We start from the raw sequence: 57,671 nt of genomic DNA, 5'->3' as shown, positions 1-57,671 counted from the left end.
ATCCAAGCGCATCTGGTTGAGGTAAGCGCGGCCATTGGCTTCATACACGCTGTGGAACAGCATGCCTTGCTGCATCGGTGACAGCGGGTAGATATCGGCGATCGCTCGAGCAGGCAGCGCCAATGCATCGAGCTGGGCCTGGTCAAGCTTGGCCAACGGTACATCGCTAGGCGTCAGGCCGGCGTGGGCGGGTGCCAGGCAATGTGCGATCAACGTCTCCAGGGCGTGTTGATAGGCTTGGGCCAGTCGCGTGATGGTCGCCTCGGTATACATCTGGCTGCTGTAGGTCCAGTTCAAGCTCAACTCGCCAGCAAACACCTGGCCATCGACGCTCAACCAATTGCCCAGCGGTGCCCGGGCATCTTGCCCGGCACCACGCCCTTCGTGGGCGGGCACCCAAAGCGCGCCCTCGGCGAAATCACCATCGAACTGCCCTAGGTAGTTGAAGGTGATGCGCGGCTGTGCCAAGGCTGCCAGGGCTGAACGCGCCTGCGCGCTGCCCAGGTGGCGCAGCAGGCCGTACCCCAGGCCTTTGTCCGGGGTAGCGCGCAGTTGTTCCTTGATGGCTTTGATGGACGCGGCAAGCTCGCCGGCCGGCGTCAGGCGCACCGGGAACATACTGGTGAACCACCCCAGCGTGCGCGACAGGTCGATATCGCTGAACAGGTCCTCGCGGCCGTGCCCTTCAAGCTGTACCAGCGCCGATGACTCGCCGCTCCAGGCACAGATCACCTGCGCCAAGGCTGTCAGCAGCAGGTCGTTGACCTGGGTACGGTACGCCGCGGGCGCTTCTTGCAGCAGTTGACGGGTACGGGTGGCGTCCAGGCGGGTAGTTATGCTGCGCGCATGCTGGTTGTCCATGGCGCCGTCGGGGTTGTCGCGCGGCAGATCCTGTGGCGCACCATCGAGCACACGCTGCCAGTAACTGAGCTGCTGGGCCATGGATTCGGAACGGGCATGTTGCCTCAGGCGTTCGCCCCAGGCCTTGTAAGCGGTGGTCTTGGCCGGTAATTGCAGCGCCTGCCCCGCTTGCAGTTGACGGTAGGCGGTTTGCAGATCCTCCAGCAGAATACGCCAGGAGACGCCATCGATAACCAAGTGGTGAACAGCCAGCAGCAGGCGCTGGGTACCGTCTGGCAGGGTCATCAATGCAAGGCGCAGCATCGGGCCTGCGGTCAGGTCCAGGCTGCGTTGCACCTCGGTGCAGTACGCCGTCAGATCATCAAGGCTGCGCAACTGGTGGGTCCAGATGAGCCCTTCGGCGCTCGCCTGTGGCTGATGGGTCTGTACCCAGGCTCCCTCGACCTGGCGATAACGCAGGCGCAGGGCATCATGGTGCAGCAGCAGTGCGGCCAGCGCAGCGGTCAACCGTTGGCTGTCCAGCGGCTCGGCCGGAGCCAGCAGTAATGACTGGTTCCAGTGCTGTCGGTTGGGTACTTCACTGGCGAAGAACGCTTGCTGGATCGGGAGTAACGGTGCATCACCAAGCACCGGGCCCTGGTCGATCTGCAAGGTTTCGCTCAACTGTGCAACTGTTGCCAGGCGGCGGATGCTCTGGTGCTGGAACAGGTCACGTGGGGCCAAGCGGATGCCGGCCTGGCGCGCCCGGCTGACGATCTGGATGGAAATGATCGAATCACCGCCCAGCTCGAAGAAATTGTCGTCGATACCTACCTGCTGCACACGCAGTACGTCCTGCCAGATAAAGGCCAGACGTTGCTCGAGGTCGTTTCCAGGCGCCTGGTATTCGGTGCGCGTTTGCGCAGGGTCCGGCTTAGGCAGCGCCTTGCGGTCGAGCTTGCCGTTGGGCGACAGCGGCATCTGCTCCAGCAGCATCCATTGCGCGGGGACCATGTAATCTGGCAACGCTTCCAGCAGCTGCGCCTTGACGCCTTGCAGGTACCCCCCCTGGATCTCAGCTTCAGCGCGTGCCAGCGAGGTTGGCTCCGGCACTACATAGGCCACCAGTTGCTTGCCGCTTGGGCCATCGGCGGCCACCACCACCGCTTCGCGCACGTCAGCCTGCTCTTGCAGGCGCGCTTCGATCTCGCCCAGTTCGATACGCAGGCCGCGGATCTTCACCTGGTGGTCGATACGCCCGGCGTATTCGATCACCCCGTTCTCCCGCTGGCGGGCCAGGTCGCCCGTGCGGTACAGCCGCTGGCCTGCGCCAAATGGGCTGGTGACGAAGCGCTCGGCGGTCAGCGACGGGCGCCGGTGGTAACCGCGTGCCAGGCCAACACCGCCCAGGTACAGCTCGCCGGTCACACCGGGGCTGACAGGGTTCAGCTCAGCGTCCAGCACGTAGGTCTGCAAGTTGGCGATGGGTTGCCCGATCGGCACGGCATCCTGGCCTTCTTCCACGCACGTCCAGTGGGTCACGTCGATGGCCGCTTCGGTCGGGCCATACAGGTTGTACAAACCGCTGTGCGGCAACAGCGCCAGGGTCTGGCGTTGCAGCTCCACCGGCAGGGCTTCGCCGGAGCAGATGATCCGTTGCAGCGAGGTGCAGCGGGCGGCGTTTTCATCGCCAACAAAGGCCTGCAGCATCGACGGCACGAAGTGCAGCGTGCTGATGCGCTCGCGGGTGATCAGCTCGGCCAGGCGCGCCGGGTCGCGGTGGTCACCGGGCAGCGCCATCACCAGGCGCGCGCCTTCGCTCAGCGGCCAGAAGAATTCCCACACCGACACATCGAAGCTGAACGGCGTTTTCTGCAACACGCTGTCTGCGGCTGACAGCTGATAAGCCTCCTGCATCCAGGCCAGGCGGTTGTGCAAGGCGACATGGCGGTTGCCGGCGCCTTTGGGTTTGCCCGTGGAGCCGGAGGTGTAGATGACGTAGGCGAGGTTTTCCGGGTGCAGCGCTACGTTCAGATTGCCGGCATCCAGGCCTTGCCAGGCCTCGGCCCGGTCCAGATCGAGCACGCTCAAGCCTTCGGGAATCGGCAGGCCTTCGCGCAGGTGCGACTGGGTCAACAGCAAGGCGATACCGCTGTCTTGGAACATATAGGCCAGGCGGTCCTGGGGGTATTCAGGGTCCAGCGGCACATAGGCGCCACCGGCCTTGAGCACCGCCAGCAGGCCGACCACCATTTCAATCGAACGCTCGGCGGCGATGCCCACCAGTACATCCGGGCCTACGCCCATGCCGCGCAGGTGCTGGGCCAGGCGGTTGGCTTGGGTGTTCAGTTCGGCATAGCTCAGGGTACGGTCGGCGAAGCTCAGTGCTGGGCCCTGCGGTTGACGAGCGACCTGCTGCTCAAACAACTGGTGCACATAGGGCGTGCCTGGGTAAGTGCGCGCCGTGGCGTTCCAACCGGTGATCGCAAGCGCTCGCTCGTCATCCTGCAGCATGGGCAAATCGCCCATACGTTGTGTTGGACTGGCGATGATTGCTCGCAATAGGTTCTGCCAGTGCACGCCCATGCGCTGGATGCGCGGGGCATCGAACAGGTCGGTCGAGTAGATCAGCGATGCACTGAGGCCTTGCGGGTGTTCAGTACAATCCAAGCTCAGATCGAACTGCGCGGTGGGCATGGCCCACTGCATCTGCGCCACTTCCAAACCCGGCAGTTTCAGGCCTTCATCGATAGCCCCATCGCTCACCTGATAGTTGAACATCACCTGGAACAGCGGGCTGTGACTCAGGCTGCGCTCTGGCTGCAAGGCTTCGACCAGTTGTTCGAACGGCAGGTCTTGATGGGCCTGTGCCTCCAAGGACGCCTGGCGCACTTGTTTGAGCAGGTCGAGGAAGCTCGCTTGGGCATCGATGTCCGCACGCAGTACTTGGGTGTTGACGAAGAAGCCCAATAGGCGCTCGGTTTCGGCGCGGTTGCGGTTGGCCGAAGGCACCCCAACACGGATGTCTTGCTGGCCACTGTAGCGGTGCAGCAATAGCTGGAAGGATGCCAGCAACACCATGAACGGTGTGCAGCCCTGGGCCTGGGCCAACTGCCGCACGCCTTGCAGCAACGGCGGATGCAATTGGAGAATCTCGCGGCTACCCTGGCTGCTGCGACGCGCAGGCCGCGGGCGGTCGAACGGCAACTCGAGCGGGCCTTGCTCGCCGACCAGCCGTTGCGTCCAATAGCTCAGTTGCCGCTCGCGCTCACCAGCGGCCAGCCATTGGCGCTGCCAGGCGGCGTAATCGGCATACTGAATCGGCAAGGGCGGCAGTTGAGCCGCATAGCCTTGGCAATGTGCCTGATAGAAGGTGATCAACTCGTCGACCATCAGCTGCATGGACCAGCCGTCAGAGACGATATGGTGCTGAGTCAACACCAAGACCCTGTCCGTCTCGCTCACCTCTAGCAGCGCTACCCGCAGCAAAGGGCCTGCCTCCAGATCGAACGGGCCGGTGGCCTCTGCCTCGATGGCAGCTAACAACGCCACCTCATCGGCGTGCAGCAAACTGCGCGTATCGACCGCCACCGCTCCAACGGGGTCGATGCATTGGCGGGGCTGGCCATCGCCATCGATGAAAATGCGCGTGCGCAGCGTCTGATGCCGTGCTGCAAGATCAGCGAAGGACTGGCGCAGGGCGTCAAGGTCAAGTGCCCCGCGCAAGCGCAACACGGTCACCATATTGTAGGCAGCGCCCTCCGGGTCCAGCTGCCAGAGCACCCACTGGCGTTGCTGGGCGTAAGAGAGACGGGGCATTTCGCCGTCGGCCAGCGGCACGATGGGCAGGCGGCCCAGATCGATACCCTTCTCCAACAGGCGCTTGAACAGCGCCACGCGCTTGTCATGGCCTAGCCCGCTGATCCGCTGGACCAGCTCATTGCCCTGTTGGGTCCCTTGCTTAAGCATCAAATGCCTCCAGTTCGTCCAAGGCGTCAAAAATCGCGTCGTAGTCTTGCTCTAACGGGCTTGCTTGGCCTGCAACCAAGGCCGTCATGGCGGCAAGGTTCTCGGCGAGGTAGGCGTGCTGGATCGGCAACTCGATGGACAACTCGCTCTTGATCCGGGAAACCAGGCGCACCATCAGCAGCGAATGCCCGCCCAGCTCGAAGAAGTTGTCGTTCAAGCCCACCCGCTCGACCTTCAACACGTCCTGCCAGATGCCGGCCAGGCGTTGCTCCAGTTCGCTTTGCGGCGCCTGGTATTCGCGTGAGGACTGGCCCAGCTGCGGTTTGGGCAAGGCCTCACGGTCGAGCTTGCCGTTGGGCGACAACGGCATGCGCTCGAGCAGCACCCACTGGCTTGGCACCATGTAGTCCGGCAGCACGGCGGCCAGGTGTGCCTTGATCGCCGCCAGGCTGTCAGGCTGTTCAGCGACCAGATACGCCACCAGCTGTCCTTCGGCGGCCACCACCACGGCTTCGCGCACGTCAGCCTGCTCTTGCAGGCGCGCTTCGATCTCGCCCAGTTCGATACGCAGGCCGCGGATCTTCACCTGGTGGTCGATACGCCCGGCGTATTCGATCACCCCGTCCTCCCGCTGGCGGGCCAGGTCGCCCGTGCGGTACAGCCGCTGGCCTGCGCCAAATGGGCTGGTGACGAAGCGCTCGGCGGTCAGCGACGGGCGCCGGTGGTAACCGCGTGCCAGGCCAACACCGCCCAGGTACAGCTCGCCGGTCACACCGGGGCTGACAGGGTTCAGCTCAGCGTCCAGCACGTAGGTCTGCAAGTTGGCGATGGGTTGCCCGATCGGCACGGCGTCCTTGCCTTCTTCCACGCACGTCCAGTGGGTCACGTCGATGGCCGCTTCGGTCGGGCCATACAGGTTGTACAAACCGCTGTGCGGCAACAGCGCCAGGGTCTGGCGTTGCAGCTCCACCGGCAGGGCTTCGCCGGAGCAGATGATCCGTTGCAGCGAGGTGCAGCGGGCGGCGTTTTCATCGCCGACAAAGGCCTGCAGCATCGACGGCACGAAGTGCAGCGTGCTGATGCGCTCGCGGGTGATCAGCTCGGCCAGGCGCGCCGGGTCGCGGTGGTCACCGGGCAGCGCCATCACCAGGCGCGCGCCTTCGCTCAGCGGCCAGAAGAACTCCCACACCGACACATCGAAGCTGAACGGCGTTTTCTGCAACACGCTGTCTGCGGCTGACAGCTGATAAGCCTCCTGCATCCAGGCCAGGCGGTTGTGCAAGGCGACATGGCGGTTGCCGGCGCCTTTGGGTTTGCCCGTGGAGCCGGAGGTGTAGATGACGTAGGCGAGGTTTTCCGGGTGCAGCGCTACGTTCAGATTGCCGGCATCCAGGCCTTGCCAGGCCTCGGCCCGGTCCAGATCGAGCACCCTCAAGCCTTCGGGAATCGGCAGGCCTTCGCGCAGGTGCGACTGGGTCAACAGCAAGGCGATACCGCTGTCTTGGAACATATAGGCCAGGCGGTCCTGGGGGTATTCAGGGTCCAGCGGCACATAGGCGCCACCGGCCTTGAGCACCGCCAGCAGGCCGACCACCATTTCAATCGAACGCTCGGCGGCGATGCCCACCAGTACATCCGGGCCTACGCCCATGCCGCGCAGGTGCTGGGCCAGGCGGTTGGCTTGGGTGTTCAGTTCGGCATAGCTCAGGGTACGGTCGGCGAAGCTCAGGGCTGGGGCCTGCGGTTGACGGGCGACCTGCTGCTCGAACAACTGGTGCACATAAGGCGTGCCTGGGTAATTGCGCGCCGTGGCGTTCCAGCCCTGCACGATGCGTGAGTAGTCCGCCGAATTCACCAGCCCGAAACTGCCTATCAACGCCTGCGGCGCAGTGGCAAAGCCTTCCAGCAGATGACGTAGCTCGGCTGCAATCTGCTGCACCTGCTCATCGACGAAGACCTGGCGCTGGAAAGCGAAGGTCAACTGCATCTGTTCGCGTGCTTCGGCAATCAGCGTCAACGGGTAACCGCTGTACTCCTGATAGTGCAGCCCCGAAAGGCGCAGCCCGGCACTGCTGTCCGACAGGCTCTGCGCCAATGGGTAGTTTTCGAACACCAGCAGGCTGTCGAACAATGCCTCGCCATTGCGCCCAGCCGCCGCCTGAATGGCATACAACGGCAGGAATTCGTACTCACGCAGGCGCAGGTTCAGCGCCTGTATCTCGCGCACCCAGTCAGCAACCGTCAGCTGCCCTCGCGGCTCGGCCGCCACCGGCAAAGTGTTGATGAACAGGCCCAACTGCTGCTCGATCCCAGGCAACTCGGCTGGGCGCCCGGACACCGTGGCACCGAAGCACGGCCGGCGCTGGCCGGTACGGCGCTGCAGCAGCAGCGCCCAGGCAGCCTGCAGCACGCTGTTGAGGGTTACCTGCTGAGCCTGTGCGAAGCGTTTGAGGCCCTGGCTCAGTGCCTGGCCCAGCTCGAGCACGACCGCGCCCTGCCCCGACTGGCTGGCAGCATGGCCGGTGCCGAGCAGCGATGGGCCGTCCAGATCCCGCAGTTGGGCTTTCCAGAATGCCTCGGCAGCTGCACGGTCCTGCTGCTGCAACCAACCGAGGTAGTCGCTGCGCGGTGCCTGCAAAGGCGCCGCAGGTTGCCCGCCGTATGCCTGCATCACGGCCGCGAACAGCAGCGAATTGCTCCAGCCGTCCATGAGAATGTGGTGGCTGGTGTAGATCAGGTGATGACGCTGTGGCCCTGTGCGCACCAGCACCAGGCGCAGCAGCGGCGTTTGGCCAAGGTCGAAAGCGCGCAGCGTTTCGGCTTGCGTCAGCGCTTGCAGGCGCGCTTCGATATCGGCCTCGCCAACCCAGTCGAAACGCTGCACCGGCAGCTCGACATGGCGCAATACCACTTGGCGTGGCGCTTCCAGGCCCTGCTCCCAGACAAACCCGGCGCGCAATGCCTCGTGCTGGTCCAGCGCCCGCTGCCAAGCCTGGATGAACCGTTCCGGCTCCAGGTCGTCGAGGTCCAGGCGCAGGCGGTTGACATAGCTGCTGGGCTGGCCGTCGTACAGGCTATGGAACAACATGCCTTCCTGCATCGGCGCCAACGGGTAGATCTGCTCGACCTGTCGCAGGTCGACCGGCAGGGCATCGAGCTGGGCCTGGCTCAAGCCTGCCAGTGGGAAGTCGGCCGGTGTGGCACCGCCAGCCTGCTCGTCCAGGCAATGGCTGACCAGGGCACTCAGTTCACGCGCATAGTCATCTGCCAGCGCACTGATCTCAGGTTCGTCGAACATCGCCTGGCTGAAGGTGAAGCCAAGCTCCAGTTCACCGCCCAGCACCTGGCCATTGACGCTCAGCCAGTTGCCCAGTGGGGCATCGGCTGCCTGGGTAGGGCCGACGCTTTCCAGCGCGGGTGCGAAAAGCCGCTCGTCACCGAAGGCCTGGTCGAACTGGCCGAGGTAGTTGAAAGTCACCCGCGCTTGCGGCAACGCTTGCAACGCCGCCTGCTGCGCCGGGCTGCCAAGGTAACGCAGCACGCCATAACCCATCCCGCGCTCAGGCACGGCGCGCAACTGCTCCTTGATGCTTTTGAGCGAGCCTGCCAGGTCATCGGTCGGGGTCAGTGCAACCGGGAACAACGTGGTGAACCAGCCTACGCAGCGGCTCAGGTCAACGTCGTCGAACAGGTCCTCGCGGCCATGGCCCTCCAACTGTACCAACGCACTAGGCTGCCCAGTCCACCGGCACAACACTCGCGCCAGCGCGGTGAGCAGCAGGTCGTTGACCTGCGTGCGATAGGCAGCCGGCGCCTGTTGCAGCAACTGCTCGGTGATGTGGGCCGGCAACCGGCAGTGCACGGTACGCGCGTCGCGCACTTGCAGCTTGGCGTCGCAACGGGCAGCAGGCAGTTCGCCACTTAGCCCGTCAAGGCTCGCTTGCCAGTAGGCCAGTGCTTGAGCAACGGCAGGCGCCTGGGCCCAGCTTGCCAGGCGCTCGGCCCAGGCCTTGAAGGCGCTGCCCTTTTCCGCCAGCGACGGTGCTCGCCCGGCCAGCAGGGCGTTGCAGACGTGCTCCAGGTCTTCCAGCAGCACCCGCCAGGAAACACCGTCCACAACCAGGTGATGGATGACCAGCAGCAGGCGCTGGCCCCCTTCCTCAAGGTCGCACAGCACGGCGCGCAGCAGTGGCCCTTGGGCCAGGTCGAGACTGCCCTGGGCTTGTTCGGCGATGGCCTGCAACTGCTCGGCATCGGCCACCTGGCGATGCCAAAGCAGCCCATCAGCCACGTGAGTTCGGTGTTCGGCGCGCCAACTGCCGTCCACATTGCTGAACGCCAGGCGCAGGGCATCATGCTGAGCGATCAGCAGCGCCAGCGCCTGCTCGACGATGTTCGCCGGCAACGCCTGGCGCGGTTGCAGCATGACGGCCTGGTTATAGTGCGCGGGCTGGCGCATAGACATTTCGAAGAAACGCGCCTGCACCGGCAGCAACGGCATGCGGCCGCTGACCTGTGCTGCAGCGGCTGGCTTGGCCACTGCTTCGACCAGCTTGGCAACCTGGGCCAATTCAACGATGGTCTGTTTTTCGAACAGCTGGCGCGGGCTGAGCTTGATGCCCTGACGCTTGGCCCGGGCGATGATCTGCAAGCTAAGGATGGAGTCGCCGCCGAGCTCGAAGAAGTTGTCTTCAACGCCGATATCGTCACGCTTGAGCACCGCTTGCCAGATGGCCAGTAGCTGCTCCTCCAGCGCGCTGCCAGGGGCAACCTGCCGTTTGAGCGGCGCCAGCGGCGGCGGCAGTGCGCGGCGGTCGAGCTTGCCATTGGCGGTCAGCGGCAGGCGCTCGAGCAACTGCAGATGGGCCGGCACCAGGTAGTCGGGCAGCAGTGCCTGCAACTGCTCGCGCAGGGTCTGGGCGCTCAGCGCAGGGTTGCTTGGCACGCACCAGGCAACCAACTGCAATTGCGTAGGTTCATCCCCTTGCGGCAGCGCCAGCACCACGGCGTCATGCACCCCGGCCAGGCCGCGCAGCACACGGGCGACCTCCCCCGGCTCCACACGATAGCCGCGGATCTTCACCTGGTCGTCAGCACGCCCGATGAAATGCAGCAAACCTGCATCATCACGCTGCACACGGTCGCCGCTGCGGTACAGGCGCGCGCCCGGTGCGCCGAATGGGTCAGGCACGAAACGTTCGGCGGTCAGTGCTGCCTGGCCGAGATAGCCATGGGCCAGGCTCTGGCCGCCAATGTACAGTTCACCGGCCACCCGCGCTGGCGACTCATTGAGCACATCGTCGAGCACCCACACGCTGGCACCGGGCAGCGCTGTGCCCAGGGGTACCGCTTGTTGAGCTTCACCGTGCAGCTCATGGGTCAGCACACCAACCGTGGTTTCGCTGGGGCCATAGTGGTTGATGAAGCGGCAATTGGGCTTGAGCGCCCGCACGTGCTGGTACAGCGCAGGTGAGCAGGCCTCGCCGCCCACGATAAGGGCATGCTCAGGTAGAACCTGCGCGGGGTTGGCGGCCTGCAGCAAGCCGTTCAGGTGGCTTGGAACGATCTTCAGCACGCCGATGCGCTGCTCAGCCATGTAGGCAGCGAAGGCATCAGGATCCAAGCCCAAGGCTTGCGGCAACACATGCAGGGTACGCCCGGAGCACAGGGCACCGAACAGCACCGTATGGCCAAGGTCGGCAGCAATGGTCGAGGCCAGCGCCATGCTGGCATCTGCCGCCAGGTCCAGCCGGTGCAACAGGCCATCGACGTAGCTGGCCAGCGCACCATGGCTGACCAGCACACCCTTGGGCTGGCCGGTGGAGCCCGAGGTATGGATTACATAGGCCGGTGCGGCTTCCAAGATATGGCTCGATGGCGCGTGATCCGGCAGCGAGGCCCAGCACTGTGGTGCGTAAACCTGCACCTGGCATCCTGCTTCGGCCAACACCTGCTGGCGGGCTTCATTCGCCTCGCACAGCAGCACCGCCGCCCGGCTGCGTTGCAGCATGCCCTGCAAGCGCTCGGTGGGCGCCTTGGTGTCGAGCGGCATGTACACGCCGCCTGCCTTTAGAGTCCCCAGCAGGCACACTAGCCAGTCCAGCGAGCGGTCCATCAACAAGGCGACCGGCGCACCGCTGACCACGCCCAGCCTGCGCAAGTGCTGCGCCAGGCGATTGGCCTGCTTGTCCAGTTCGCCATGGCTGAGCCGCTGCCCGGCACAAACTGCGGCCAGGCCGTTGGGCTGGCGGCGCACTTGCTCGTCCCAGCGTTGCAGCACCAAAGCCGGCTGCGCACCCTGGCTGATGAACTGGGCGACAGGCGCCTTGACCAAGCTGTGCAGCGGCGCATCTGGCGCGTCCAGCAGCGTCTGGAACAGCCCGCGCAACACCTCGATGAAACCCTCGATGCTGGCGCGTTGGTACAGGTCGCTGGCGTAGGTCATCTCGCCCTGTATCAGGCTACCGTCGTCGGTGATGTCCAACGCGAGGTCGAAGTGGGTGCCCTCTTTGCGCAGCGGGTACTCGCAGACGCTAAGCCCTGGCAACTGCAGCGCGGTCTGTTTCTGCACGCCGACGTTCTGGTTGAACTTGGCCTGGAACAAAGGGTTGTGGCCAAGGCTGCGCTGCGGCGCGAGCACTTCCACCAGTTGTTCGAACGGCAACTCCTGATTGGCCTGGGCGGCGAAGGTCGCTTCGCGCACCCGCACCAGCATTTCACTGAAAGACAGGCGCTCATCAACCACACAGCGCAGCACCTGGGTGTTGACGAAGAAACCGATCAGGCCTTCGACTTCTTCGCGCCCACGGTTGGCGTTGGGCACACCGATGCGAATATCGCGCTGGCCACTGTGACGCGACAGGAACAGCGCATAGCCGGTCAACATGAGCATGAACAGGGTCACGCCCTGGGCCCGGGCAGCATCGCGCAGACGTTGCGACAAAGGCTGGCCAAAATCGAACTTCAGCGTCTGCCCTTGCAGGCTCTGCACCGGTGGGCGCGGGAAATCGGCAGCCACATCCAGCAGCGGATGTTCATCACCCAATTGTTCGCACCAATGCTGCAACTGGCGCTCACCCTCACCGGCTTCCAACCAACGGCGCTGCCACACGGCGTAGTCGGCATACTGCAGCGGCAGGGCTGGCAGGTGCTGGGCGCCACCCTGGTAGCACTGCACGAACTCGCGGACCATCACATCCATCGACCAACCGTCACTGACGATGTGGTGCATGCACACCACTAGCACCTGTTCATCCGCGCTCAGGCGCAACAGGCTGGCCCGCAACAGCGGCCCATTGAGCAGATCGAATGGGCGAGCGACCTCGTCCTGCACCACGCGCGCCAGCTCCGTTTCGTCAGCGTTGCCAAGATCGACCCGGCGCAGCGCCAGCGGCGCTGGCGGCAAAACCCGTTGCAGCGGCTGCTCGCCATCGACCTGGAACACCGTGCGCAGCGATTCGTGGCGCTCGATCAGGGTGTCGAAAGCAGCTTGCAAGCGGCACTCGTCGAGCTCGCCGCGCAGGCGTAGGCCAGCGGCCATGTTATAGGCAGCGCTTTGCGGGTCGAGCTGCCAAAGGAACAGCAGGCGTTGCTGGGCATAGGACAGCGGTATCGCCTGCCGGCCATGGCGGCTGACTGGAATTGGCAGCAGGCCGAAGTCCTTGCCCTGCTGGCCAAGCTTGGTGAGGAACTGGCGGCGTTGTTCGAGCGGCATCGCGATAAACTTTTCAGCGATACGCAGCGTCGTGTTGCGGGTCATGCTCAAACCTCCTCCAGTGAATTGATGAACGCTTCCATTTCGGCCCAGTCCTCGTCGGCGGTGCCGCCCAGGGCCTTGAGCTCTTGCGCCAAAGCAGCCAAATGCGGGCGTTCGAACAGGCTGCGCATCGGTAGCGCGACACCCAGTTCGGACTTGATGCGAGCGATGACCTGGGCTGCCAGCAGCGAGTGCCCGCCTAAATCGAAGAAGCTGTCGTCCAGGCCCACGCGGGGGACCTGCAGCACGTCCATCCAGATCGCCGCCAGCTGTTGCTCCTGCTCACTGCTCGGCGCCCGGAAGCTGGCCTGCACATGGCTTGGGTCGGGTTCTGGCAGGGCTTTGCGGTCAAGCTTGCCGCTGGGTGTCAGGGGCAGCTTTGCCAGCAGCACCAGGTGCGATGGCACCATGTAGTCGGGTAACGTCGCGCGCAGGGCCTGGCGAATCGCCTGGCGCTGCGCGTCTGGGCCGATGCCATCGGCCTGGGTGGCCACATAGGCCACCAGTTGTCGCCCGCCCGCCATGTCCAAGGCCAGCACAGCCGCTTCGCGCACGCCTGCGCATTGCTGCAGGCGCATTTCGATTTCGCCCAGCTCGATCCGGAAGCCACGCACTTTGACTTGATGGTCGACACGGCCGATGTATTCGATGTCACCCTGCGCATTGAAACGGGCGCGATCACCCGTGCGGTACAAGCGCTCACCGGGCGATGCGGGGTCGGGCAAAAAGCGCTCGGCGCTGAGGCCGGCCTGGCCGTGATAGCCTCGCGCCAGGCCCGGCCCGCCGATGTACAGCTCACCGATGACACCAATCGGCACCGGCTGCAGCTCGCCATCGAGGATCACCAGACGGCGGCCGGCCAAGCCCTTGCCAATGGGGATACCCCGCCAGGACACATCCTGCGACATGAGATCTGTGCAGTCGCGAATGCTCGAAACCACCGTAGCCTCGGTCGGCCCGTAGGTGTTGAGCAGACGCACACCGCCGAGCCCGGCACGGCGCCACAACTCAAGGCCCTCGACCGACATGGCCTCGCCACCCACATGCACCTGACGCAGCGCAGCGAAGGCCTGCGGTGCGGTACGGGCGTAATCCTGCACCAGCATGTGCCAGTAGGCGGCGGGCAGGTCCGCCACGGTAATGCCGTGGGTTTGCACGGCTTGCAAGAAGCTGGCGCTGTCCCAGAGCTGGCTATCGCGCAGCACCACGCAGGCGCCGGCACACAGCGGCGGGTAGAACTGCTCTACGAAGCCGTCGAAGCTGCAGGTGGCAAACTGCAGTACGCGATCCTCGGCGCTCAGGCGCGAATAATCGCAGGCCAGTTCGCAGAACTCGGCCAGCGCACCGTGGCTGATGGCAACGCCTTTGGGGCGCCCAGTGGAGCCAGAGGTGTAAATCACATAGGCCAGGTTGCCAGGCTGCAGCGATAGCTCGGGGGCACAGGCAGGCTGCGTGCTGAGCTGGTGTTGAGCGTGATCCAGGCACAGTACTTCGATCCCCTCTGCCGGGGGCAACTGGCTGTAGAGGTTCGATTGAGTCAGCAATAGGCGCAGGCCGCTGTCGGCGAACACCTGGGCGATACGTTCGCTGGGCGCTTGCAGGTCCAGAGGCACATAGGCACCGCCTGCCTTGAGCACCGCCAGCAGGGCTACCCCCATATCCAGCGAGCGCTGCAGCGCAACACCAACCAGCACCTCAGGGCCGACACCCGATTGCACCAGGCGCTGAGCCAATTGATTGCTGCGCAGCTCAAGCTCGGCGTAACTCAGGCAGGCGCCCTGCCCTTGGCCAGCCAGCACCAGCGCCACAGCCTGCGGCGTGCGTGCCGCCTGCGCCTGAAAACGTTGGTGAGCCAGGGCCGACGCTTGCGGCGCAGGTGCGCGCAGTGCCCACTGCTGCAACTGGCGAGCCTCAGGCACAGCGAGCATTGGCAGCTGGCCGATACCGCTTTGCGGGTCGGCCAGCACGCCACGCAGCAGATTGCACCAGTGCCCGGCCATATGCTTGATGGTCGCTGCATCGAACAGATCGGTAGCGTAGGTGAACGCCGCCAGCAAGCGCTCGCCTTCCTCGCGGGTTTCCAGCATCAGATCGCTGGCTGCGGCATGGCTGCGGGCATCGGCCATGCTTTGCTCGGCCTGCAGGTGCGCAAGCTGCAAGCCGCAAGCCAAGCGCATCCCTTGGATATCGGTGACCATCGGCTGGTGGTTGTACATCACTTGGAACAAGGCGTTGTGGCTCTGGCTGCGATTGGCCGGCAGCGCTTCGAGCAGCGCATCGAATGGCAACTCCTGATGGGCCTGGGCGTCCAGCGTGGTCTGACGCAGCGCCTGCAACAACTGCGCGAAACTCTGGCGGCCATCGAGCTGGCTACGCAGCACTTGGGTATTGACGAAAAAACCGATCAACCCCTCCACTTCACCGCGGTTACGGTTGGCGATCAGGCCGCCGACGCGGATATCGCCCTGGCCGCTGTAGCGATACAACAGGGCCTTGAAGGCCGCCAACAGCACCACGAACAAGGTCACACCCTGGCGCTGGGCCAGTGCCTTGAGGCCATTGCGCAGTTCTTGATCGATAGCGAACTCCAGGCGCGCGCCTGCGTGGCTCGGCTGGGCTGGGCGCGGTCGATCGCTGGGCAACTCGAGCGGCTCATGCTCATCGCCCAATTGTGCCTGCCAATACTCGAGCTGACGCGCCTGCTCACCGGCCTCCATCCAGCTGCGTTGCCACAAGGCATAGTCGCGGTACTGCACGGCAAGCGCCGGTAACTGGGCTTGGTGGCCCGCACTGCGGGCATCCAGGCAGCGCATGAGCTCTTCGATGAGGATATTCATCGACCAACCGTCGGCGATGATGTGATGCAGGGTCAGCAGCAACACATGCTCATCGCCAGCCAGTTGCAGCAGCGCTATGCGCAGCAGCGGGCCCTGCTGCAGGTCGAACGGCTGGCCGGCTTCGCGAGCGACCTCTTCACGGGTGCGCTGCTGGCGAAGGTCCACGGTCAAGGCAGATAGATCGACATGGCGAAGCTTGATCTGGGCACCGTCACCGACACGCTGCCATGCCTGCCCGTCGACTGCCTCGAACGTGGTACGCAGGCACTCGTGGCGCTGAACCAGGTCAGCGAAAGCCAGCTCCAGTGCCTGACGATTCAGGTTACCCAACAGACGCACCGCCCCCGGCAAATTGTAAGCGGCGCTGTCTGGCTGCAATTGCCAGAGAAACCACATGCGCTGTTGGGCATAGGAAAGCTGGTCGCGGCTGGCAAGCGCGCTGCAGTCCGGGATCGGATATTGCGCGAAGTCGACCTGCTCATTGCGCAGGGCAGCGTAGAAGACACGGCGTTTGTCCAGCGGCAGTTCAATGAAGCGGCGCGCCAGCTTATGGGATTGATCGAGGGTGCTCATAGGTCGTCCGAACCGGTGAAGGGAGCCGCCCTGGGCTCCGCGATACCTGTTGAACGAATGATTCCGGCTCGCATTTAGGCACGGGCTGCAAAACCTGTCCGGCCTATCATTGTTGCGCGCCGGTACGCGGCAGGGCGTACCGGCGCTGGCTGCCAACGGCTTGCAGGTTCAGCCCGCGCCGTGGCCTTCGGCCATGGCCACGATGACCTTGCGGGTGCCGGTGAAGGTACTGCGCGCGTGTGCGGCCAGCATGTTGTCGAGCATCAGCACATCACCTTCCTGCCAAGCAAAGGCTACGGTGCATTCATCCAGCACACCGCGCACTTCGTCGAGGATCGAATCTTCGATGACAGTGCCATCGCCGTAATAGACATTGCGCGGCAGGTCTTGCTCGTCGACGATTTCCAGCAAGCTCTGGCGTACTTCAAAGGGCAGGTTCGACACATGGAACAGGTGCGCTTGGTTGAACCACACATCTTCACCGGTACGTGGGTGGCGGGCTACCGCCTGGCAGATCTGCCGGGTACGCAGCTCGCCGTCGTCCTTCCATTCGCAGCTGATTGCATGGCGCCGACAGTACGCCTCGACCACTGCCGGGTCATCACTGTTGAACACCTGCTCCCAGGGTACATCCAGGCCGTTACCAAAATTACGCACGTACATCAGCCCATGACGGTTGAAACGCTCGTGAATACGCGGGTCGATGCGCCGAAATACCTCGCGGCTGTCGGCGATCGGCGTTTCGCCTCCGCTCTGGGCGGCAACCATGCTGTAGAACCAGATCTTCATCGGCCATTCGCGGGTGTAGGCCTGCTCGTTGTGCAGCGGGATCTTCTGGTGCGGCGGGTATTCGGTGGAGGTGTACACGCCTTGCGTGACGTTGCTGCGCGGCGTAGAGCCAAACTCGTAGTTCAGCAGCGGGTGACCAAAGCCGGCGGCGAAGCTGCGAAAAGCCACGGCACCGCCCACCTGGAACCCTCGAAACAGGATGCCTCCGACATCGAGCAAGTGGCGGTCGACCAACTCGCGGATCGGCTCAAGCGCCTCGTTCAGGTCAAGGCCTGCATGGGGTGCTTCGACCAGCAGCGGCAGGCTGCGCTGGCCAGGCTGCAGTGGCCGAGCAATCAACTCGAGCAGCGCGCTCATGGCCTAACCCTCGCGCAGGAGGGCCGCAACGAACTGAGCGGTAGTGGATTGGCAACAGGCAGCAGCTGGCTGGCCTTTGAGCAGGTGGCGGCAAGCATCTTTCGACCCTCGATGAAATGACAGCAAGCGCCGATACGCGCGCAGCGTGCGTCGGCCTTGTGTAAAGAAAACGAGAGGCGAAGGTCGGGATTTAGCAGGCATGGGCAACCGAGCAGAGGGCTGACTTATAGAGCCCAAACTCGGCCTGGCAAGGGGGATATCGCCTACGGGATTTGTGGAGAGTCGGTGGGAGATGAAGCGAGTGCGCGGTGATTCGTCCCCTGCAGGAATCGAACCTGCACTTAGCCCTTAGGAGGGGCTCGTTCTATCCATTAAACTAAGGAGACATCGCGGGAGTAAGAACGAATGATTCTATAGAAAGGCTTCCGTTCGTTCAACCAGAGCCTGCGCACGACCGTGTAGCCGTAGCCAGACGGCCAGCATGTTAGCCAGTACGCTAACTTCTGTCATGCTGCAATCGCTCATCACCCTGTAAGGTTTTTCCCGGCCCGCTCAGGTATTAAATGTTCCCTACGTAGCAGCTCAAGTAAAGCCACGACTGCAGTCGACAGTTGGCCGGAGTTATCAATATGATGGACTCCCTGCCCTGCTTCTAGCTGCAGTTCGACACTGCGGGCCAAACGCTGATCGACCTGCTCCAAAGTTTCCCTGCCGCGTGATAACAAGCGCTCACGCAGCACGCTGGGCTGAACGTCAATGCATACTGCCAACAGGTTTGGGTACCGCTGGCGTGCTGATGGCAGATAGGCACGTGAACCATTGACCAGCACCGAGCACCCTTGCGCCAACCACTGACCCACCTCATTTGGAATACCGTACGACAGGCCATTGGCCCGCCAATGCATGGCAAACGCGCCCTCGTTGCGCAGTTGCGCAAATTGTTCCTCACTCACGCTTTGAGCAGCCTCACCACTGGCCTCGGCCGAGCGAGTAATGACTCGGCGAGCGACCTTGATACCCGCGTCGCTCAGTTGCATACGAGAAGCATTGATCAGTGAATCTTTTCCCGATCCTGAGGGTCCTATCAAATAGATCAGCCGCGCTGGTGCGCTCTTTATGACGCTTGCGTCATGTTGCATAGCCACTATGCTCTATGGAAGGAAACCTTCGTATTCTAGGGGTTTTCTTGATGTTTTGCCGCGTTTTACAGGTTTTTGACGGCAAAAGACTGACGGCGTAGCGGGCTGGTTAATGTGAAACTTTTCAAACCAGTGCTCATTTCTGATAATTGGTACTGGCAAAAAGCCTTCACCCGGCTCACTATTTGTCACAGAATTGACGCCAAGGAAACGGCGACCATGAGGCAAGATGACCATCCAAATTTACGTGCGGGTTGAACATTTTGTCGTCGCCACGGTCGTATCTCCCACTCCGTGCGGCCAATTTGAGAACCGCTTCCCCTGAACCAGTAAAATCCGGTCAATTTATATGCGCCCAATGAAACAGGCTATTTATTCGAGCCGCACCGCTGACAAGTTCGTCGTCCGCCTGCCAGACGGAATGCGTGAGCGCATTGCCGAGGTAGCGCGCAACCACCACCGCAGCATGAACTCCGAAATCATCGCGCGCCTGGAGCAGAGCCTTATCCAGGAAGGCGCGCTGGGCGATGAGCTGAGCATGCGCATGGATAGCCCAGAGCTGTCGCTTCACGAGCGGGAGCTGCTGCAACGCTTCCGCCAGCTGTCCCACCGACAGCAGAATGCGCTGGTAGCGCTGATCGCCCACGATGTGCAGATGGCCGCCGACGCCTCCTGAGTACTGACCAATATACGTGTGCCTGGCTAGCCAGGTAAAAGGCTCTGAAAAAAACGCCCGATGCTGCTGTCATCGGGCGTTTTACTTTGTGCATCGAATACACAAATACCGTCTCAAGGGCGCAAGCCCCCTGGAAGATTGCACGAGCAACCAAGCTTACTTTCAGGAGATATGACATGCTCAATTTGCAAAAATCATCTGCGATCCTGGCCAAGGAAGATGAAACGCTCGCGGCCTTGCAGCACTTGATCGGCACCCCTTACAGCACGCATCTGAAGCAAAGTATTGCCAGGCTTTCGGGCTTTTCTATGGATGACGTGGTGGGCCCGGAAGACAGCGGTGTGATGAGGTACCAGATTTATGTCAACGTAAACCAGAACTCCATCATTACCAGCTTTTCATTTACTCAATGACGCAAAAAAGCCCGCTTAAGCGGGCTTTTTAATGAAGTGTGGCAACCGGTCATAGCAGGAAAATCGTGGCCAACCCCAGGAAAATGAAGAAGCCACCGCTATCGGTCACAGCAGTGATCATGACGCTCGACCCCATGGCGGGGTCACGCCCCAGACGGGTGAGGGTCATAGGGATGAGCACGCCCATGAAGGCGGCCAACAATAGGTTCAGCGTCATCGCTGCGGTCATGACCACGCCTAACGACCAGCTGCCATAGAGCCAGAAGGCGACCGCGCCAATCACCCCACCCCAGATCAGGCCATTGAGTAGTCCCACCGCCAGTTCCTTGCGCATCAAACGGCTGGTATTGCCTGGCGATACTTGGTCCAGCGCCATGGCGCGGACGATCATGGTGATGGTCTGATTACCCGAATTGCCGCCAATACCGGCAACGATGGGCATCAGTGCAGCCAGTGCCACCAGCTTCTCGATCGAGCCTTCGAACAAGCCGATCACCCGGGAGGCGACGAAAGCGGTGATCAAGTTGATTGCCAGCCACGCCCAGCGGTTACGCAGGGAGCGCCAGACCGAGGCGAAAATGTCTTCCTCCTCACGCAGACCTGCCATGTTGAGGACTTCGCTTTCGCTCTCTTCGCGGATCAGGTCGACCATCTCGTCGATCGTCAGACGGCCGATCAGGCGATCGCTCTTGTCGACCACCGGGGCTGACACCAGGTCATATCGTTCGAAAGCTTGGGCGGCGTCGTAGGCGTCTTCGTCGGGATGGAAGGACACTGGATCGGTTGCCATGACCTCAGCGACTTTCTTTTCCGGGTCGTTCACCAGCAAACGCTTGATAGGCAACACGCCCTTGAGGATACCCTCGTAGTCGACCACGAACAGCTTGTCGGTGTGGTTTGGCAGCTCCTTGAGGCGGCGCAGATAACGCAGCACCACTTCGAGGCTGACGTCTTCGCGGATGGTAACCATCTCGAAGTCCATCAGCGCACCGACCTGCTCTTCGTCGTAGCTCAAGGCCGAGCGCACGCGCTCGCGCTGCTGAGCATCGAGGCTTTCCATCAGTTCGTGGACGACGTCACGCGGCAGTTCTGGCGCCAGGTCAGCCAGCTCGTCGGCATCCATTTCCTTGGCCGCAGCCAGGAGCTCGTGATCGTCCATGTCGGCGATCAGCGATTGACGAACAGCATCGGATACTTCGAGGAGAATGTCGCCATCGCGATCCGAGCGTACCAGCTGCCAGACCGTCAAGCGGTCCTGCAGCGGCAAGGCTTCGAGGATGTAGGCGATGTCTGCCGGGTGCAGGTCGTCGAGCTTGCGCTGCAATTCGACCAAGTTCTGGCGATGGACGAGGTTTTCTACCAGGTCGTTGTGCTGACCTTCCTGGCGATGGGTCAGGTCTTCGACAACACGCTGGCGCTGCAGCAGTTCTACCACCTGGGCCAGGCGGTCCTGCAAGCTCTCTTGCGCTTTCTTTACTTCTACTTCAGTCATAGGCGAACTCCACTCCCAGCAGCGGAGCACGCCGGGAGAATCAATCAGTCAGATCTAGCTGTAAGAATCTTGTTAAGGAGTAACTACTGGGTAAGTCCATGGTGGTTTTCCACAAGCCCCGGCGGGGCTGACGGGCGCAATCATACACTGCCTGAGCGGTCAGATCGCCTAAATTTTTGGCTAGAACAATCGTTTGCGTGGTAAAGCTAGGACAACGCTCGAAGCCATCAGTGCGACGGCAGGCGAACCACAAAAAACACATCTGCCGCGCAAATATCTTTTGCAGTGGTTTCTGTGCAGTTTAGCCAGCCAAGGTTGACAGAGTCGTGAAGAAGAAAGCAAAAAGCCCGCTCATTTGAGCGGGCTTTCTGATGATATGGCGGACTCAGCAGGATTCGAACCTGCGACCGCTCGGTTCGTAGCCGAGTACTCTATCCAGCTGAGCTATGAGTCCGTGGTGGCAGTTTTAAACCAGATACCGCTGGTGACTGAAGCAACTTTGCTAGCAAAGCCACTTCAAAAGTGGCGGACTCAGCAGGATTCGAACCTGCGACCGCTCGGTTCGTAGCCGAGTACTCTATCCAGCTGAGCTATGAGTCCGTGTTGGCAGTTTTAGACCAGATACCGCTGGTGAGTGAAGCGACTTTGCTAGCAAAGCCACTTCAAAAGTGGCGGACTCAGCAGGATTCGAACCTGCGACCGCTCGGTTCGTAGCCGAGTACTCTATCCAGCTGAGCTATGAGTCCGTCTTGGTAGTTTTAGACCAGATTACCACTGGTGGTTTGAAGCAGCCTTAAAAAGCAAAGCCACTTCAAAAGTGGCGGACTCAGCAGGATTCGAACCTGCGACCGCTCGGTTCGTAGCCGAGTACTCTATCCAGCTGAGCTATGAGTCCGTGTCTTGCCGCGCATGATAGTTCGCTGAAACATTTTTGCAAGAACTTTTTCGTTTAACTTCAACGACTTAGCGTTCCTACCGTTTACAGCGCCCTACGCAAATAATGGCGGTGAAGGGGGGATTCGAACCCCCGATACCCTTATGAGGTATACTCCCTTAGCAGGGGAGCGCCTTCGGCCACTCGGCCACCTCACCGCAACACGAGGCGAATATTAAACAGGCTCTTCCTCGTTTGCAACCCTTTTTTTGAAAAAAACTTCAAAAAAATTAAAGGCTTGGCTCCTCGTCCTTCTCTTTCTTGATCCGCAGGTAGATTTCTTCGCGGTGTACGGCCACTTCTTTAGGGGCGCTGACGCCGATACGCACCTGGTTGCCTTTGACGCCGAGCACCGTCACGGTGATCTCGCCGTCTCCAATGATCAGGCTCTCGGCGCACCGACGAGTCAGAATCAACATAGCTTTCTCCTTACGCAAAACATTCAGGGATACAGTCTTGGGATGTCAGGCCGTTTGCGGGGTTTACCCCATCGCGCCTGGTCGACCGCCCCGCCGGCAGGACAGGGCCTGCGTGGCGATCAGAAACGCGAAGGGCGCGGCTTGGCCGCGCCCTCCCGGCAACGCCTTACTCGCCCTGTCGGGCAGCAGCGTCGAGCTCGAACGCGGTGTGCAACGCACGCACGGCCAGTTCCAGGTACTTCTCTTCGATGACCACCGATACCTTGATCTCGGAAGTGGAGATCATCTGGATGTTGATGCTCTCCTTGGCCAACGCTTCGAACATGCGGCTGGCAACACCGGCATGGGAGCGCATGCCGACGCCCACAATTGAAACCTTGGCGATCTTGGTATCGCCGATCACTTCACGGGCACCGATCTCACGGGCAGTGTTTTCCAGCACGCTATGGGCCTTCTCGTACTCGTTGCGGTGTACGGTGAAGGTGAAGTCGGTGGTGTTATCGTGCGAAACGTTCTGCACGATCATGTCCACTTCGATGTTCGCGGCGCTGATCGGGCCGAGGATCTTGAAGGCAACGCCTGGGGTATCAGGCACGCCACGAATGGTCAGCTTGGCCTCATCACGGTTGAAGGCGATACCGGAAATGATCGGCTGTTCCATGGATTCCTCTTCATCAATGGTAATGAGGGTGCCTGGACCCTCCTTGAAGCTGTGCAGCACGCGCAGCGGAACGTTGTATTTACCGGCAAATTCCACCGAGCGGATCTGCAGCACCTTGGAGCCGAGGCTGGCCATTTCCAGCATCTCTTCGAAGGTGATCTTTTCCAGGCGGCGGGCCTGGGGCACAACGCGCGGGTCGGTGGTGTAGACGCCATCGACGTCGGTATAGATCTGGCACTCGTCAGCCTTGAGCGCAGCCGCCAGGGCCACACCCGTGGTGTCAGAGCCACCACGACCCAGGGTGGTGATGCTGCCGTGCTCGTCGACACCCTGGAAACCGGCTACCACGACCACACGGCCTTGCTTGAGATCGGCACGGATCTTTTGGTCGTCGATCTGCAAAATACGCGCTTTGTTGTGCGCGCTGTCGGTGAGGATGCGCACTTGGTTGCCGGTGTAGGACACCGCTGGCACACCACGCTTGATCAAGGCCATGGTCAGCAGCGCGATGGTCACCTGCTCACCGGTCGACACGATCACATCCAGCTCGCGCGGAACCGGCTGATCGGTAATCTGCTTGGCCAGATCGATCAGACGATTGGTTTCACCGCTCATGGCCGACAGGACAACCACTAGGTCGTCGCCCGCTTCACGGTGTTTCTTGACCTTTTCGGCAACCTGCTCGATCCGCTCGATGGAACCGACAGAGGTGCCGCCAAATTTCTGTACGATCAACGCCATTTCAATGGTGCCTCAGCCCATACAGGGCCCCAAAAAAACCATCCAACATGAAGGAGCGGCCGACTAGACCAGCCGCCCCATCATCTCAAAGTCCCTGCTCTGCGAATGGCACGGCCAGCGCCAGGGCCTGGTCCAGTGCAGCGACGTCGACGCCACCACCCTGAGCCATATCCGGACGCCCGCCGCCCTTGCCGCCCACTGCCGCAGCGGCTTGTTTCATCAGGTCACCAGCCTTGAGTTGGCTGGAGAGGTCCTTGGTCACGCCGGCCACCAGCACGACCTTGCCCTCATGCTCGCTGCCCAGCAGGATCACTGCGTGGCCGAGCTTGTTCTTCAGCTGATCGACCAGGGCCAGCAAGGCCTTGCCATCCTGCCCATCCAGGCGGGCAGCAAGCACCTTGGCACCCTTGACCTCAACGGCCGCACTGGAGAGATCGTCCCCTGCGGCGCTGGCGGCCTTGGCCTGCAGCTGCTCGAGCTGCTTTTCCAACTGGCGATTGCGCTCGAGCACAGCCGACAGCTTGTCGATCAGGTTGTCACGGTTGCCTTTGACCAACTGCGCAGCTTCCTTGACCTGCTCTTCAGCAGCGTTCAGGTAGGCCAGTGCAGCGGCGCCGGTCACCGCTTCGATACGGCGTACGCCCGAGGCCACGCCGCCTTCGCTGATGATCTTGAACAGGCTGATGTCGCCGGTGCGCTTGGCGTGGATACCGCCGCACAGCTCGACGGAGAAGTCGCCACCCATGCTCAGCACACGGACGGTATCGCCGTACTTCTCGCCGAACAGCGCCATGGCGCCTTTGGCCTTGGCAGTCTCGATGTCGGTCAGCTCGGTTTCGATCGGCGTATTGTTGCGCACTTCACGGTTGACGATCTCTTCCAAGGCCTTGATCTGCGCTGGCGTTACCGCTTCGAAGTGGCTGAAGTCAAAGCGCAGGCGCTGGCTGTCGACCAGCGAGCCCTTCTGTTGCACATGCTCGCCCAGCACTTGACGCAGGGCTTCGTGCAGCAGGTGAGTGGCCGAGTGGTTCAGCGAGGTCGCGTGCTGCACTTGGGCATCGACCTTGGCCTGCACCGGCGAGCCGATAACCAGCGCCCCGCTGGCGACCACGCCGTGATGCAGGAAGGCACCACCGGTTTTGGTGGTATCGCGCACGTCAAACCGCGCAGCACCGGCCTGCAGGTAACCTGTATCACCGATCTGGCCGCCGGATTCGGCGTAGAACGGTGTGCGATCGAGCACCACCACGCCCTGCTCGCCTTCACCCAACTGGTCGACCGACTGGCCGTCCTTGTAAAGGGCGATGATCTTGCCCTGGGCTTCGGTGGCCTCATACCCGAGAAACTCGGTAGCGCTGTCGACCTTCACCAGGCTGTTGTAATCCATACCAAAGGCACTGGCAGAGCGGGCACGCTCACGCTGTGCCTGCATTTCGCGCTCGAAGCCCGCTTCGTCGATGGTCAGCTCGCGCTCGCGGGCGATATCGGCGGTCAGGTCCATTGGGAAGCCATAGGTGTCGTACAGCTTGAACACCACATCGCCCGGCACTACGTTGCCCTGAAGTTGAGCCAAGTCCTGCTCGAGAATACGCAGGCCCTGCTCAAGGGTCTTGGCGAACTGCTCTTCTTCGGCCTTGAGTACGCGCTCGATGTGCGCCTGCTGGCTGTTCAGCTCTGGGAAGGCCTGCCCCATCTCGGCCACAAGGGCGGCGACGATCTGGTAGAAGAAGCTGCCCTTGGCACCAAGCTTGTTGCCGTGGCGGCAAGCGCGGCGAATGATACGGCGCAGTACATAACCGCGGCCTTCGTTGGACGGCAGTACGCCATCGGCAATCAGGAAGCCGCAGGAGCGGATGTGGTCGGCAACCACTTTCAGCGAAGCCTGGCCATCGTTGCTGCAGCCGATGGCCTTGGCTGCGGCAGCCAACAGGTTCTGGAACAGGTCGATCTCATAGTTCGAGTGCACGTGCTGCATGACCGCACTGATGCGCTCAAGGCCCATACCGGTGTCGACAGACGGAGCAGGCAGCGGGTGCAGCACGCCATCGGCGGTGCGGTTGAACTGCATGAAGACGTTGTTCCAGATCTCGATGTAGCGATCGCCGTCTTCTTCCGGCGAGCCAGGAGGGCCGCCCCAGATGTCGGCGCCGTGATCGTAGAAGATCTCGGTGCAAGGGCCACACGGGCCGGTGTCACCCATGGTCCAGAAGTTATCCGAGGCGTACGGTGCACCTTTGTTGTCGCCGATACGCACCATACGCTCGGCTGGCACGCCAACTTCCTTGGTCCAGATGTCGTAGGCTTCGTCGTCAGAGGCATAGACCGTGACCCAAAGCTTCTCTTTGGGCAGGTTCAGCCATTTGTCGGAGGTCAGGAAAGTCCAGGCGAAGGTGATCGCATCACGCTTGAAATAATCACCGAAGCTGAAGTTGCCCAGCATTTCGAAGAACGTGTGGTGGCGCGCGGTGTAGCCGACGTTTTCCAGATCGTTGTGCTTGCCACCGGCACGCACGCACTTCTGGCTGCTGACAGCGCGGGTATAAGCACGCTTCTCGGCACCGAGGAAGCAGTCCTTGAACTGGTTCATGCCAGCGTTGGTGAACAGCAGGGTCGGGTCGTTGTTCGGGATCAGCGAACTGGAGGCGACTCGGGTATGGCCCTGCTCTTCGAAGAAGCGAAGGAAGGCTTCACGGATTTCTGCGCTTTTCATAGGTTCTTCCACGGAAACGGCGGCCCTTGGGGGCAAACACGTCGACGAAACGACGGCAAAGGGCCGCATTATATCGGTCCTGCAAACTCGGTGCAGTGTGTTTATGCGATAGAAAGCGTCGATTGGACGGCTTTTACGGCGCTTGCAAACGAAAAAGACATGACCGGATGCTAAATGCAGCCTTTCGCTACTGGCAAGCCAATTACCGCCCAAGGGGAGGGAAAATGGAACAGGCGGTGAATTAAAAGGTTTTCATGAGCACCTGACGCTCAGGCCAGCTCGCCTGTTCGCGGTGAACCCGCTTGCACACGCTTGAATGGAAACGGGCCCGCGAACAAGACAGAGCCTTACTCAGCCCAGACGCTGGCCCGAGTCTGGCACGATCAGGATCCCGGCGCGCAGGCCATTCTTGACTTTGGGGTTGGGGAAAATGATGCGTGCCCCCTCCTCTTCGACCACCCAGCGCGTTTCTGCCAGATCCTCGGCCAGCAGATAGCCCTTGCTCAGCTCGGCGAAGTTTTCGATGTCGGCTGGCAGGTGCAGGTGGAAGCTGTCGCTGTGCTTGATGATCTCGCGCGCCACGCTGAACAGCTTCAGGCCGTCCAGAGCATTATCAACCTCGGGCTCGGTACCTTCGATGATACGAATCAACCGCTGCTCGAGCTTGTCGAGATTGACCTGCTCGTTCTGCCCGAACGGTCGTGCCTTGCCAAGCTCCAGCGTAAAGGCTTCGGCATCCAATTGCTCATAGGTGAAGGCACTGAAGGTGATCGACGACTTGCTCTGCAACAGCACGGCCTCCATGCCGGCTGCCGCCAGGCGGGCCAGCTCACGCCGTGAGTGTTTGCGCCCCTCTTTGAAAGGGTACAGCGCGAACTGCTCTATCTTCGATCCGCGGATAGCCGTGTGCAGGTCGTAATGCAGGCGCCCGCGCTCAGGCTTGCTGAAAAATACTCGGGCAAATTGCTCAAGCTCCGCGGCACGCAGCGCCTCAAAACCACTGGAGAGCTCGTGACGACCGTTGAACAGACGGTTGATGTCCTGTTCGATGAACCGCTCACCCTTGCGGATGGCGGCCGGGTTGCCGAACAGGAACAAAATCCGTGCGCGGGGCTTGATGGTGCTGTTAGCCACACCATGCAACAACCTTTCGAGCAGCTCGATCGGCGCCGTCTCATTGCCGTGGATGCCCGCCGACAGCAGCAAGTCCAGCCCACAGTCCTCGCTTTCGGGAGGTCGCACTTCCAGCGCGCCCTCCCCCAGCCAGCGCAACCGCACGCCCTTGGGTGTCACTTGAGTCTTCTCAGCCGGCTCGTGATCGGTCAGGGTCAGCTCGAGCAATTTGCCAAGGGCAAGCATAGGCGCTTCCTTAGTGGTGGTGGCCGCAGTCAGGGCCATGGACATGGTCGTCATCTTCGCCGACCTCAGCCGGCTCCATTTCTAGCTGCAGGCTAACCAGATTGGTCGCCATCGGGCGCAGCAACAAGTTGGCGTATTCGGCATCGCCTTCCTCGACATCCACGCCGATCAACAGCTGGCCACGGCCATCCTGCTGGACCCAGATTTCCTTGCCTTGCCATACAATCGCAAAACGGGTGCAGGAGGTTTCCAGCTGGGTGCCGTCTACATCTTCAAGGATCAGGCGCAGGGCGTCGGTCATTACAAACTCTCTCTATCAAGGTTGGCGTTGGAACGGGTACACCGAGCCCAACTTCAGGATCTGGGTCAACTCATCCAGCGCGGTACGGCACTCCAGCAGCAGTTGCGGGTCGGCAAGGTCCGCCTCGCCGAGGCGATCGCGGTAGTGCTTGTCCACCCACTGCAACAGCGTGTCGTACAACGGGGCGGTCATGATAACGCCTGGATTGACCGCCGCCAGTTCCGATTCTTTCAATGCCACGCGCAAACGCAAACAAGCCGGGCCACCGCCATTTTGCATGCTCTGCTTGAGGTCGAATACCTTGACCTCCTTCACCGCACCGCTCTGGGCCGTCAGTTGGCCCAGATAGGCCCAGACGCGCTCGTTGTTACGGCACTCTTCCGGCACTACCAGCATCATCGAACCATCCTCACGGCTGAGCAGCTGGCTGTTGAACAGGTAAGAACGCACTGCGTCCTCTACCGTCACCGCAGCGCGCGGCACACGGATCGCCTGGAAGTTTCCACCCTTGCTGGCCAGTTTAGCTTGCAACTGGCCAAGCACAGCGTCGGTCTCGAGGAAAGCGTCTTCGTGATAGAACAGCACCTCACCGTTACCGACCGAGATCACATCATTGTGGAACACCCCTTGGTCGATCACGGCCGGGTTCTGTTGAGCGTAGACCACGCCGTCCTCGCTCAGGCCATGAAGCCTGGCCACGGCCTGGGAGGCCTCCAGGGTCTGGCGCGCAGGATAGTTCTGCGGCGACGGATAGCGGCTGTCGAAGGCGCTGCGGCCATAGACGAAAAATTCGACACCGGCCTGACCGTAGTCACGACAGAAACGGGTGTGGTTGGCCGCCCCCTCATCGCCGAACTGAGCCACGGCAGGCAAGGCCTGGTGGTGAGCGAAATGCTGGTCGCTGTTGAACATCGCTGCCAGCACGCGACTGGTGGTGGGGTGCTCGATACTGCGATGGAACTTGCAGTTGAGGTTGGCGGCAGTGAAGTGCACACGCCCATCCGCAGTGTCGGCACTGGGGCTGACGGTGGCGGCATTGGCCACCCACATGCTCGAAGCCGAGCAGCTGGCGACCAGCAGCGGCATGGCATCGCGAGCGGCACGTTGAATCACCTCGGCATCGCTGCCGCTGAAGCCGAGCTGGCGCAGGGCCGCCACATCCGGACGTTCCTGCGGTGCCAGCACACCTTGCTTGAAGCCCATGTCGGCCAGTGCTTTCATTTTGGCCAAGCCCTGGCGCGCGGCTTCACGGGGGTTGGACCCTTGCTGGCTGTTGCTCTGCGAAGCCACGTTACCGTAGGACAGGCCGCCGTAGTTGTGGGTTGGCCCCACCAGGCCATCAAAATTCACTTCATAGGATTTCATCGGCTAGGCTCCGTGACCTGTTGTTATAGGGTGACGCCCGGCGTCAGGGTCGCCGGCAGGGCAAGGCTGGCAGTCTCCAGCGAAGCCACGGGGTAAGCGCAGTAATCGGCTGCGTAATAAGCACTGGCGCGGTGGTTGCCACTGGCACCCACGCCGCCGAAAGGCGCACTGCTGGCGGCGCCCGTCAGTTGCTTGTTCCAATTGACGATGCCAGCGCGGCTTCGCAGCCAGAAGTACTGATAGCGGGCACGGGAATCGGATAACAGGCCGGCGGCCAGGCCATACTGGGTGTTGTTGGCCTCGTCGATGGCGGCATCGAAGTCGGCGTAGCGGATCACCTGCAGCAATGGGCCGAAAAACTCTTCGTCCGGGCGTTGGGCCACGGCGCTGACATCGACGATGCCAGGGGTCAGCAAGGCGGCGTCGGCCTGGGGCTGGGTCATTGCCAACAGCGCGACGCCGCCCTTGGCCAGCAGCTGGGCCTGAGCCGCCATCAGCGCTTGTGCAGCTTGCAGCGAGATCACCGAGCCCATGAAGGGTGCCGGGTCCTGATCGAAGGCGCCAACCGTGATGCTTCGGCAGACCTCGACCAGCCGTGCGAGCAGCGCATCGCCCCAGCCCCCTTGCGGCACCAGCAGACGGCGGGCACAGGTGCAACGTTGGCCAGCAGAGATGAATGCCGACTGGATGATGGTGTACACCGCAGCATCGAGGTCCTTGACCTCATCAACCACCAATGGGTTGTTACCCCCCATCTCAAGCGCCAGGATCTTGTCCGGGCGGCCGGCGAACTGCTGGTGCAGCAGGTTGCCAGTGCGGCTGGAGCCGGTGAAGAACAAGCCGTCGATACCGGTGTTGGCAGCCAGCGCCACGCCCGTGTCGCGCGCCCCCTGCACCAGATTGAGGACCCCCGCCGGCAGGCCTGCGGCGATCCAGCAGTTGACCGTCAGCTCGGCGACCTTGGGCGTCAGTTCGCTTGGTTTGAACACCACGCAGTTACCCGCCAGCAGCGCCGGCACGATGTGGCCATTAGGCAAGTGCCCTGGGAAATTATAGGGACCGAACACGGCCACCACGCCATGTGGCTTGTGCCGCAGCACGGCTGTTGCATCGGCCAGCGGGCCGCTTTTCTCGCCGGTACGCTCTCGGTAGCTCTGCACCGAGATCGCCACCTTGTTGATCATACTGGTCACTTCGGTGGCCGACTCCCAGAGGGGCTTGCCGGTTTCTTCACCAATGCAGTGGGCCAACGCCTGGGCATGCAGTTTGAGCTGTTCGGCGAACTTTTCCAGCAGATCGATGCGCGCCTCCAGGCTCAGTTGCGCCCAGGCCGGGAAAGCCTGGCGGGCAGCCCTGACCGCAGCGTCGACCTGGCCGGCGTCAGCGCCTTGCCCTTGCCAGACCAGCGCCTGGGTGACAGGGTTGAGCGACTGCAGAGCTTCCCCCTGGCCTGCCAGCCAGCTGCCTGCGATGAAATGCGTGGTCATTTATTGGGCCTCCCGGCTTGCCGACAGCGGTACCGCACGCACGTTGTCACCAGCCCCCATACGCAGGCGCTTGGCGGTGAGCGGGTCGACCACCAGGGTGCCGGCGGCCAGACGTGCCGGCGCAGCGGTGATACGGCAGTCGTCGCGCTTGCGGTTGTGAATGATGTAAGGCGTTGCGTCATCGCCAGGCGTGCCTACGGCCAGCACCAGGGTCTGGCTGTCGCGCACCGCGCGGATCCTTGAGGTTTCGCACTCGATGGCCGGCCCTGCATCGAAGATGTCGACATAGCCCTGATAGCTGAAGCCTTCCTGCTTGAGCATCGCCAGGGCAGGCTCGGTGTTGGTGTGCACGCGGCCGATGACACTGCGCGCGGCCTCGGACAGGAAACAGGTATAGAGCGGGAATTTAGGCATCAGCTCGGCAATGAACGACTTGTTGCCCACGCCGGTGAGGTAGTCAGCCTGGCTGAACTCCATCTTGAAGAAATGCCGGCCCAGGCTTTCCCAGAATGGCGAGCGGCCTTGCTCATCGGACATGCCGCGCATTTCGGCGATGATCTTGTTGCCGAACAGTTGAGGGAATTCGGCAATGAACAGCATGCGAGCACGGGACAGCAGGCGCCCGTTTAGGCCACAGCGGTGATCGCTGCGCAGGAACAGCGAGCACAGCTCGGAATTGCCGGTCAGGTCGTTGGCCAGGAAAAGCGTTGGGATTTCGCGGTAGATCCTCAATTCCTGGGAGGCGCTGACCGTCAGGCCTACCCGGTAGTTGTACCACGGCTCGCGAAGCCCCACGGCCCCGGCGATGGCGCTTATGCCGACCACCAGGCCCTCGTCGTTCTCCAGCACGAACAGGTAATCGGTGTCACCCCGCTCGGCTTCGCCACGGAAGCTCTTTTCCGCCCAAGCGACACGGTGGGCAAGGCGCTCTTCATTGGCCGGCAGGGTCGTGAGCCCAGTCATGCCGGTGCTGCGTGCCAACTCGATCAGCGCGGGAAGGTCGCTGCTGCGTACGGGACGAACGATCATGCTATCTCCTTGTGCGGCGACCAGTGCCTGCCGCGAAACTCACTGTTGCAGCCCAGCCCTGTCTCAGGCTGCGACCAACCGCACGCTGGCGCCTTCGCCGACACCCAAGGCTTCGGCCGCTTCACTGCTCAAGCTGACCGGCTTGCCTGGCACCCAGTCCAGCTCCAGCAGCACGGCGCGATAGTCCTGAAGCTGGCCATTGCAAACCAGATAATGGCGCCCTCCTTTGACGGGGGTATCGTCCACCTTCACTGGCACCACGCGGCTTTGGGCGATAGAGCGAATACCCGAGGTTCGAGCATGGAGGGTTGGCCCGCCGTCGAAAATATCGATGTAGTGCTCAGTCTCGAAACCCTCCCGCATCAGGATATCGAAGGTGATCTGCGCACGCGGGTGCACCTGGCCCATCGCCTCCTGCGCCGCATCGGGCAACAACGGCACATAGATGGGGTAATTGGGCATCAGTTCGGCAAGAAAGGTGCGGCTCTTGAGCCCACACAAACGCTCGGCTTCGGCGTAGTTGAGGTCGAAGAAATTGCGCCCGATGGAGTCCCAGAACGGCGACTCGCCCTGCTCATCGCTATAGCCGACGATCTCGGTAACCACCGAATCGGCGAAGCGCTCCGGGTGCGAGGCCATGAATAACAGGCGGCCCCGGGAGTTGAGTTCGGCCCAGCCACTGTCGACCAATTCAGGCAGCACATAGAAACTGGTCAGCAGGCTGTTGCCTGTGAGGTCATGGCACAGCGACAGCACATGGATCTTGTTGTGAATCTTCAGCTCTCGCGAGGCATGGACGAACGTCTCGTTGCGAAAACTGTAAAAAGGCTCGGAATAGCCCGCCGAAGCAACGATGGCCGAGCAGCCTGCAAGCTTGCCGGTGGCGCTGTCCTCGAGCACGAAGAAGTAGCTCTCTTCGCCATTGAAACTGACTTCGGCGGCGAATGAAGTTTCCGACGCGGCAATCTTGTCGCCAAGGCGAGCAGCGTCGTCCGGCAGCGAGGTGACACCAACGGGGCTGTCGGCAGCCATGCGCTGCACTTCGTTCAGGTCAGCCATTTGCGCGGGGCGCATCACCAGCATGGTGTCACTCCTTTGGAAAAACGGGCCATTGAAAAGGCACGGAAAAACCGCGGGCGCAAAGCACCCGCGCAGAAATTCGTCTTCACCTGCCCGGCGCCGGGGCTGACCGGGCAGTGAAAGGACCGCGGGCTGATCAGCCCTTGGTCAGTTGCGCCACCGCGCGCTCGAAGCGGTCCAAGCCTTCGTCGATATCGGCGTCCTCGACCACCAGGCTTGGCGCGAAGCGGACCACGTCAGGCCCTGCCTGCAGCACCATCACGCCTTCTTTTTCAGCAGCATTGAGCACGTCCTTGGCCTTGCCCTGCCAAGCGTCACTCAGCACACAACCGATCAGCAGGCCGACCCCACGCACTTTGCGGAACAGCCCGTACTGCTGGCCGATCTGCTCCAGGCGGGCCTTGAATCGCTCATGCTTGGCCTTGACGCCTGCCAGGGTCTGCGGGGTGTTGACCACGTCCAGCACGGCGCAGGCAACGGCGCAGCCGAGCGGATTGCCACCGTAGGTGGTGCCATGGGTGCCGACAGCCAGGTGCTTGGCAATGTCGGAAGTGGTCAGCATGGCGCCGATCGGGAAGCCGCCGCCCAAGCTTTTGGCGCTGGTCAGGATGTCCGGAGTCACGCCGTAATGTTGGTAGGCGTACAACGAGCCGGTGCGGCCCACGCCGGTCTGCACTTCATCGAAAATCAGCAGGGCGTTGTGCTCGTCGCAAAGCTTGCGCGCGCCTTCCAGGTACGCCTTGTCAGCCGGTACCACGCCGCTTTCGCCCTGGATCGGTTCGATCACCACAGCGCAGGTCTTGTCGGAGATCTGAGCCTTCAGCGCCTCCAGATCGTTGTAGGGCACATGGCTGATGCCAGTGATCTTCGGGCCGAAGCCATCGGAGTACTTTGGCTGCCCGCCGACACTGACGGTGAACAGGGTGCGGCCGTGGAAGCTGTTAACGGTGGCAATGATTTCGTGCTTATCGGGGCCGAAGCGGTCGTGGGCGACCCGGCGCGCCAGCTTGAAGGCAGCCTCGTTGGACTCAGCGCCAGAGTTGCAGAAGAACGCACGGTCAGCGAAGGTGGCCTCGACCAGCTTTTGCGCCAGGCGCAGTGCAGGCTCGTTGGTGAAAACGTTGGAGACGTGCCAGAGGGTATTGGCCTGTTCTGTCAGAGCCTTGACCAGCGCCGGATGGCAGTGGCCCAAGGCATTGACCGCGATGCCGCCAGCAAAGTCGATGAGCTCGCGGCCCGACTGGTCCCAAACTCGGGAACCCTCGCCTCGCACAGGAATGAAGGCCGCCGGAGAATAGTTGGGGACCATCACCTGGTCGAAATCGGCACGTAGCACCGGGGCTTGCTCAACGGACATCTGAGTCTCCTGAAGAGGAACGCTGGCCTGGAAGTGGCGAGCGATGGGGGGATTGTAAGGACTGATCCGCGCCTGTCCTTGCGGCCAAGCGACAACTTGTTACAGCGCAAAACCCAGTTTCACCAAGGATTTCGGCAATGCGACAAACACTGTCGCAATAGCGCAGTGTACGGGAGAGAGGGAGCTGGGTGAACGGATGTTCACAGGCAATTCAGGGCGCAGCAGCGGGCGCACATCGTTGTTGTGGTGTTGTGGCGTAAATCGAGCGCCGCGCGGGCGGCGCTCGATTTGCGCACCACCATCTAACCCAAGCCATGCACCCAGGCCCAACCCAGTATCTCAGCCCTTCTCGGCCGGCGCCGAGCTCAGTTCGAATGGGCTACTACTGCGCCGCTGGTTGCGATCTTCCCGCGGCGTTGCGCCAAAGAAGTTGCGATAGGCACTGGAGAAATGCGGCCCCGAAGAAAAGCCACAGGACAGCCCGATCTGGATGATCGACTTGCTGGTCTGCATCAGCATTTGCCGCGCCTTGTTCAACCGCAATTCCAGGTAATACTGGCTCGGCACACGGTTCAGATACTGTTTGAAGATGCGCTCCAGCTGCCGGCGCGATACGCACACATGCTGGGCAATTTCATCCGTGGTCAGCGGTTCCTCGATGTTGGCCTCCATCAGCAAAACCGCCTGAGTGAGCTTCGGATGGCTTGAGCCCAGGCGGTTCTGCAGCGGAATACGCTGGCGCTCACCACCTTCACGAATACGCTCGACCACCAGTTCCTCGGACACCGCCCCTGCAAGCTCCGCCCCATGGTCGCGGGCCAGCACTGCCAGCAACAAATCGGTCACCGCCATGCCACCGCAGGCTGTCAAACGATCGCGATCCCAGTCGAACAGATGGCTGGTGGCAATGACCTTGGGAAAGCGCTCGGCAAAGTCGTCCTGCCAGCGCCAGTGCACCGCCGCGCGGTAACCGTCGAGCAGGCCCAGCATGGCCAGCGGATACACGCCCGCGGACAGCCCGCCGATCATGCAACCACTGCGGGCCAACTGCTTGAGCGCTGCTGACAGCGTAGGGCCCACGGCCTGAGGCAAATCGTCAGCCAGCAACAATAACTTGCTGCACCCCTCCAGCCGCCCGCTCCACGGCTCGCCAGGCAGGCGCCAAGCGCCCTCTGCGGCAGGCTCGGCCTGGAGAAACGCAATCTCATAGACCACATCCGGATGCACCCGCTGGGCCACCAGCAACACTTCCTCTGCCAGCGCCAGGGTCAAGGGCTTGGTGCTAGGCCAGATGAGAAAACCAATTCGCTGGGTGGTCATAGGGTGCTGTCCGAAACCTGGTTCGTTCGAGTCTGTAACGCAGGGTCAGGCTGCGTTTGCTGCGCAGCATGCCCTATTCTGGTGCAAAGAGGCAGTGTTTACTTCAGGCTACCGGAGAGAAACTGCTTGAGCCGTTCCGATTGCGGGTTGGCCAGCACTTCACGCGGGCAGCCGGTTTCCTCGACCAAGCCTTTGTGCAGGAACACCAACTGGTTGGACACCTCGCGGGCAAAACCCATTTCGTGGGTCACGACTACCATGGTCCGGCCCTCCTGGGCCAAGGCCTGCATGACCTTGAGCACATCACCAACCAGCTCAGGGTCGAGCGCCGAGGTGGGCTCGTCGAACAACATGACCTCAGGCTCCATGGCCAAGGCCCGGGCAATGGCCACGCGCTGCTGCTCGCCACCTGACATATGGCCAGGGAAGGCGTCCTTGCGGTGAGCAACGCCCACCTTGGCCAAGTAGTGCTCGGCCTTCTCCAACGCCTCTTTCTTGTTCACCCCCAACACATGCACCGGCGCTTCGATGATGTTCTCAAGGGCGGTCATGTGCGACCACAGGTTGAAATGCTGGAACACCATCGACAGGCGCGAACGCATGCGCTGCAACTGACGCGGGTCGCTGGCTTTGAGCGCTCCGTCCTTGCCAGGGGTCAGCTTGAGCTCTTCGTTGTTGAGCAGGATCTTGCCGGCATGGGGCTGCTCCAGCAGGTTGATGCAGCGCAGGAACGTCGACTTGCCCGAACCGCTCGAGCCGATGATGCTGATCACGTCGCCAGCCTTGGCTGCCAGGGACACACCCTTGAGCACTTCATGACTGCCGTAGCGCTTGTGCAGGTCTTGGACTTGAAGTTTGTACATACTGTCGGTTCTCACAGAGCGGTCAGTGCTTGCGCGGCGCCAGGTAGCCGAGCCAGCGGCGTTCGGCCATCTTGAACAGGCGCACGAGGATGAAGGTCAGGCACAGGTAGAACACGCCCGCCGTGATGTAGGCCTCGAAAGGCAGGTAATACTGAGCATTGACCGTGCGTGCCGCACCGGTGATGTCGATCAGGGTGACGATCGAGGCCAGGCTGGTGGTCTGCAGCATCATGATCACTTCGTTGCTGTATTGCGGCAGCGCCCGGCGCAGAGCAGAAGGCAGCAGGATACGGCGGTACATTTTCATGCGCGACATGCCCATGGCTTTGGCCGCTTCGATTTCGCCATGGGGCGTGGCCTTGAGACTGCCGGCGATGATTTCGGCCGTGTAGGCACTGGTGTTGATGGCGAACGCCAGGCATGCGCAGAAAGTGGCACTGGACAGCCACGGCCAGAAGACACTCGCGCGCACCGCCTCGAACTGAGCCAGGCCGTAGTAGATCAGGAACAACTGCACCAGCATCGGTGTGCCACGGATCACATAGGTATACAGCCAGGCACTGACGTTCACCACAGGCTGCTTGGAGACACGCATCAGGCCCAGCGGAATGGCCGCCAACAGGCCGAACAGCAGCGACAGGGCCAGCAGTTTGAGAGTGGTCAGCAGGCCGCCCAGATACAGTGGCATCGCCTCCCAGACAACGTTGTAGTCGAAGATCATAGTTCAGCCACCTTGACGCCCACCGAGTAGCGGCGCTCCAGATACTTCAGCGCCAGCAGCGAAACGCTGGTAATCACCAGGTACAACGCCGCTACGGCCAGGAAGAAGGTGAAAGGTTCACGAGTGGCATCAGCCGCCTGCTTGGCCTTGAACATCATGTCCTGCAGGCCCACAACCGAAATCAGCGCCGTGGCCTTGGTCAGCACCAACCAGTTGTTGGTGAAGCCTGGAATGGCCAGGCGGATCATCTGCGGCACCTGGATGCGGAAGAACACCTGGCGCGCACTCATGCCATAGGCCACGCCGGCTTCGGCCTGGCCCTTAGGGATACCGAGGAACGCCCCACGGAAGGTTTCCGACAGGTACGCACCAAAAATGAAACCCAGCGTGCCGATACCGGCGATCAGCGGGTTCAGGTCGATGTAATCGTCGTAACCGAGCAATGGTGCCACTCGGTTGATGATGTCCTGGCCGCCATAAAAGATCAGCAGGATCAGGACCAGGTCAGGGATGCCACGGATCACCGTGGAATACAGATCCCCCAGCCAGGCCAGCCAGCGCACCGGCGACAGACGCAGGGCCACGCCGATCAGGCCAAGGACGATGGCCAGGGCCATCGACGACAGGGCGAGCTGCAGCGTCAGCCACGCCCCATCGAGGATGACTGCCCCATAGCCTTTCAACATGATTGGTATTCCTCAGGGCTTGGGAATGAAAAAATGGTGCAAACCTCAGAGCTTCTGCTGTTTGCACCATTGCACAGGTTAAACCCGACGTCTTAGTTCGAGTCTGGACCGTAGATGTCGAAGTTGAAGTACTTCTTCTCGATTTCTTTGTACTTGCCGTTGGCACGAATCGCATCGATGGCCTTGTTGATGCGCTCGCGGTTGGCGTCGTCGCCTTTGCGTACAGCGATGCCTACGCCGTCACCGAAATACTTGACGTCGGTGAAAGACGGGCCGACGAAAGCAAAGCCCTTGCCGGCATCGGTCTTGAGGAAGCCATCCTCGAGCAGGGTCGCATCTGCCACGGTGCCGTCCAGGCGACCGGCAGCGACGTCCAGGTAGATTTCGTTCTGGGTACCGTACGGCACGACAGTGGCGCCTTTGGGTGCCAGGACCTCCTTGGCGAAGCGGTCGTGGATCGAGCCACGCTGCACACCAATTTTCTTGCCCTTGAGCTCGTCCAGGCTATCGCTCACGGCAGTGCCCTGCTTCATGACCAGGCGCGCCGGCGTCAGGTAGTAGCGCTTGGTGAAGTCCACCGACTTCTTACGGTCTTCGGTGATCGACATGGACGACAGGATGGCGTCGATCTTGCGCACTTTGAGCGCAGGGATCAGGCCGTCGAATTCTTGCTCGACCCAGGTGCACTTGGCTTTCATTTCTTCACACAAGGCATTGCCGATGTCGTAGTCAAAACCGGCGATGCTGCCATCAGGCTGCTTGAAGGCAAAAGGAGGGTAAGCCGCTTCGATACCGATTTTCAGCGGCTTTTCATCGGCTTGCGATACCAGGGAAAACACGGAAAGCGCCAGGGCGCCAAGCAGTGCGAGCTTCTTCATCAGGTAACTCCATCGGTACGGGGCAATACGAGGCAGGGGTAACAGCTGCCCGCTATGCGAATGGGTACAACGCGAGCCGCGCAGGTTTCGACCAAGGTCGCAGACCACGAGCGAGTGAGTGGCATTTTAACGACAGCCCGGTAGTCGATATTTCTTCAAAGCGACAACTAGTTACAGAAGCGCTTGAAATCGCGTCGAGCAATGTTGACAGCCGTTGCAAATCATGCAAGAGCTCGAGAGGAACAACCTATAAGCAAAGCAATTAACGGGCCTATTATTGGCAAACCCTTGCTTTACGGCAAGTGCAGCGTTTGTCCTTGCAGAAAAAAGCCGCCCGATTGCACCAGCAGCGGACAGACCTGTTTCCCGACGCCCCGATCCTGTGCGAAATCGGTGACAGAAGAGTTACCGATGAATGTCGGGTAACAGTGAAGCAAAAACCCCGCCGGCTGACCGAGCGGGGTTTGAGGTAGGTGGCTAAACCAGCGGGGCGGGCGTAACGAGCAAGCCCGTCAGCAACCTCACTGGCCTCTTCGCGAGCGAACTCGCTCCCACCGGTTAGGCGATCGCCTCTGAGCGCTGAGTCAAGCCGAGGCCAGGTTCATCGCTTTGTGGGTGTCAATCAAATGCTGCACGACGCCTGGGTCTGCCAAGGTCGAGATATCACCCAGGCCATCATATTCAGCAGTGGCGATCTTGCGCAGAATACGGCGCATGATCTTACCCGAGCGGGTCTTCGGCAGCCCCGGTGCCCATTGGATGACGTCGGGCGACGCGATCGGGCCGATTTCCTTACGCACCCAGTTCTTGAGCTCCATGCGCAGTTGCTCGCTGGGTTCGACCCCAGCATTGAGGGTGACGTAGACATAGATGCCCTGCCCCTTGATATCGTGGGGCACACCCACCACAGCCGCTTCGGCGACCTTGGCATGGGCGACCATGGCGCTTTCGATTTCCGCAGTGCCCATGCGGTGCCCGGAAACGTTGAGCACGTCGTCTACACGGCCGGTGATCCAGAAGTAGCCGTCTTCATCACGACGCGCACCATCGCCGGTGAAGTACATGCCGCGGAAGGTCTTGAAGTAGGTGTCGACGAAACGGTCGTGGTCGCCATACAGCGAACGCGACTGGCCCGGCCAGGAATCGAGGATTACCAGGTTGCCTTCGGCAGCGCCCTCGATAAGGTTGCCCAGGTTATCCACCAGCGCTGGCACCACGCCGAAGAACGGCCGGGTTGCCGAGCCAGGTTTGAGCGCCGTGGCCCCCGGCAGTGGGCTGATCAGCACGCCACCGGTTTCGGTTTGCCACCAGGTGTCGACTATTGGGCAACGCTCTTTGCCCACGGTCTTGTAATACCAGTTCCAGGCCTCAGGGTTGATCGGCTCGCCGACCGAACCCAGAAGGCGCAAGCTGGAACCGTCAGCACCCGCAACCGCAGCCTGCCCTTCGGCCATCATGGCGCGTATGGCGGTCGGCGCCGTGTAGAGGATGTTGACCTTGTGCTTGTCGACAATTTTCGACACACGAGTGATATCGGGGTAGTTCGGTACGCCTTCGAACAGCACGGTGGTGGCGCCGTTGGCCAACGGGCCGTAGACGATATAGCTGTGCCCAGTCACCCAGCCAACGTCAGCCGTGCACCAGTAGACCTCACCGGGGCGGTAGTCGAACACCCGCTCATGGGTCAGCGCGGCATACACCAGGTAGCCGCCAGTGGTGTGCAGCACCCCCTTGGGTTTGCCGGTGGAGCCGGAGGTATAAAGAATGAACAGCGGCTCCTCGGCGCCCATTTCCTTCGGTGCACAATGACTGGAAGCGACTTTCATCAAGTCTTCGTACCAGATGTCGCGATGCTGGTGCCAGGCAATGTCACCACCGGTGCGCTTGCACACGATGATCTTCTGAACGCTGCTGGTTTCAGGGTTGGTCAGCGCCAGATCGACGTTGGCCTTCAGCGGTGTACGACGACCGCCTCGCACCCCCTCGTCAGCAGTGATCACCACCTTGGATTTGCAGTCGATGATGCGACCGGCCAGAGCCTCCGGCGAGAAGCCGCCGAACACGACCGAGTGAATAGCACCGATGCGGGCACAGGCCAACATGGCCACTACCGCTTCCGGGATCATTGGCATGTAGATGGTGACCACATCGCCACGATGGACATCCTGGCCGCGCAGGGCATTGGCGAATTTGCACACCTGCTCGTGCAGTTCGCGGTAGGTGATATTGCGGTGCTCGGAAGGGTCGTCGCCCTCCCAGATGATCGCCAATTGATCGCCGCGCTCTTCCAGGTGGCGGTCCAGGCAGTTTGAGGACACGTTAAGAGTGCCGTCGGCAAACCACTTGATGTCCACATGGTGGTCGTCGAAGGAGGTCTGCTTGACCTTGGTGAACGGCTTGATCCAGTCCAGGCGCTGGGCCTGCTCACGCCAGAAGCCGTCCGGGTTGATCACCGATTGCTGATACATGGCCTTGTAGGTGGCCTCGTCGGTCAGGGTAGTGGCCGCAACCTCGGGACGAACGGGATACAGTGGAGCCGCACTCATCTGTGATACCTCGGTGTAATAGTTGTTTTTGTATGGAACCGTTTGTAACTGTAACAGAGCTGGAAAAACCATACGACGATGGTAGTAGCGCAGGTAATCCCTTAACGGCCCGCACAGCAGCAGAGGCTCTAGCCCGCAGCTACTGGCCCGTCATAGTAGAAACCGAAGGATGCCGTTCAAGGGATTGTTACAGAATTTGGCAAAAGGCGAAAAAACTTTATCAAAACGCTATCTGTTTCCCTTAGTTATCCAGGCATAACATTGATCTCGCCAGCAACGGCAAAGCGATTAACTACAGGAAACAGCCCCCACGAAGGCAATTTGTTAATCCCGTTCTAATCCCGATAGTTGAAATTCAGTACTACTCGCGGCGTCACAAGCGCCGCGTGCCCCTTGACGACCTTAAACAGGTAAATTGAACATGAAAGCGTTACTGGTATTGGTACTCGGCGGCCTCTGCAGCACGGCGATGGCCGGCGAAACGAACACTGTCGAACAGATCCCGGTTGAGCAGTACACTTACTCCCAGCACCTGGATATCGCCCGCGTCATCTCCATGAGCGAAGTGCCAAACGTCTGCGAGGTGGTGCCCGCCCGCATGACCTATGAAGACTCCAACGGTCACAAGCACATCCTCGAATACCGCGTAATGGGCAACGGCTGCTCCAACGGCTGAAAACCCGAATCGGGGCCCAAATGGGCCCCGTCGCGTGTCAGCCAGCTGCAACTTAGCGACACTTAAAAATTAATAGAAGATTAACTAAATTTTATTTAATCCAGCGATTTCCCCAATGCGTAATCGCGCAACTTGTTAGCAATTGTCGTATGAGAAACCCCCAACCGTTTCCCTAGTGCCCGACTACTTGGAAACTCACCCATCAAATTTTCAAGTACCGCCTTTTCAAAGCGCCCGACGATCTGCGAAAGATCGCCGTCCAGCGAGAACTCGCCCAACGGCTGCCTGGCACCGTAATCCGGCAAGCGAATATGTTCACCTTTCACTATCCCGCCTTCGCATAGCGAAACCGCCTGAAACAATACGTTCTCCAACTGCCGCACATTACCAGGCCAGTGATACTGGCTGAGTTTATCCATGGCCGCAGGCGCCAACCGTGGCAAGGCGCAGCCGATCTGTCGGCTGGCTTGGTCGAGAAAGTGCTGAACCAGGCCTTCGAGCCCGTCCATGCATTCACGCAGCGGCGGGATGTGCAGCGACAGCACGTTCAGCCGGTGATACAGGTCCTGACGGAATTCGCCACGGCTGCACAGTTCCGACAGGTCGACCTGAGTGGCGCAGATCACCCGCACGTCCAGGTAAACCTCCTCGTCACTACCAACACGGCGGAAGCAACCATCCTGTAGGAAACGCAGCAGCTTCACTTGCAGCCGCGGGCTCATCTCGCCCACGCCATCAAGGAACAAAGTACCGCCGGCTGTGAGCTCCAGCAGCCCCAGTTTGCCCTCGGCGCGCGCTCCCTCGAACGCCCCAGGACCGTAACCGAACAACTCGGTTTCGGCCATCGACTCAGGCAGGCCAGCGCAGTTGAGCGCCATCAACGGGGACTGACCCCGCGGGCTGGCCAGGTGGCAGGCACGCGCCAGCAACTCCTTGCCGGTACCCGTCTCACCTTCGATCAGCAGAGGTGCATCCAGAGGCGCCATGCGTCGCGCCTCCCGCACCACTGCCGCCATCATCCGCGAACTCTGAAAAATGCTGTCAAAGCCGCGCAGCTCCTGCTTGCGCACGTTATAGATACGTTCGCCGATGCGGTCTGCGCGGTGCAGCGTCAGCACTGCACCGGCCAAGGCCTCACTGTCATCGTGTTCTGATTGCAGTGGCGCGATATCGGCCAGAAACACATCTCCCTTTACCTTGATACGTAGGCCATTGATCCGCGACTTGTTGGCACGGACCAACTCCGGCAGGTCGAAGTCCTCGACATAGCGTGCCAGCGGCATGCCCGGTACTTCGTCGACCCGCACCCCCAATAACTGCGCTGCGGTGCGGTTGGCGGCGACGATGCTGCCGCCCATGTCGATCGACAGCACGGGGAAGTCCAGCGCGCCCAGCAACGCATTGAGCTCCATGTGGCGCCGTTCGCTGGGCATCAGGCCCACCCGCTTGACTCCGAATACACCGGCAATCGACTCGAATTTGGGGCGTAATGCCTGGAATTGCAGATTGATCAGGTTGGGGCAGTGCAAATAGATGGCATTGCCATGATCGCCCCCTACCTCCCCCCGCAGAACGTTGATGCCGTATTCCACCAGCAGATTGAGAATGTCCCGAAGAATGCCGATCCGGTTCTGACAATGGACTTTGATACGCATGGATGCTCTCGAAGCGGCTGATTTTTCACAGTCGCGTGGAAAAAATCGTAAAGATAAGCTGACAAAAATGGCACCTATGCCAGCCCAATGCTCTGGATTTTCCGATAGCAACGGCCTTTTGTAAAATAATCGTTACATTCTAGGCATCTCAGGTAGCTACCCTGCGCAACCAGCCATCGTGCAAAACGTCCGGTGAAGGGATATTCCTAGGTCATGTCGTGGACATAACAAGAAAGAGCACTCACTAGGAGAGCCACATGAAACAGACGCAATACGTGGCACGCGAGCCCGATGCGCACGGGTTTATCGATTATCCGCAGCAAGAGCATGCGGTATGGAATACCTTGATCACCCGCCAGCTCAAAGTCATCGAGGGCCGCGCTTGCCAGGAGTACCTCGACGGCATCGACCAGCTCAAGCTGCCCCACGACCGCATTCCACAGCTGGGTGAAATCAACAAAGTGCTGGGCGCTACCACCGGTTGGCAGGTTGCTCGTGTACCGGCGTTGATCCCTTTTCAGACCTTTTTCGAGCTGCTGGCCAGCAAGCGCTTCCCGGTCGCGACGTTTATCCGCACCCCCGAAGAACTGGACTATCTGCAAGAGCCGGACATCTTCCACGAAATATTCGGCCACTGCCCGCTGCTGACCAACCCCTTCTTCGCCGAATTCACCCATACCTACGGTAAGCTCGGCCTGGCCGCGACCAAGCAAGAGCGGGTGTATCTGGCGCGCCTGTACTGGATGACCATAGAGTTTGGCCTGATGGAAACCGCGCAGGGGCGCAAGATCTATGGTGGCGGCATCCTCTCCTCACCCAAGGAAACCGTCTACAGCCTTTGCGGCGAACCGGAGCATCAGGCCTTCGACCCGATCGAATGCATGCGCACACCCTATAGGATCGACATCCTGCAGCCGCTTTATTTCGTCCTACCGACCATGAAGCGCCTGTTTGACCTGGCCCACGAAGACATCATGGGTATGGTCCACCAGGCCATGCAGTTAGGGCTGCATGCGCCGAAGTTTCCACCCAAGGTCGCTGCCTGAGCACCTTGCAGATAACAACTCGAAGCGGAAAACACACCATGAATGCCTTGAACCAAGCCCACTGCGAAGCGTGCCGCGCTGACGCACCGAAGGTCACCGACGAAGAACTGGCCGAGCTGATTCGCCAGATACCGGACTGGAGCATCGAAGTACGCGACGGCCATATGGAGCTTGAGCGCGTGTTCCTGTTCAAGAACTTCAAGCACGCGTTGGCGTTCACCAACGCCGTGGGCGAAATCGCCGAGGCCGAAGGCCACCACCCTGGTCTGCTGACTGAATGGGGTAAAGTCACCGTGACCTGGTGGAGCCACTCGATCAAAGGGCTGCATCGCAACGACTTCATCATGTGCGCGCGCACCGACAAAGTGGCCGAGACGGCTGAAGGCCGCAAATAACATCAATAACAGAGCTGCAAATTGGGGCCGCACTGCGGCCCCAAGCATCAGTCCCTAGCTGACTGACATCAAGCCGCAAAGCCCTAGTCGTCTCCTGCACCTGTGCGAAAACCATCCGGTATCCGCCCGCAAAACCGACAAGCGACCAGGAAAATTTACTAACTGTCATCCAGACTTGTGTATCCTGCCCCAGCTTTACGAAGCTCCAAACGCGCCTGGCGCAGACTTTTCACTCACACTTGCGAGGAACGACGAGATGCATGAAATCCCGAATCTTCCCTTCCCAAGCCTGAACCCAGAAGAGCCAACCGTTACCGTCCACGCCGAGCCGACGCCTGCCGTCGATCAGGACGGTGATGATCAACCCAGCGCTGACCAGGAATAAACCGCGCAACCCTGCGACTGTGTGAAAACGGCTGACCTGTGGGCTCCCCCGTCATCACGTTTTCACACCGTCCCGAATGCGGCAGTAGCTCAATACCTCAAACTGCTGCTCGACTAAGGCCATGTTGACGGACCCTCATACCGGAGTCCGCGCCATGCTGCCTTTCCATCAAGTCCCATCACTGCGCCGCAGCCAGATCGACGCGATCACCGCGCAGGATGTACTGCTCGATAGTGGCTTGTCCGGCCCCTACGATCTCAAGACATCACTTAGCCTGCACTTTGACCAGGCATTGAACCTTGACGATCTGTTTCCCAACGACTTGGCAGACTGCCAGTTACGCCTGGCGCTCGAGCAAGCACTTGCCAGCGACTTGGCAGCAGCCCACCTCAACCGGTTTTTTGCACGCGAGCCGCACAGCCCTGTTGCACCCGACGAATGCACTTACTTCCTGCAAACGCTGGTCAAGCGTGCGCTCCCAAAAGCGCTGAGCGATCCGCCAGCAACGATCACGCCCTACCGCGCGTGCAGCCTGGCGCAAACCCTGTGGGCAAAAGGCCTCTGTCACAAACGCCGCGATGCCTTTGTGATGGCCGCCCTGCTGCTATTGACCGACCTGTCTACGACTCCCCCGCCGCCACTGCCTGCCATGCCAGCGCTGGAACTTGACGGCTACCTCGACCTCAATGTGCTTGTACGCCACCTGTTACCGGCGCCCCTGGGGCGTAGCCAGGGTGACCAGTTGTTCGAGGCCCTTGAGGCTGATGTGTATTTCCAGGGGGCGCGCTACCGGGCCCCAACTCAGCGCGAGCTGCAAGCAGGGCTTGTGCCTAATCAATATGGAAAAGTGCTGCTGCCCGGCGCAGCTCTGAACGCACCCGCATCCCAAGCGCTGGACGCCTTGTTGCAATCAGAGGCATTCGACCGCTGGGCACTGCGCCTTAGCGAGGCAATTCAGCTGGGCTCGAACCCGCACAGCCGAGCGCTTGCCGAGCAAGCAATCGCGGATACGCTCTACCCGCCTGAGGATCGACGCCCAGGCTACCTGCTGGATTTTGAGCTGTTCAACGCCCACAACACCTTGCTGCCCTTCCCACAGATCCGCCTTGACCTGGTCAATAGCGTGCAGGCCAGCCTTGGCTGCCAACCTGCCGTGGCCGAGCTCGCCAGCGAATTGCTGATGCGCCGTTTCGCCCCCGAACTGCTGCTCGACGGCCAACCAACCAACAGCCCTTACCGCCCTGACCTAGACTGGGCTGCCCTGCGCCAAGGCGCAATGCTGCTGCGCGCACGGCAATTGCCAGGGTCATTTGAGCAGGCTTTTCGAATGAACATCGAAACCCCCGCCGATGAAAGCACCGCTAGCGAAGCGCTGCGCGATACCTTGAGCCACTGGGGGCCGCTGCATGGGCATATCGACAGTTTGCCGCCTTGGTCGGCGCTGCAATGGCAAAAGGTGTATGACCATTACCTCAATGCCTGGGACATGGAGGCCATCGAGCAGCGTCCCAATCGCATGACCGAGGCCGCTCTGCGCCTGAAAGCCAAAGGTATCGACCCGGCAGGGCGTAACATCGACGGGCAACTGCATCTTGAAGCCTATGTCGATGATCGCGTGGGATACGCCAATAGAGGCCTTGAAAATATCACCGCCTGGTACGAGCGTGAATTTGACACCTGGGAAGCAACTGCCAAGGTTCGCTACCAGGGCCTGCTGCAACGCCTGATACGGCACCTGCCCGCTGAACAACGCGAGCAGCTTGGCCAGGCGCACTGGACCTGTTATGCCGCCACCTGGCCTCGCTATCACGGGCCTGAGCCGGTGCCGCCCTATGGCGATAGCCCGCAAGATCTCTGGCATGAGGAAATTGGCACCCGGGGCATATTCATCCGAGTGCATGATCCAGAGCGTGACACACTGCTGGAGCTGTTTCCCGAACGCCTGGCCTATCGCGTCTGGTACAGCGCACCGAAGGCGTTCGAACAACTGGCAGGGCGCATGAACCTCAGCTACCTGGACTACAACGGTGCAGCACCCACATGGGATGTCGCCAACCATTATTGCACTTTGAAACATTTGGGCGAGGCACCTGAAAACGCAAAACTCGACGCGTTGGCCGGTATCTATGCCACTGCCATTGCACTGGGTAACCGCGCTGCTCTGCACCTGGCCGGCAAAGGCGCCACCGCCTACGAACGTTTTCTGGCCGAGAAACGTAAAGTCAGTGACTGGGCTTACTTGTGGAAGCTGATCAAGAACACGGTCCCCCTGGTAGCCTGCGTTGATGTGAAAGACAGTGAGGATGCCGCCAGCTGTGCGTTGGACGTACTAGGCGGCGTCGGCACCCTCACTGGCAATGCCCTGCGCACGGCAAGCTCGCTATCGCGGATTTTCGGCAGCAACAAGCTAGCTGCAAAAGTCGCACGTACCACCCTTGAAACGATCGCCAAGCGCTGGGCGCTTTCAAGCGAGCTGCCTCCGGCTCTTTACCAACGCACCATCGGCCTGCGGCGCTGGCACAGCGCGCCCGAGCTCACGCACCCAGGCGAGTGGCCAGATACCTTCGTACTCGACCGCATGCCGCCCCCAGGCCTGACGCCGGGCCAGCTGATACTTGATCGACTCCCTCCAGCCGACCTATCCCTGGCCTGGGGCACCGCCCAACGCCCTATCACAATCAGCAGGGCCGATAACCTGATTGATGTGATCATCAACGGCGAGGCCTATCGCTATCAGCCCTCAGACAAAAGTAACGTGCTGCAAAGGGTCGCGAACTCGACATTTCAGACGAACCCGCAGGTGCTGAAAACACCCTATAGCGGGCCGCATGAGTCAACCATCGCCTTGCTATTTAAGCCAGACGAGGTCAATGCAGGCACGCCGTTGTTCGGCCAGCACGCCAGCCGAGCTTTCCTGACCACCCGGCTGGAGCCTGCACCGATTCGCGCACGCGATGTGGTGGTCGGAAAATTAGCGCTGGCCCAGGTGATGGTGCACGAAGGCAAAGTGCTCGAATACATCAACTCCGTGAGAGTCCTGCCAAAACTCAGGGCCGAGGTCAGCCTGGGTGTGATTACGCCACCTATCTATCACCGCAGCATCACTGTCGACCCGTTAGCAGAGTTCTGGTTTGGCTTGCCGGAGGATACCCCACGGCTCAACGTAGAGATTCTTGCCCGTTTCGCCCCGCCCGTAAGGCTTGGCGGGCTGGCCAGGACGATCGCCGACAGGCGCATCATCAGGGCGGCCCTGATCGAATGGATGGAGGCTGAGTGGCTGGTGGTCGAAGCGGACACCGGTGTGTTCTACGCAACCCGGCATGAGCCCTGGCGTTGGCAGCTGCGGCAGTTGGAACAAGTGCTCGACAATACGATTGGGCCCGAGGCTCGGCCCATGCCACCACGCGACCAACGCCGTATCCTATCCAGAGTTCGCGACCCAGATCTGATTCAGCGTTATCTGGACCTGAGCGAAAGCTACCGGATCGTAGCCACACGCTCTAACCTGCAGCGCGACGTCGACAATCTGACCGCCCTGCTGCGTGACTGGCTGGAGCACGGTCGTACCTTGCGCCCGGTCAGGATGAGCCCATTTCAAGAGCTGCTGGACGCTGCAGAAGCCCGCATGCTGCCCGAATTCGCCAAGAACATACTCACCAATTCCCAAGCCCAGGATGCCCTAACCGGGGTGATGAAATCCGGCCTGGTGGGGCTGAACCGAGAAATCATCCCGACTTGGCGGCCATTGATTCAGGCCACGGTCAGCGAGCAGGCACACACCAACCATATCCTCAACCGGTTGCTACCGGCCTCGGGCACCCCAAAGTCATTCACCCCAATGACCGTAGACCAATTGCTCAGCGATTCCGGCGCACGTAGCCTACGCGAACACCTGCCGGGGGCGAACCTTGCATTCTTCACCGTGGCCCTTGAGGATGGCAGACGCCGCGTTTACTACTCGCTCTCAGGCGGCAAAAGCAAGCGTATCTTCAAGATCGCCACCCCGCCGCCCGACGAAAACCTCAACATCACCTTCATCAATGCCCTGGAGCGTATGGAGGGCAGAGCGCCGTCGCCGCGCTTCACCGAACTGCCGATTCTGCGGCGCCCTACGGCACTCGACGTGCAACAACACCATCGGCACCTGGACTCGGAACGGCTGATTGCCACGGTGATTTGCGAAGACCTGCTGGCACGGCCCGAACAGGTCAGGTCGATCCAGGTGTTCACCCTGTTCAGCACCTGCCGTTCGTGCGGCGGTTACGTGCTGCCGCGGCTACGCCTTGACTTCGACAAGGCAGCGTTCAGCGTCAGTTGGTTGGTTGACTATCGAGAATAGCGACAGCGCTGCGGGCAGCCGTTGTTCATGCACGAGCTGCCCGCAAGCTGTACAGGCACGGTTATGATGTAGGCGCGCCATGCCCACAGCCCTACGGACCCCCCATGCCCCCGCAAGCCGCTTCCTCCTTTGCCATCACTGGCCAAGTCGTTTCCATCGTTTTGTTCACGTTCATCGGTTATCTGAACATTGGGATTCCGCTGGCCGTGCTACCTGGCTATGTGCACAACGACCTGGGCTTCAGTGCCGTGATCGCGGGCCTTGTGATCAGCGTCCAGTACCTCGCCACCCTGCTCAGCCGTCCTACCGCCAGCCGCATCATCGATAACCTGGGCAGCAAAAAGGCCGTGATGTACGGCCTGTTCGGCTGCGGTTTGAGTGGGGTATTCATGCTCGCCTGCGCCTTTCTCACCCATCTGCCTTGGGTTAGCCTGGTATGCCTGCTGCTTGGGCGTCTGGTGCTGGGCAGTGCCGAAAGCCTGGTGGGTTCCGGCTCGATCGGCTGGGGCATCGGCCGGGTTGGGGCGCAGCACACCGCCAAGGTCATTTCCTGGAACGGTATCGCCAGCTACGGCGCACTGGCCATCGGTGCGCCATTGGGTGTGATGATGGTCAAGAGCCTTGGCCTGTGGAGCATGGGTGTGAGCATCCTGCTGCTGTGCGGCTTTGGCCTACTGCTGGCTTGGCCCAAACGTGCCGCCCCGGTGGTCAGTGGCAAGCGCCTGCCGTTCATGCAGGTGCTGAGCAAAGTGTTGCCCCATGGTTCGGGGCTGGCGCTGGGGTCCATCGGCTTTGGCACCATCGCCACGTTCATCACCCTGTATTACGCCAGCCGGGGCTGGGCCAATGCCGCGCTGACCCTGAGCCTGTTCGGTGCAAGCTTCATCTGCGCGCGGCTGTTGTTTGGCAATTTGATCAATCGGATCGGCGGTTTCAGGGTGGCAATCGCTTGTTTGTCAGTCGAAACCCTTGGGTTACTGATGTTGTGGCTGGCGCCAAACGCCGAGCTGGCATTGGCAGGAGCGGCGCTGAGCGGCTTCGGCTTCTCTCTGGTGTTCCCGGCATTGGGGGTGGAAGCGGTCAACCAGGTATCAGCGGCCAACCGCGGGGCAGCGGTAGGGGCCTATTCACTGTTTATCGACTTGTCGCTGGGGGTCACCGGGCCATTAGTGGGTGCGGTGGCATCGGGGTTCGGGTTTGCTTCGATGTTTCTGTTCGCGGCTGCAGCCTCTTGCAGCGGGCTGGTGCTGAGCCTGCATTTGTATCGGCAAGCCCGCTGTGCTCGCGGCCGTAGCGCCGGGGGCGCTTAGCGCCGGGGGCGCTTAGCGCCCCCAGCTTGCTCCAGGTCAGCGCCTGGCGTATTGCAGCACCACCTCCAGCGGGTGGCGCATCTGCCGTTCGGTCATGCGTTTGACCTGGCTGCGGCACGAGTAGCCGGTGGCCAACGCCTCGCCCTCCTTGTCCAGCTTGGTCGCCCAGGACTGCTCGAAGATGGTGCGCGATGTCGCCTGATTGCGTGCCTCATGCCCGTAAGTGCCAGACATGCCGCAGCAACCGGTCGCCTCGGTCACCAGCTTGAGCCCCAAACGGGCGAACACCTGCTCCCACTGCTTGGTACTGGCCGGAACGTTGGTCTTCTCGGTGCAATGGGCCATCAGACGGAAGTGGCCTGGGGCCACAGGTGCTTGCTCGGGAAGCACGTCGATCAACCATTCCTGGGGCAATAGCACTTTGGGGCACTCATCCAGGCCAGGCACCTTCTGGTACTCCTGGCGATAGACCAGGGTCATGGCCGGGTCCAGGCCTACCAACGGCACGCCGCAGTCAGCCAGGGCCTTGAGCTGAGTAGCATTGCCAATTGCCGCCTTGGCGAACGCCCCCAGGAAACCCTGCACATGTAGGGGCTTGCCGTTTGCGCTGTACGGCGCAAGGAACACCCGATGGCCCAGGCGGTGAGCCAACTCGATGAACGCAGCCAAAAGCGGCGTCTCGAAATAACGGGTGAAAGCATCCTGCACCAGCACGATGCTGCGCTCGCGCTGGGCCGGGGTCAGCTCCCGCAGCGCTGGTACGCTAGCCACGCCAACGCGGCAGCGGGTCAGGGTCGACTGGAAATTGAAGCGGCTGATGAGTGGGCTGTCGACCATGCCGACCTTGTCCGCCAGCAGCTTGCTTACCCATCGCGAGCCCATGACTGCGTTGTACAGGCCCGGTGCGTGAGCCAGATACGGAATGGTGAATTCCAGGGAGCCGATCAAATAGTCGCGCAGCGGGCGCTGGTAGCGGCCGTGATACAGCTCCAGAAAGCGTGAACGGAAGTCCGGTACGTTGACTTTGATCGGGCACTGCCCTGCGCACGATTTGCAGGCCAGACAGCCAGCCATGGCGTCGTACACCTCATGGGAGAAATCTGCCTGGCCCTGGTTGCGCGCGCGATTGTTGCGAAGCCGCGCCGGCAGGCCCTTGAGCCAAGATACCGGGTTGCGCGCTGCCGCCAGCACATCGATGTTAGCCTCGCCCTGCAAGCGCAGCCACTCGCGCATCAAGGATGCACGGCCCTTGGGTGAATGCTGGCGCTCACGGGTGGCCTTCCACGACGGGCACATGGCATCGTTGGGGTCATAGTTGTAGCAGGCGCCATTGCCGTTGCAGTGCACAGCGCTGGGGAAGTCCTGCCAGACTCGCTCGTCGATGGTGCGGTCCAGGTCACCGCGCAGGGTCACGCCGTCGACCGTGGTCAGGCCTTCAACGCTGTCTGGCGGCGTGCAGATTTTGCCTGGGTTGAGCTGGTTATGCGGGTCGAATGCACCTTTGAGCCGCTGCAGCGCCGGGTACAGTGCCCCGAAGTATTCCGGCACGTACTCCGAACGCAAGCCTTTGCCGTGCTCGCCCCACAGCAGGCCACCGTAGCGTTTGGTCAGTGCGGCAACGGCATCGGAGATCGGCTTGACCAGTGCGGCCTGCGCAGGGTCTTTCATATCCAGGGCTGGCCGTACGTGCAGCACGCCGGCATCGACGTGGCCGAACATGCCATAGGCCAGGCCGTAACCGTCGAGCAGCGCGCGGAAGTCGGCGATGTAATCGGCCAACTGCTCAGGCGGTACGGCGGTGTCTTCAACGAACGGCTGCGGGCGTACCTCGCCTTCGACGTTGCCCAGCAGCCCTACCGAGCGCTTGCGCATGGTGTAGACCCGGGTGACCGCCTCAGCCCCCTCGGCCAAGGTGTGCCCCAGGCGCTCGACACTGGTGTCGCGTTGCAAATGGTCGATGAAGGCCTGGACCCGAGCATTGACCTCGGCCGGCTCATCGCCGCAGAACTCCACCAGGTTGATGCCCAGGGTCGGGCGCTCTGGGTCGGCCGGGAAGTATTCGGCAACGCTGTGCCAGACGATGTCCTTCATTGCCAGCATCAGCACCTTGGAGTCGACCGTCTCGATCGACAAAGGCTTGAGCGCCATCAAGGCATTGGCGTCGCGCAGCGCATCCATGAAGCTGGTGTAGCGCACGTTGACCAGCACGGCATATTTGGGAATGGGCAGCACATTGAGCTTGGCTTCGACCACATAACCGAGCGAACCCTCGGCACCGCACAGCACGCTGTTGAGGTTGAAACGCCCATGCTCGTCGCGCAGGTGCGCAAGGTCATAACCGGTCAGGCAACGGTTGAGCTTGGGGAACGTCGTTTCGATCAGCTGGGCTTGAGTTTCCTGGATTTCCCGGGCCATACGGTACACCTCACCGACCCTGCCAGGCGCCGCGCAAGCCTGCTCCAATGCATCATCTTCCAGCGGCAGGCTGTGCAAGCGCTCGCCGCCCAATAGCACACTGTGCAGTTCAAGCACATGGTCGCGGGTCTTGCCGTAGGTACAGCTGCCCTGCCCACTGGCGTCGGTGTTGATCATGCCGCCAATGGTGGCGCGGTTGGAAGTGGACAACTCAGGGGCGAAAAACAGCCCATGGGGCTTGAGCGCGGCGTTGAGCTGGTCTTTGACCGTACCTGCCTGCACCCGCACCCAGCGTTCCTCGACGTTGATTTCCAGGATCTGGTTCATGTGTCGGGACAGGTCGACGACGATACCATCGGTCAGCGACTGGCCATTGGTGCCGGTGCCGCCCCCACGCGGGGTCAGCTTGATCGCCTTGAAGCGCGCATCGCCCATCAGCGTGGCGACCCGCGCCACGTCATCAGCGTCCATTGGGAAGACCGCTGCCTGGGGTAGACGCTGGTAGATGGAGTTGTCGGTGGCCAGTACGGTACGGGTAGCGTAGTCAGCGCTGATCTGGCCACGGAAGCCACTGCCGCGCAGGGCCTGGAGGAATTCGGGATAGTTGGCGGCGGGCGCCAGGGTAGACAGCTGGGCGATCATCGAAGGATGGCCTCTTGATAAGTGCTAATTCACGGAAATCCTGCCGCCCCAGCATGGGTAAGGCCCACAGGGATGACGTATGGGCCAATGTTCCTGTAGTTTCGCCTCAGGGGCAAACGGATAATCCTGCCGCTATCGATGACTTTCATGAATGAATTACCGCCATCTCACCCCGTCCATGTCGCTGCTGCTGGCGTTCGAAGCTGCTGCTCGCCATGAAAGCTATACCCGTGCCGCTGCCGAACTGGCGCTGACCCAGAGCGCAGTCAGCCGTCAGGTTCAGGCACTGGAGCAGCAACTGGGCCTGACACTGTTTCGCCGCGAGGGCCGGCAGGTGCAACTGACCGACGTTGGCCGGTTGTACCAGCGCGAGTTGAGCGAAGCGTTGGGCCGCATCCGCAGCGCCACGCTGCAGGCGCTGGCCTATCAGTCGGGGGTCGGCACCTTGCGCCTGGCAACGCTACCCACCTTCGGCTCCAAATGGCTGCTACCGCGCTTGCATGCGTTCTACAGCGCCCACCCTGGCATGCTGGTGCACATTCATTCACGCATCGAAGCGATCAATTTCGACACCAGCCAGATCGATGCCGCCATCGGCGTGGCCAGCCATGACCTGCCGGGCCTTATCTGCCACCGGCTGCATGCAGAGGAGTTGGTGGTCATTCTGCCGCCGCAGGCAGGCGACGATGCGCAAGGCTGGAGCCCTACACGCATCAGTGCAGAAGTCTTGCTGAACGTGGCCAACAACCCCCATGCCTGGGGCGAATGGTTCTCCCACCACGGCCTGGCGCACCGGGCCATGCGGTTAGGGCCAAGCTTCGAGCTGACTTCGCACCTGATACAAGCGGTGCGGGCCGGGATCGGCATCGGTCTGGTACCGCGCATACTGGTCGAGGAAGAGCTGGCCAAGGGCGAGCTGTTCAGCCCAGGGACGGCGTTTGCCAGCCAGCGCAGTTACTACCTGATCTACCCGCCGCGCAACGAGGCACTGCCTTCATTGAGGGCATTTCGCAGTTGGCTGCTTGAGCAGATTTGAACCTTGCTGTGGCTTCTTCGCAGGTCAATCCGCTACTACGCACTCATCGCCATTGAGAAGTTGTGGCAGTGGGGTCACCCGCCTAGAGGCCGCAGCAGGCGACAAAAAAACCCGATGCCAGTCACCTGACACCGGGTTCTTCCATTAGCGTGCAGGCTTACTTGCCGACGACACCGGCAACACCCTTGGCCTGCGGCTGACGACGGCCTTTGACCAGATACGCCAAAAACATCGCTATCAGCCATACCGGGATGGCGTACACCGATACCTGAATACCCGGAATCATCAGCATGATACCGAGGATCAGCACTACGAAGGCCAACACCAAGTAGTTGCCGTAGGGGTACCACAAGGCCTTGAACAGCGGTTTCTGGCCGGTGCGGTCAAGGTGCTGGCGGAACTTGAGGTGCGAATAGCTGATCATCGCCCAGTTGATCACCAGCGTGGCGACTACCAGCGACATCAGCAACTCCAGTGCATTCTGCGGCATCAGGTAATTGAGCAGCACCGCAATCAGCGTTACCGCCGCCGACACCAAAATCGCCCGCACCGGCACACCGCGCTTGTCGACCTTGGCCAACGAGGCCGGGGCATCGCCCTGTTCGGCCATACCCAGCAGCATGCGTGCGTTGCAGTAGGTGCCGCTGTTGTACACCGAAAGTGCAGCAGTCAAGACCACGAAATTCAGCAGGTTGGCTGCGACATCGCTGCCGAGCATGGAGAAGACCTGCACGAACGGGCTGCTACCGTAACTGCCGCCGGATGCGTCGATGCTAGCGACCAAATTGTCCCACGGCGTCAACGACAGCAGCACGACCAATGCGCCGACATAGAAAATCAGAATACGGTAGATGACTTGGTTGATCGCCTTCGGAATGACGGTTTTGGGCTTGTCCGCTTCAGCAGCGGTAAAGCCAAGCATTTCCAGGCCGCCGAAGGAGAACATGATGAATGCCAGGGCCATGACCAGGCCGCTGACGCCGTGGGGGAAGAAGCCACCATGGCTCCACAAGTTGCTGACCGAAGCGTCAGGGCCGCCATTGCCACTGGTCAACAGATAGGCACCCAGGCCGATCATGCTGACGATCGCCACGACCTTGATGATGGCGAACCAGAATTCGGCTTCACCGAAGAACTTCACGTTCATCAGATTGATGGCATTGATCAGTACGAAGAACGCTGCCGCGGTGACCCAGGTGGGAATCTCTGGCCACCAGTAGTGAACGTACTTGCCTACCGCCGACAGCTCCGACATACCCACCAGGATGTACAGCACCCAGCAGTTCCAGCCCGACAGAAAACCGGCAAAACCGCCCCAGTAAGTGTGCGCGAAGTGGCTGAACGAGCCGGCCACCGGTTCCTCGACGATCATCTCGCCAAGCTGGCGCATGATCATGAAAGCGATGAAGCCGCACACGGCATAGCCTAGGATCATCGACGGGCCGGCGGATTTCATCACGCCTGCCGAACCAAGGAACAGGCCAGTCCCAATTGCACCGCCCAGGGCAATCAACTGGATATGGCGATTTTTCAGGCCCCGCTTGAGCTCGCCTGAATGCATGTTTTGTCCACTCATGAACGAAGTCACCTGCATTGTTTTTATCTGTGACGGGATCGGACCCACCGCGCTCGTGGCGCAGCGGAATGGGCAAGGTGGTTACCTTGAATTTCCTGCCAACCGGTGCCGCCGAAGCGAATCAGCCAGGCGTCGGCAAGAGTGCGCGGTACGCAAGAGGGTCACAGGTAAAACGCGGCGCACTGTATACCCCTGCAAACGAGCAGGCGTCAACGCGTTGCGTCGTTTCCTCTGGAAAAAACGCAGCGATCCTGTGGTAAGCGCCGGAAAAGGCGAAGTGATCGGCGTACATGGCGCCTCCATTTGTTGTTCTGTTGGCCTGGCTCTGTGGTCAGGCTTATGCACACGGCAATGTGTGATATATCACCGCGCCATGGGGGTTTGGGCAAGATGGGGTAGGCACGCAGGGCAGGCTTGGGTGGGTGAGTTGCGGCAAGTTCTGTTTACAAAAACCGAACAATCCCGAATTGATGGGTGGATTTGAGCGATATCGTACAAATTTCTTTACAGAGTGGTTTGGAAAATTGCCAGTCGTCCGAAAAATTCTTTTGGGCTCAATATGTTGGGCGCTGTGCAAAGACGACACATGATGCACGGGCAGATCAGAACCAGCCCGAGGCTAATGCTGACCATTTAAGCCTAGAGGTTCGGCGTGAGCTCTTCGGTGGAGCGCAGATCGAGCGCCGCCCGCGCGGCGCATCGCGAGCTGCGCTCGCTCCTACGTTTGTTTCGGGCCAATTATGCCTGCGGGATTTGCGCGCGGACGCCTTGGTGCATGGCGCGGTATCGCGTCGTATGAACCGGGCGGGCGCGCGCATCTGCCACAGGCGTTACTGGCCCGAAACAAACGTAGGAGCGAGCGCAGCTCGCGATGCGCCGCGCGGGCGGCGCTCGATCT

At 61.2% G+C, this 57,671-nt stretch carries 35 protein-coding genes and 6 tRNA genes (1 of these 41 running past the window's edge); 10 read left to right on the top strand and 31 right to left on the bottom strand.

What is annotated here, in order from left to right; genetic code table 11:
* The 6 genes from J5M56_RS17870 to phnN all read right to left on the bottom strand — a co-directional run.
* Positions 1-4,809: the start of a non-ribosomal peptide synthase/polyketide synthase gene (locus J5M56_RS17870; protein WP_207937460.1), read on the bottom strand. It extends 8,805 nt beyond the left edge of the window; 4,809 of the gene's 13,614 nt are visible here — the first part of the coding sequence; the start codon lies at positions 4,807-4,809; the stop codon falls past the left edge of the window.
* Positions 4,802-12,568, bottom strand: coding sequence for a non-ribosomal peptide synthetase (locus tag J5M56_RS17865; protein WP_207937459.1), 7,767 nt, complete (start codon positions 12,566-12,568; stop codon positions 4,802-4,804). Before J5M56_RS17865 ends, J5M56_RS17870 begins: the two co-directional genes overlap by 8 nt.
* Positions 12,569-12,570: 2 nt before the next feature.
* Complete coding sequence (locus J5M56_RS17860) at positions 12,571-15,975, bottom strand: non-ribosomal peptide synthetase (protein WP_207937458.1); 3,405 nt, start codon at positions 15,973-15,975, stop codon at positions 12,571-12,573.
* 168 nt (positions 15,976-16,143) lie between these two features.
* Complete coding sequence (locus J5M56_RS17855; RefSeq protein WP_207937457.1) at positions 16,144-17,121, bottom strand: TauD/TfdA family dioxygenase; 978 nt, start codon at positions 17,119-17,121, stop codon at positions 16,144-16,146.
* A gap of 314 nt (positions 17,122-17,435) precedes the next feature.
* Positions 17,436-17,507, bottom strand: a tRNA-Arg gene (locus J5M56_RS17850).
* Between the two features lie 138 nt (positions 17,508-17,645).
* Positions 17,646-18,260, bottom strand: a complete 615-nt coding sequence (gene phnN, locus J5M56_RS17845; protein ID WP_207937456.1) for a phosphonate metabolism protein/1,5-bisphosphokinase (PRPP-forming) PhnN — start codon at positions 18,258-18,260, stop codon at positions 17,646-17,648.
* A gap of 349 nt (positions 18,261-18,609) precedes the next feature.
* On the opposite strand from phnN, the gene J5M56_RS17840 reads away from it, so the two are divergent.
* Positions 18,610-18,936, top strand: a complete 327-nt coding sequence (locus J5M56_RS17840; protein WP_207937455.1) for an Arc family DNA-binding protein — start codon at positions 18,610-18,612, stop codon at positions 18,934-18,936.
* Between the two features lie 176 nt (positions 18,937-19,112).
* Positions 19,113-19,349 (top strand): hypothetical protein, encoded by a 237-nt coding sequence (locus J5M56_RS17835; protein ID WP_060480504.1) that lies wholly within the window; start codon positions 19,113-19,115, stop codon positions 19,347-19,349.
* Between the two features lie 49 nt (positions 19,350-19,398).
* Here the strand turns inward: J5M56_RS17835 and mgtE are convergent, their stop codons facing one another.
* The 22 genes from mgtE to acs form a co-directional block, all read right to left on the bottom strand.
* The gene (mgtE, locus tag J5M56_RS17830; protein WP_207937454.1) at positions 19,399-20,841 is read right to left on the bottom strand and encodes a magnesium transporter; all 1,443 of its coding nucleotides are present in this window, start codon (positions 20,839-20,841) and stop codon (positions 19,399-19,401) included.
* Positions 20,842-21,218: 377 nt separating this feature from the next.
* A tRNA-Arg gene (locus J5M56_RS17825) sits at positions 21,219-21,295 on the bottom strand.
* Between the two features lie 69 nt (positions 21,296-21,364).
* Positions 21,365-21,441, bottom strand: a tRNA-Arg gene (locus tag J5M56_RS17820).
* A gap of 69 nt (positions 21,442-21,510) precedes the next feature.
* A tRNA-Arg gene (locus tag J5M56_RS17815) sits at positions 21,511-21,587 on the bottom strand.
* 72 nt (positions 21,588-21,659) lie between these two features.
* Positions 21,660-21,736 (bottom strand) — tRNA-Arg (locus J5M56_RS17810).
* 106 nt (positions 21,737-21,842) lie between these two features.
* Positions 21,843-21,933 (bottom strand) — tRNA-Ser (locus tag J5M56_RS17805).
* Positions 21,934-22,005: 72 nt separating this feature from the next.
* Positions 22,006-22,194: a carbon storage regulator CsrA gene (csrA, locus tag J5M56_RS17800; RefSeq protein WP_003254503.1), complete on the bottom strand. Its 189-nt coding sequence runs from the start codon at positions 22,192-22,194 to the stop codon at positions 22,006-22,008.
* 166 nt (positions 22,195-22,360) lie between these two features.
* The gene (locus tag J5M56_RS17795) at positions 22,361-23,596 is read right to left on the bottom strand and encodes an aspartate kinase (protein WP_060480425.1); all 1,236 of its coding nucleotides are present in this window, start codon (positions 23,594-23,596) and stop codon (positions 22,361-22,363) included.
* 85 nt (positions 23,597-23,681) lie between these two features.
* Complete coding sequence (alaS, locus tag J5M56_RS17790) at positions 23,682-26,306, bottom strand: alanine--tRNA ligase (RefSeq protein WP_186478938.1); 2,625 nt, start codon at positions 26,304-26,306, stop codon at positions 23,682-23,684.
* Positions 26,307-26,657: 351 nt separating this feature from the next.
* Positions 26,658-27,665 carry a succinylglutamate desuccinylase gene (gene astE / locus J5M56_RS17785; protein ID WP_207937477.1) on the bottom strand — a complete coding sequence of 336 codons (1,008 nt, stop codon included), beginning with the start codon at positions 27,663-27,665 and terminating at the stop codon, positions 26,658-26,660.
* Positions 27,666-27,675: 10 nt separating this feature from the next.
* Positions 27,676-27,966, bottom strand: a complete 291-nt coding sequence (locus J5M56_RS17780) for a hypothetical protein (protein ID WP_060480422.1) — start codon at positions 27,964-27,966, stop codon at positions 27,676-27,678.
* 15 nt (positions 27,967-27,981) lie between these two features.
* Entirely contained in the window at positions 27,982-29,331 is a 1,350-nt protein-coding gene (astB, locus tag J5M56_RS17775; RefSeq protein WP_060480421.1) for an N-succinylarginine dihydrolase, read from the bottom strand.
* A 23-nt stretch (positions 29,332-29,354) separates the two neighbouring features.
* Positions 29,355-30,818 (bottom strand): succinylglutamate-semialdehyde dehydrogenase, encoded by a 1,464-nt coding sequence (astD, locus tag J5M56_RS17770; RefSeq protein ID WP_060480420.1) that lies wholly within the window; start codon positions 30,816-30,818, stop codon positions 29,355-29,357.
* The gene (gene astA / locus J5M56_RS17765; protein WP_207937453.1) at positions 30,819-31,847 is read right to left on the bottom strand and encodes an arginine N-succinyltransferase; all 1,029 of its coding nucleotides are present in this window, start codon (positions 31,845-31,847) and stop codon (positions 30,819-30,821) included.
* A 63-nt stretch (positions 31,848-31,910) separates the two neighbouring features.
* Entirely contained in the window at positions 31,911-32,930 is a 1,020-nt protein-coding gene (aruF, locus tag J5M56_RS17760) for an arginine/ornithine succinyltransferase subunit alpha (RefSeq protein ID WP_060480418.1), read from the bottom strand.
* A gap of 133 nt (positions 32,931-33,063) precedes the next feature.
* A complete protein-coding gene (locus tag J5M56_RS17755; RefSeq protein ID WP_207937452.1) occupies positions 33,064-34,284 on the bottom strand; it encodes an aspartate aminotransferase family protein in 1,221 nt (406 codons plus the stop codon).
* Between the two features lie 339 nt (positions 34,285-34,623).
* Entirely contained in the window at positions 34,624-35,604 is a 981-nt protein-coding gene (argR, locus tag J5M56_RS17750; protein ID WP_207937451.1) for a transcriptional regulator ArgR, read from the bottom strand.
* A gap of 98 nt (positions 35,605-35,702) precedes the next feature.
* On the bottom strand, positions 35,703-36,467 hold the full coding sequence (locus J5M56_RS17745; protein WP_060480184.1) for an ATP-binding cassette domain-containing protein: 765 nt from the start codon (positions 36,465-36,467) through the stop codon (positions 35,703-35,705).
* 22 nt (positions 36,468-36,489) lie between these two features.
* The gene (locus tag J5M56_RS17740) at positions 36,490-37,188 is read right to left on the bottom strand and encodes an ABC transporter permease (protein ID WP_186478932.1); all 699 of its coding nucleotides are present in this window, start codon (positions 37,186-37,188) and stop codon (positions 36,490-36,492) included.
* Positions 37,185-37,874, bottom strand: a complete 690-nt coding sequence (locus tag J5M56_RS17735; RefSeq protein WP_186478931.1) for an ABC transporter permease — start codon at positions 37,872-37,874, stop codon at positions 37,185-37,187. The genes J5M56_RS17740 and J5M56_RS17735 overlap by 4 nt, the downstream gene beginning before the upstream one ends.
* Positions 37,875-37,966: 92 nt before the next feature.
* Positions 37,967-38,752, bottom strand: a complete 786-nt coding sequence (locus tag J5M56_RS17730) for an ABC transporter substrate-binding protein (RefSeq protein WP_186478930.1) — start codon at positions 38,750-38,752, stop codon at positions 37,967-37,969.
* Between the two features lie 584 nt (positions 38,753-39,336).
* Complete coding sequence (gene acs, locus J5M56_RS17725) at positions 39,337-41,298, bottom strand: acetate--CoA ligase (RefSeq protein ID WP_060480180.1); 1,962 nt, start codon at positions 41,296-41,298, stop codon at positions 39,337-39,339.
* A 421-nt stretch (positions 41,299-41,719) separates the two neighbouring features.
* Here acs and J5M56_RS17720 point away from each other — a divergent pair, with 421 nt between their 5' ends.
* Positions 41,720-41,974, top strand: coding sequence for a DUF2790 domain-containing protein (locus J5M56_RS17720; protein ID WP_060480179.1), 255 nt, complete (start codon positions 41,720-41,722; stop codon positions 41,972-41,974).
* Between the two features lie 95 nt (positions 41,975-42,069).
* On the opposite strand, the gene J5M56_RS17715 is transcribed toward J5M56_RS17720, so the two are convergent.
* Positions 42,070-43,629 carry a sigma-54-dependent transcriptional regulator gene (locus J5M56_RS17715; RefSeq protein ID WP_060480178.1) on the bottom strand — a complete coding sequence of 520 codons (1,560 nt, stop codon included), beginning with the start codon at positions 43,627-43,629 and terminating at the stop codon, positions 42,070-42,072.
* Between the two features lie 257 nt (positions 43,630-43,886).
* Here J5M56_RS17715 and phhA point away from each other — a divergent pair, with 257 nt between their 5' ends.
* The 5 genes from phhA to J5M56_RS17695 all read left to right on the top strand — a co-directional run bounded on the left by phhA (position 43,887) and on the right by J5M56_RS17695 (position 51,104).
* Positions 43,887-44,675: a phenylalanine 4-monooxygenase gene (phhA, locus tag J5M56_RS17710; RefSeq protein WP_186478928.1), complete on the top strand. Its 789-nt coding sequence runs from the start codon at positions 43,887-43,889 to the stop codon at positions 44,673-44,675.
* 38 nt (positions 44,676-44,713) lie between these two features.
* Positions 44,714-45,070: a 4a-hydroxytetrahydrobiopterin dehydratase gene (locus J5M56_RS17705; RefSeq protein ID WP_060480176.1), complete on the top strand. Its 357-nt coding sequence runs from the start codon at positions 44,714-44,716 to the stop codon at positions 45,068-45,070.
* A 256-nt stretch (positions 45,071-45,326) separates the two neighbouring features.
* Positions 45,327-45,455 (top strand): hypothetical protein, encoded by a 129-nt coding sequence (locus J5M56_RS27070; RefSeq protein WP_261743855.1) that lies wholly within the window; start codon positions 45,327-45,329, stop codon positions 45,453-45,455.
* 154 nt (positions 45,456-45,609) lie between these two features.
* Complete coding sequence (locus J5M56_RS17700) at positions 45,610-49,794, top strand: deaminase domain-containing protein (RefSeq protein ID WP_207937450.1); 4,185 nt, start codon at positions 45,610-45,612, stop codon at positions 49,792-49,794.
* 104 nt (positions 49,795-49,898) lie between these two features.
* On the top strand, positions 49,899-51,104 hold the full coding sequence (locus J5M56_RS17695; RefSeq protein WP_207937449.1) for an MFS transporter: 1,206 nt from the start codon (positions 49,899-49,901) through the stop codon (positions 51,102-51,104).
* A gap of 36 nt (positions 51,105-51,140) precedes the next feature.
* Here the strand turns inward: J5M56_RS17695 and J5M56_RS17690 are convergent, their stop codons facing one another.
* Positions 51,141-54,161, bottom strand: coding sequence for an FAD-binding and (Fe-S)-binding domain-containing protein (locus J5M56_RS17690; RefSeq protein ID WP_207937448.1), 3,021 nt, complete (start codon positions 54,159-54,161; stop codon positions 51,141-51,143).
* A 151-nt stretch (positions 54,162-54,312) separates the two neighbouring features.
* Between J5M56_RS17690 and J5M56_RS17685 the strand changes: the two genes are divergently transcribed.
* A complete protein-coding gene (locus J5M56_RS17685; RefSeq protein WP_207937447.1) occupies positions 54,313-55,197 on the top strand; it encodes a LysR substrate-binding domain-containing protein in 885 nt (294 codons plus the stop codon).
* Between the two features lie 157 nt (positions 55,198-55,354).
* On the opposite strand, the gene J5M56_RS17680 is transcribed toward J5M56_RS17685, so the two are convergent.
* Positions 55,355-56,773 carry an amino acid permease gene (locus J5M56_RS17680; protein ID WP_186478923.1) on the bottom strand — a complete coding sequence of 473 codons (1,419 nt, stop codon included), beginning with the start codon at positions 56,771-56,773 and terminating at the stop codon, positions 55,355-55,357.
* 480 nt (positions 56,774-57,253) lie between these two features.
* Between J5M56_RS17680 and J5M56_RS17675 the strand changes: the two genes are divergently transcribed.
* On the top strand, positions 57,254-57,671 hold a 418-nt coding region (locus J5M56_RS17675), incomplete at its 3' end, for a hypothetical protein (RefSeq protein ID WP_207937446.1).

It is taken from the genome of Pseudomonas sp. 51_B (genome assembly GCF_017491595.1).
GTDB classification, from domain to species: domain Bacteria; phylum Pseudomonadota; class Gammaproteobacteria; order Pseudomonadales; family Pseudomonadaceae; genus Aquipseudomonas; species Aquipseudomonas promysalinigenes.
Note: the sequence above shows the minus strand (reverse complement) of the source record. Positions and strands in the feature narration are given on the sequence as shown.

Bases quoted from the DNA above. Each gene is read 5' to 3' on its own strand.
- J5M56_RS17730 (WP_186478930.1), bottom strand. From the start codon at position 38,752: ATGAAGAAGCTCGCACTGCTTGGCGCCCTGGCGCTTTCCGTGTTTTCC.
- acs (WP_060480180.1), bottom strand. From the start codon at position 41,298: ATGAGTGCGGCTCCACTGTATCCCGTTCGTCCCGAGGTTGCGGCCACT.
- alaS (WP_186478938.1), bottom strand. From the start codon at position 26,306: ATGAAAAGCGCAGAAATCCGTGAAGCCTTCCTTCGCTTCTTCGAAGAG.
- J5M56_RS17755 (WP_207937452.1), bottom strand. From the start codon at position 34,284: ATGTCCGTTGAGCAAGCCCCGGTGCTACGTGCCGATTTCGACCAGGTG.
- J5M56_RS17720 (WP_060480179.1), top strand. From the start codon at position 41,720: ATGAAAGCGTTACTGGTATTGGTACTCGGCGGCCTCTGCAGCACGGCG.
- J5M56_RS17835 (WP_060480504.1), top strand. From the start codon at position 19,113: ATGCTCAATTTGCAAAAATCATCTGCGATCCTGGCCAAGGAAGATGAA.
- J5M56_RS27070 (WP_261743855.1), top strand. From the start codon at position 45,327: ATGCATGAAATCCCGAATCTTCCCTTCCCAAGCCTGAACCCAGAAGAG.
- astE (WP_207937477.1), bottom strand. From the start codon at position 27,665: ATGCTTGCCCTTGGCAAATTGCTCGAGCTGACCCTGACCGATCACGAG.
- csrA (WP_003254503.1), bottom strand. From the start codon at position 22,194: ATGTTGATTCTGACTCGTCGGTGCGCCGAGAGCCTGATCATTGGAGAC.
- astA (WP_207937453.1), bottom strand. From the start codon at position 31,847: ATGATCGTTCGTCCCGTACGCAGCAGCGACCTTCCCGCGCTGATCGAG.
- argR (WP_207937451.1), bottom strand. From the start codon at position 35,604: ATGACCACCCAGCGAATTGGTTTTCTCATCTGGCCTAGCACCAAGCCC.
- J5M56_RS17745 (WP_060480184.1), bottom strand. From the start codon at position 36,467: ATGTACAAACTTCAAGTCCAAGACCTGCACAAGCGCTACGGCAGTCAT.
- J5M56_RS17680 (WP_186478923.1), bottom strand. From the start codon at position 56,773: ATGAGTGGACAAAACATGCATTCAGGCGAGCTCAAGCGGGGCCTGAAA.
- J5M56_RS17780 (WP_060480422.1), bottom strand. From the start codon at position 27,966: ATGACCGACGCCCTGCGCCTGATCCTTGAAGATGTAGACGGCACCCAG.
- J5M56_RS17685 (WP_207937447.1), top strand. From the start codon at position 54,313: ATGAATTACCGCCATCTCACCCCGTCCATGTCGCTGCTGCTGGCGTTC.
- astB (WP_060480421.1), bottom strand. From the start codon at position 29,331: ATGAAATCCTATGAAGTGAATTTTGATGGCCTGGTGGGGCCAACCCAC.
- J5M56_RS17690 (WP_207937448.1), bottom strand. From the start codon at position 54,161: ATGATCGCCCAGCTGTCTACCCTGGCGCCCGCCGCCAACTATCCCGAA.
- mgtE (WP_207937454.1), bottom strand. From the start codon at position 20,841: ATGACTGAAGTAGAAGTAAAGAAAGCGCAAGAGAGCTTGCAGGACCGC.
- J5M56_RS17715 (WP_060480178.1), bottom strand. From the start codon at position 43,629: ATGCGTATCAAAGTCCATTGTCAGAACCGGATCGGCATTCTTCGGGAC.
- J5M56_RS17695 (WP_207937449.1), top strand. From the start codon at position 49,899: ATGCCCCCGCAAGCCGCTTCCTCCTTTGCCATCACTGGCCAAGTCGTT.
- J5M56_RS17860 (WP_207937458.1), bottom strand. From the start codon at position 15,975: ATGAGCACCCTCGATCAATCCCATAAGCTGGCGCGCCGCTTCATTGAA.
- J5M56_RS17705 (WP_060480176.1), top strand. From the start codon at position 44,714: ATGAATGCCTTGAACCAAGCCCACTGCGAAGCGTGCCGCGCTGACGCA.
- J5M56_RS17865 (WP_207937459.1), bottom strand. From the start codon at position 12,568: ATGACCCGCAACACGACGCTGCGTATCGCTGAAAAGTTTATCGCGATG.
- J5M56_RS17855 (WP_207937457.1), bottom strand. From the start codon at position 17,121: ATGAGCGCGCTGCTCGAGTTGATTGCTCGGCCACTGCAGCCTGGCCAG.
- J5M56_RS17740 (WP_186478932.1), bottom strand. From the start codon at position 37,188: ATGATCTTCGACTACAACGTTGTCTGGGAGGCGATGCCACTGTATCTG.
- J5M56_RS17795 (WP_060480425.1), bottom strand. From the start codon at position 23,596: ATGGCGTTGATCGTACAGAAATTTGGCGGCACCTCTGTCGGTTCCATC.
- J5M56_RS17735 (WP_186478931.1), bottom strand. From the start codon at position 37,874: ATGTTGAAAGGCTATGGGGCAGTCATCCTCGATGGGGCGTGGCTGACG.
- aruF (WP_060480418.1), bottom strand. From the start codon at position 32,930: ATGCTGGTGATGCGCCCCGCGCAAATGGCTGACCTGAACGAAGTGCAG.
- J5M56_RS17700 (WP_207937450.1), top strand. From the start codon at position 45,610: ATGCTGCCTTTCCATCAAGTCCCATCACTGCGCCGCAGCCAGATCGAC.
- phnN (WP_207937456.1), bottom strand. From the start codon at position 18,260: ATGCAACATGACGCAAGCGTCATAAAGAGCGCACCAGCGCGGCTGATC.
- astD (WP_060480420.1), bottom strand. From the start codon at position 30,818: ATGACCACGCATTTCATCGCAGGCAGCTGGCTGGCAGGCCAGGGGGAA.
- phhA (WP_186478928.1), top strand. From the start codon at position 43,887: ATGAAACAGACGCAATACGTGGCACGCGAGCCCGATGCGCACGGGTTT.
- J5M56_RS17840 (WP_207937455.1), top strand. From the start codon at position 18,610: ATGCGCCCAATGAAACAGGCTATTTATTCGAGCCGCACCGCTGACAAG.